Consider the following 48,944-nt stretch of genomic DNA (forward strand, 5'->3'; position numbering starts at 1 on the left):
GGGCGGGAGGTCTCAGGCCTCCCGCCCCACCCCCGTGCCGGTGCCGTGCCCGGTGTCCTCCGTCAGCTCGGGGACGGGCGCGAGGACCGAGGTCAGGCCGGTGATCTTCAGCAGGCGCAGCACCTTCGGGTCCGCGCAGACCATCGTGAACTCGCCCCCGCCCGCGAGCACCCGGGACCGCACGTCGACCAGCATGGCCAGGCCGCTGCAGTCGATGAAGGTGACCGCGCGCAGATCGGCGACGAGCACCGGGACGGCGGCGACGGTCAGTGCGTAGAGCTGCGGGGTCGTCGCGAGCACGACGGCGAGGTCGATCTCCCCGTGCAGCTCGACAACGGTCCGCTCCCGGGTCGTCCGGGCCAGGACCGTGCCTCCCGGGCTGTCATCCGGCCAGGACAGGGAGCATCCCCTCTCGTCCATGTCTCGTGCCATCGGTGCCATGACTATGACCTTGGTGACCTAGGTGTCCTGTGGCGGCTGTGGCGATCTTCGGGGTCCGGGAAGTCGGCCCGTAAGCATAGGCAGCCGCCGTCAAGTCCCTCGGGTACCCACCAAGGCCTCTCACTCGATCGAGTGAGAATGAGGGATATAGCTTGCGGATACAGCCGGTTCGTGATCGCGACACCCCGGGGGTCATGACCGCTTCACTCCCGCCAACGCGCCCGCGCGCCCTCCCGAAGGCGCCGGTACGGGGGCTCCGGAGCCGCCCGCTCCACGGGCCGCACGCCCCGGAGCGGCCAGTTCCGTCGTCGCGCCCGTCGGCCGCACCGGGCCCGGGGAGGACGGCAACGCCCCGGCACCGCACGCGCGTTGATCACTACATGCGCCGTGCGGGACGGCGGGATCCGGACAGGTCGAGGCCGTGCGGCGGGATCGTCACGGCCCCCGGGGACGCGCTTCCGGAGGCGTGCCCCGGTCCCCGCCGGTGCGCGCAAAAAACCCCACCCGATCGCGTTCCCGCAGGTCAGGTGGGGTGTGAAGGGTGGAGCCAAGGGGAGTCGAACCCCTGACATCTGCCATGCAAAGACAGCGCTCTACCAACTGAGCTATGGCCCCGTCGGGCACCAGGGTACCTGTTGCGGCAGACGAATTCCGACCGGGTATCGCCCCGCCCCCGTCACCCTCCGTAGGATGCACGGCAAGTTCGCGCCAGCGAAGCCGATGGAGAGGGCCCAGAGGGACCAGGGGAGACGTGATGGACGCAGCTCAGCAAGAAGCCACCGCGAAAGCGCGGGAGCTTCAGAGCCAATGGTACGGAGAGCCGTTGGGGACCCTCTTCCGGCGGCTGATCGAGGACCTGGGACTCAACCAGGCCCGGCTCGCGACCGTGCTGGGGCTGTCCGCGCCGATGCTGTCGCAGCTCATGAGCGGCCAGCGGGCGAAGATCGGCAACCCCGCGGTCGTCCAGCGGGTGCAGGCGCTCCAGGAGCTGGCGGCCGAGGTCGCGCGCGGCGACGTGAGCGCGGGGGACGCCACGAACCGGATGGACGAGATCCGCCGCACGGCGGGCGGCAGCGTGCTCAACAACACCTCGCAGACCGCCTCCTCCGGCGCCTCCCAGACCCCCGTCAAGCGCGTCGTCCGCGAGATCCAGGCCCTGCTGCGCTCGGTCTCCGACGCGGCGGACATCATCGAGGCCTCGTCCGCACTCGCCCCCACGCACCCGGAACTGGCAGAGTTCCTGAGGGTCTACGGCGCGGGACGCACGGCGGACGCCGTCAAGCACTACGAAGCGCACCAGAGCTGATCAGAGCCGATCAGGACCGGTCCGCCGGTCCACGGCGGCGAGCAGGGACAAGCAGGGGGCAGGCACAGCGCCATGGGAGAGATCTTCGCCGGGCGGTACGAACTGGTCGATCCGATCGGCCGAGGCGGCGTCGGCGCGGTCTGGCGGTCGTGGGACCACAAGCGCGGCCGGTACGTCGCGGCCAAGGTCCTCCAGCAGAGCGACGCGCACACGCTGCTGCGCTTCGTCCGCGAACAGGCCCTGCGCATCGATCATCCGCACGTGCTCGCCCCCGCGAGCTGGGCTGCCGACGACGACAAGGTCCTGTTCACCATGGACCTCGTCAGCGGCGGCTCGCTGGCCCATCTCATCGGCGACTACGGCCCGCTGCCGCCCACCTTCGTGTGCACGCTGCTCGACCAGCTCCTGGCCGGCCTGACCGCCGTGCACGCCGAGGACGTCGTCCACCGCGACATCAAGCCCGCCAACATCCTGCTGGAGCCCACCGGAACGGGCAGGCCGCATCTGCGGCTGTCGGACTTCGGCATCTCCATGCGCAAGGGCGAGCCACGGCTGACGGAGACCAACTACGTCGTGGGCACGCCCGGTTACTTCGCGCCCGAGCAGATGATGGGCGCCGAGCCCGACTTCACCGCCGACCTCTACGCGGTCGGCCTGGTGGGGCTCTACCTCCTGACCGGCCAGAAGCCGGATTCCCAGGCGCTGTTCGCGGAGTACGAGCACGGGATGCCGGACGCCCCCGAGGGGGTGTCGGAGCCGATGTGGCAGGTCCTCGGCCAGCTCCTCCAGCCCGACCCGCAGGCCCGTTTCCGTACGGCCACGGGCGCGCGCAAGGCGCTCGCGAGCACGGCGGAGCTGCTCAGCACGGACGCGACGCTGGAGCAGGAGGTCGTCGAGGTCTTCGACCATCTGGGGCCGCTGCCCGAGGGGTTCGGCCCCGACGGCCCGCTCCGTACGGCCGCGCGGGGCCACGGGGACGGCACGGGCGCCGGACCGGCACCGTCCGTCCCGCCGCCCTCGGACACGGGGAGCTTCCACCTCCCGCCCCCGCAGGCCGCACCGGCGCCCGAGGCGCCCGCCGGGCCGCAGCCCGAGCAGCCCGGTACGCCGCCGACACCGACGCCGACATCGACACCGACCCCCTCGCCGTCGGGCGGCACCATGCCGTACACCGGCGTCCAGGCGGGCCCTCCCCCAGAGCCGAACGGGCCGCAGCCGAACGCGCCGATGCCGTACGGGGCTCCCCCGCAGAACTACGCGCCCGCGCCGGTTCCGGCGCCCGCGCCCGCGTCCGCGCCCGTACGCAGACCGGGACCGCCCCCGAAGGTCGCGGTCCCGGTGCTGGTCGTCGCGCTCGTCTGCCTCGGCATCGGCGTCTGGGCGCTGCTGGGCATGTGACGTAGGTACTACTGCCAGCCGCCCTGCTGGTACTGCTGCGGCTGGGTCTGCTGCGGCTGCTGGTGCGGCTGGTGCTGCTGGTGCTGCTGGTGCTGCTGCGGATACCCGTAGCCCGGCGGCGGGGGCGGCGGCGCCAGGGGCGTGGCCGCCGCGCGGCGGCGGGCGACGAGCGTCCAGACGCCGAGCCCGAGCAGCAGGGCGGCGCCCGCGCCGATGCCCGCGAAGGCGAGCAGCTTCTTCGAGTCGTCGCCCTCCGCCGCCTCGGCGGCGGTCTGTCCCTTGGCGGCCTGGTCGCGGTCCTCGTCGGTGACGCCGAAGCCCGCCTCCCGCGCGTCCCCGTCGTACGCCGGGGCCTTCTTGGCCGTGCCCTTGACGTCGACGCGCAGCGTCAGCGGCACCTTCTTGCCTCCGGGGAAGTACTTCTGGGCCAGCTCGGGGGAGACCGTCACCGCGAGGTAGTGCCAGCCCGCCGCGGAGGCGGCGGGGGCGTCGTCGCCGTAGCGGTTGCCGTAGTCGACCCTCGGGGTGAGCAGCGGGAGGGCGGCCGTCTCCTTGGTGTAGTCGCCGAAGGCCGGGTCGTCGAGCGGGGCGCGCGCCGGGTTGTAGACGACCGCGCCGACCGCGTTGTAGACCGACTGCGGGAACTTGCCGCCCCGCCCCGAGCTGCCCAGCTCCACGCTGGCGTGCACCTGCTGGCCCCAGTCGACGGGCACCCGGTAGAAGCGGGTCTCGCCGGGGACGGCGCGGTCCTTCCACAGGCCGGAGTCGACCGCCCCGGCGTCGTTGAAGCCCGTGCCGCCCTTCGCCTGCTTCTTGCCACCGCTGACGGACGGCACCGGGACCTCGTCGTCCTCCGGCAGTCCGATGTCGGCGGGCGCGGCGGGCCTGGTGCCCTTGACCGGCGGCTCCTCCTTGTACGACAGCTCCACCGGCCACTCGGCGGGGTCGGAGGTGCCCGAGCCCTTGCGGGAGACCGAGAGCAGGTAGGGGCCCTTCGCGTCGCAGGCGTCGTCCTCGCCGGTGATGTGGCGCTCGACGCCGGTGGCGACCGGGTAGGCGTGGCCGCCCCCGCCGAACTCCCCCGACGCCGGGCCGTTGCCGCACTCGTCGCCGTCCACCGTCTTGAGCGAGATCTCCAGGCCCTCGCCGTACCGCGCGACCTTGGCGCCGGGCTTCGGCGCGGCGACGGCGGAGAACCACGCGGAGGTCTTCGCGTCGAGATTCACCGCGTAGTACTTCTTCTGACCGCGCTTGATCGTGTCCCTGTACGTCCCCGGCTTCAGCGTCGGCCCGTCGCCGCTGCTCGCGGTGCCCTTGACGGGCTCGGCGTCGTCGGCGAACGCGTACGCGGGGAGCCCGTCCCCGGGCGCCGCCCATCCGGTGCCGGGGAGGGCGGCGAGGACGGCGAGCGCGGCCGTCACCGTGAGCGCCGTGCGCGCTCTCCGTACGTTCGTCGGCCGCTTCACCATTCCCCGCCCCTCGTCTGTTCCCATCCGCTCGGGCCGCCGGCCCGGCCTCCGCCTCCGCCTCCGCCGCCGCGCCGGGCGAGGACGTACCAGAGCCCGAGCCCGGCCAGCAGCACTACGCCCGTGCCTCCCGCGACGGCTGCGACCTGTGCGCCGCTCCATCCTGCACCGCCGTCGCCGTCCTTGTCCGCGCGAGGTGCCGTACTGTCCGCGCCGCCGCTCCCGCCGCCGTCCGCGCCCGCCTTCGCCGCGGGCGCGTTGTGCTGCGGGCCGCTCTTCGCCTCGCCCTTGACGTCGAGGCGCAGGGTCACGCCGACGTCCGGGTTCTCCGCGATCCGCGCGGCGTCGGCGCCGAGGGTGACCGCGATGTAGTAGTCGCCCGCCGCGTGCACGGGCTTGGCCCGGGTGGCGCTCTCCCAGCGGTTGGTCCAGGAGACGGGCGGCGTACCGGCCGAGATCTTGTCGGGCTTGCCGGTGTACGTGCCGGTGCCGGACAGCTCGTCGGAGAGCGGCTGCCTGCTCGGCCCGTAGGCCCGCGTGGCGATACGGGTGAAGCCGGAGCTGTACTCGTCCGCCGTGGGCTCGTTGCTGAACTCCACGTCGTAGCGCACCTGCTGGCCCCAGCCGACCGGGACCTTGTACCAGAGCGTCTGCGAGGGCAGCAGCTTGTCCCGCCACACGCCGGTGCTCACGGGCCTCGCGTCGTTGAAGCCCGTGCCGCCCGTGACCTTGCGCGGGGTGCCCTGCGGCAGGCTCGCGTCCTCACCGGCGGCGCCGAGTTCGGGCGTGGACTGCGCGGGCGTGACGCCCTTCTTGAGCGGCTTCTCGACCGTGTACGAGAGTTCGAGCGGCCAGCGTGCCGAGTCCGAGCTCTTCTTGCTGGTGCGCTCGACGGCCAGCAGGTACCGGCCCGGGCCCCGGTCGCAGGTGCCGCCGGTCGTCCCCTCGTCGCCCGGGATGCGGCTGGAGGAGGAGACGAGGGGCACGCCGCCCTCGCTCTGCGAGAAGTGGGTGGTGTCCGATTCGCAGGGCGTGGTGTCGCCGGGCGCGAGGATCTCGGTGCGCAGGCCGTCGAGCGAGTCCACGGCGGAGCCGGGCTGCGGCACGCCCGTCGCGGAGAAGTTGGTGGTCGAACCCTTGTCCATCTCGACCCGGTAGTAGCGCTTCTCGCCGGGGCCGATGGTGTCGACGTACTGCCCGGAGGGGGTCGGCCCGGAGCCGGTCCGCCCGGAGTCGGCCGGCCCGGAGTCGTCGCCCAGCGGCGCCGCCGAGCCCTGCTTGAGGCCGCCCGTGACGCGCTCGCCCTTGAAGCGGTAGCCGTCGGCGGAGAGCCGGCCCGCGCGCTGGAGCTGACGGGCGAGGGCCTTGGCGTCGGGCGCGTCGTAGTAGTGGCCCTTGCCCGCGCCCGCCACGCATTCGAGCTGCTTGCGCGCCTTGCCGCGCACCTGGAAGCCGATGGCGTCGATGCGCAGGTCGATGCCCTTCTCCGCGAGGGACCTGGCGACCTCGCAGGGCGGGGGAGCGCCGCAGTTGTCCTCGCCGTCGGAGATCAGCAGGATCGTGCGCTGCCCGATCGCGCCGCGCGGCGTCTGAGGCAGGTCCCGGGCCGCCTTCCGCAGCGAGTAGCCGATAGGGGTGTCGCCCTTGGGCTTCACACCCGCGACGGCCTTCTTCAACGCCGTGCGGTCCAGCGGCCGCACGGGCTCGGCGAGCCGGGTGTCGGTGCAGCCGCGCGCCTTGTCCGCGCCGTAGACGCGCAGTCCGGTCGGGTACCCGTCGGGCAGGCTGTCGGCGACGGTCCCGACGGCCTTGCGCGCGGAGGCGATACGGGTCGATCCCGAGCCGTCGTCGTCGGCCATGGACCCCGAGGAGTCCAGCACCATCACCAGCGATCCGGCCGCTTTACCCGAATTGCTCCGGGCAACGTTCACCGCCTCCCCCGGAGCGCGGACTTCCGCCGCCAGCGCCGGGGGCGCCGCGGCCGGCAGCAACGCCAGCCCGGCGAGCAACGCCCCTGCTGCGTGCCTGTGTAGTCGTGCCATGTCGCGTCGTCCCCCCTCGGCCGACTCCGGGTCGGCACTCTGTCGGCGGCATCGACTCCGACCGTAGAGGATTTGCACAAGCACACTCAAGCGCTTAGCTGTCACGGAACGGCAACGACGGAACGGGCCGCCCCGGCACTCAAACCGGCGCGCAAACCGGCACGCAATCCGGCACACAATGAGGCCCCAGCCGCTCTGACGGCTGGGGCCTCATCGGCACGCTTTCGCTGAGCTGAGCTTCACACACCCGAACCTGCGGGCACGGAGTCGGTCGCCTCCGTCCACAGATCCTGCTCGGCGCGGTCCGCCTGGATCTGGCGGTACACGAGGAGGCCGCCGATGGCGGCCAGTGCGACCAGGAAAAGCTTCTTCACCGCGCTACCTCGTCCTTCTTTGACGTTGGGACCTCTCTGGCGCCCGATGATACCCAACCACCCTCTGACACAAAGCGGTGCGTATACCCGGTTCGACACCCGGCGTACGTGGGGCCCGTCACCCGTCCCCCCACTGTCCGCCGCCCGCCTCCGGCTCCCCCTCGGACCCCCAGTCCTCGGGCTCGTCCGTGCGCCCCGTCTCCCGCAGCAGTTCGGCCAGGGTGTTCACGGCCTTGGTGTCCCCGGCCAGCGCGGCCCGCCGCAGGAACAGCTCCGCCTCCTCCGTACGGCCCGACCTCCGCAGCAGCACACCGAGGTTGAGCATCGCCTTCGCGTGCCCGTTCCCCGCCGCCTCCCGGTACGCGGCCTCCGCCTCGTCCCTGCGGCCCGTGCTCCTGAGCAGATTGCCCAGGTTGTAGTGGGACTTGGCGTGCCCCTCGCGGGCCGCCCGCCGGAACCAGACCTCCGCCTCGTCCAGGCGCCCGGACAGCCTCAGCAGCGTCCCCAGGTTGTTCATGGCCTTCGAGTGCCCGGCCTCGGCGGCCCGCCGGTACGCGGCCTCCGCCTCGTCCACGCGCCCCGCCTCCCGGTGCAGCACACCGAGGTTGAAGACCGCGCGGACCTCCCCCTGCCCGCCCTCCTCGGCGGCACGGCGGAACAGGGCCTCGGCCTCCTCCGCGCGCCCCGCCGTCGCGAGCATCACGCCCAGGCCGTTCATGGCGCCGGTCGAACCGCCCTCGACGGCCTGCCGGTAGGCGTCCTCGGCCACCGGGGACCCGGCCCTGCGGGCGTGGACGGCGACGGTGGAGCACTCCTCGGCATCGGCGACGTTCCGCAGCGCGAGGCGCCAGGTCGGCTCGGGAACGTCCGTGCGGGTGTGGTCGACGAGATAGTCGAAGACGTCCCACGCGTCCGGGTCCTCGGTCGGCACGAGCATGCTGGTCACCCCGTGCCGGTAGCGGCAGGCCCACTCCACGGCGTCGTCCAGGGGTTCGGGCCGCAGCAGGGGGCCGCCGGCGGCGCGCAGATAGCCCTCGTGCGCCTCCGCGAGCAGCGCGCGCGGGAACGGCGGCCGCAGCCCCGTACGCGCCAGGTCCACGGCCGCGGCGACGAGCGCGGCGGCACGGGGGTGCCCGCCGGGCCGCGCGGCCCGCCGCCACTCGCGCAGCAGTACGGGCCCCGCCGCGAGGTACTCCGCGATCCCGTACGGGCCGTGGTGCGTCAGCGCGTCCGCGAGGCGCTCGTCGTCGCTCTCCTCGGCCCGCGCCAGCTCGCCCCGGCTCCACACCCGCCCGATCTCGACGGGCTCGATCTGCTTGAGGACGCGCGCGCCCGCGTCCATCGCCTCGGCCTGCGGCCCGTCGCCGCCCGCGCCCTCGGGGGCCGCGGCATACGTCTCGTACTGCTGGTGCCGCATCGTGGCCAGCACCGGCATCCGCAGCCGCTCCAGCTCCGCCAGCAGCGCGGGCTCCAGCCCCTCGGGGCCCAGATACCGCTCCACGTCGTCCAGCCACACCACGCACCGCACGCCGCCCCGCTCGGCCACCTCCAGGCCCAGCGGCAGATCGGCGCCCTTCGACGGGGCCAGCACCCGGTGCCCGGGCAACGCCGCGGCCAGCGCCTCGAACGCGGCCCGCGTCTTGCCCGCCGTCGACTCGCCGACGAGCAGCACGAATCCCCCGTCCCGCGCCGCCGCGGCCAGCCGCTCCCGCAGCTCCCCGTCCGCGTCCCGCTCCACGTACGGCGGCACGGCGTCCCCGTTCCGGTCCGGCCGCGCCCGGTGCGCGCCCGCCGCCAGCGCACCCCAGCTCCCGGCCACCGGCCAGCGCCCGGGGTCCCGCAGATACGCCGGGATCCGCCGCCCACCGGTCGTCACGGTCACGGGCCCCAGGAAGTCCCGGCCCATCAGCACGCCCTCGACCTGCCCGCCGGAAACGGCGTTCTCGGTGCTCCCGCCCTCCCGCTCCGCGCCCATCGCCCTCCCCCTGCCGAAGGAGGCCCAGCTTAGTGAGCGCAACGCGAAAGGCCCCCGGCTCTGAACGAACCGGGGGCCTTTCCCTGTGCTGTGCGGCTACCAGGACTTGAACCTGGGGCCTCTTCCTTATCAGGGAAGCGCTCTAACCGTCTGAGCTATAGCCGCGCGCTGCACGGAAAGATTAGCGCACTTCAGGCCGTGCCCCAAATCGCATTCCGAGCGGCGTGACAGGGGTCTTCGGGAGGGTTCCCGAGAGGGTTCCGGGGAGGGCCTACTCGTCCTCGGCGAGGGTCAGCTCGACGCCGCCCACGAAGCCCGCCGAGAGGTTGTAGATGAAGGCGCCCAGGGTGGCGAGCGCCGTCGCGAGGACCATGTTGATGACCGCGATGACCGAGGTGAAGAGCAGCACGCGCGGCAGCGACAGGAACGACTCCAGGTCGAATCCGCCGCTGCCCTCGGCGCTCGTCGCCTCGCTCACGGTGCCGCCGATGGTCGAGAAGACGCCCATCGCGTCCATGACCATCCACAGCACCGCGACGGCCACCACGGTGCACAGCCCCAGCGCGACCGACAGCAGGAAGCTGACCTTCATCACGGACCAGGGGTCGGCCTTGGCCACCCGCAGCCGCGCCTTCCGCGTGCGCGGGACCGTACGGGCCCCGTTCCCGGCGCCCGTGCGGGGCCGCCGGGCCGCGCCCGAGCCGTCGTCCCCGCCCTCCGGCGGAGCCGGGTACGCCTGCGGCGGTCGGTGCGGCTGGGGCTCGGGCTGCGGCTGCGCCTGTGACTTCGGCTGTGACTTCCGCTGAGACTTCGGCTGGGGCTGTGCCTGCGGCTGAGGCTGAGCACCACTCACGCCCTGCTCCTAGTCGTCCTGGGGGTCCTGGGGGTCCTCCGGCGCGGTGCCCTCCGGCGCGTCCGGCTCCTCGCCGGGTCCCGCCGCCGCCTCCACTTCCTCGGCCTCTCGACCGGCCTCGGCGTTCCGCGCGACGCCGACCACCGCGTCCTTCTTCCCCAGGTTGATCAGTTGGACGCCCATGGTGTCACGACCGGTCTCCCTGACCTCGCTGACCCGCGTACGGATCACACCGCCGCCGAGGGTGATGGCGAGGATCTCGTCCGACTCCTCCACCACCAGCGCGCCCACGAGCGACCCGCGATCCTCGACGATCTTCGCGGCCTTGATGCCGAGCCCGCCGCGGCCCTGGACGCGGTAGTCGTCCATGTCGGTCCGCTTGGCGTACCCGCCGTCGGTGGCCGTGAACAAGAACGTACCCGCCCGGACCACATTCATCGAGAGCAGTTCGTCGTCCTCGCGGAAGCTCATGCCCTTCACGCCGGAGGTCGCGCGCCCCATCGGGCGCAGCGAGTCGTCCGTCGCGGTGAACCGGATCGACTGGGCCTTCTTCGAGACCAGCAGCAGATCGTCCTCGGGCGAGACCAGCTCGGCGCCGATCAGCTCGTCGTCGCGGCCGTCGTCCATCTCGCGGAGGTTGATCGCGATGACGCCGCCCGAGCGCGGCGAGTCGTAGTCCTTCAGCGGGGTCTTCTTGACCAGCCCGGACTTGGTGGCGAGGACCAGGTACGGCGCCGCCTCGTAGTCCCGGATGGCGAGGATCTCGGCGATCTCCTCGTCCGGCTGGAAGGCCAGCAGGTTCGCCACGTGCTGCCCGCGCGCGTCCCGGCCGGCGTCCGGCAGCTCGTACGCCTTCGCGCGGTAGACCCGGCCCTTGTTCGTGAAGAACAGCAGCCAGTGGTGGGTCGTGGAGACGAAGAAGTGGTCGACGATGTCGTCTTCCTTCAGCTTCGTGCCGCGCACGCCCTTGCCGCCGCGCTTCTGGGCGCGGTAGTCGTCGGTCTTCGTCCGCTTCACATAGCCGCCACGGGTGATCGTGACGACGATGTCCTCCTCGGCGATCAGGTCCTCGATGGACATGTCGCCCTCGAAGGGGATCAGCTTGGTGCGGCGGTCGTCGCCGAACTTCTCGACGATCTGCGCCAGTTCCTCGCCGATGATCTGCCGCTGGCGGTCCGGGGAGGCGAGGATCGCGTTGTACTCGTCGATCTTCGCCTGCAGCTCGTCGTGCTCGGCGGTGATCTTCTGCCGCTCCAGGGCGGCCAGGCGGCGGAGCTGCATCTCCAGGATCGCGTTGGCCTGGATCTCGTCGATCGTGAGCAGGCCCATCAGGCCCTCACGCGCCTCCTCGACGGTCTGGCTGCGCCGGATCAGCGCGATGACCTCGTCGATCGCGTCGAGCGCCTTGAGCAGACCGCGCAGGATGTGGGCGCGCTCCTCGGCCTTCCGCAGCCGGTAGCGCGTACGGCGCACGATCACGTCGATCTGGTGCGAGACCCAGTGCCGGATGAACGCGTCCAGCGACAGGGTGCGCGGCACGCCCTCCACCAGCGCGAGCATGTTCGCGCCGAAGTTCGTCTGGAGGTCGGTGTGCTTGTAGAGGTTGTTGAGGACGACCTTGGCGACCGCGTCCCGCTTCAGGACGATCACCAGCCGCTGGCCCGTGCGCGACGAGGTCTCGTCCCGTACGTCCGCGATGCCGCCGACACGGCCGTCCTTCACCAGGTCGGCGATCTTCAGCGCGAGGTTGTCCGGGTTGACCTGGTACGGCAGCTCGGTGACGACCAGGCACTGGCGGCCCTGGATCTCCTCGACCTCGACGACCGCGCGCATGGTGATCGAGCCGCGCCCGGTGCGGTAGGCCTCCTCGATGCCCTTGCGGCCCACGACCAGGGCGCCGGTGGGGAAGTCCGGGCCCTTGATGCGCTCCATGAGCGCGTCCAGCAGCTCCTCGTTGGACGCGTCGGGGTGGTCGAGATACCACTGGGCGCCCGCCGCGACCTCGCGGAGGTTGTGCGGCGGGATGTTGGTGGCCATGCCGACCGCGATGCCCGCCGAGCCGTTGATCAGCAGGTTCGGGAAGCGCGCCGGGAGGACCGTCGGCTCCTGGTTGCGGCCGTCGTAGTTGTCCTGGAAGTCGACGGTCTCCTCGTCGATGTCCCGGAGCATCTCCATGGCCAGCGGCGCCATCTTGCACTCGGTGTACCGCATGGCCGCCGCCGGGTCGTTGCCCGGCGAGCCGAAGTTGCCGTTCGAGTCGACGAGCGGCATCCGCATCGACCAGGTCTGCGCGAGGCGGACCAGGGCGTCGTAGATCGAGCTGTCGCCGTGCGGGTGGTAGGTGCCCATGACGTCGCCGACGACGCGGGCGCACTTGTAGAAGCCCTTCTCCGGGCGGTACCCGCCGTCGTACATCGCGTACAGCACGCGCCGGTGCACCGGCTTGAGCCCGTCGCGGATGTCGGGAAGCGCACGGCTCACGATCACGCTCATCGCGTAGTCGAGATACGAGCGCTGCATCTCCGTCTCAAGGCTCACCGGCTCCACGCGGGCACCGGCCTCGGTGTCCACCTGGGCGTCGGCGAGCGGGGATTCCTGATCCGGGGAGCCCTCGGGGGTAGGGGTCTCGTCGGCCATGTGAGAAACAAGTCCTTCTGTGTGTACGGCGCGTGCGGGTGTGCGGGCCGACGATCAGATGTCGAGGAAGCGGACGTCCTTGGCGTTGCGCTGGATGAACGAGCGCCGGGCCTCCACGTCCTCGCCCATCAGGATCGAGAACAGGTCGTCGGCCGCCGCCGCGTCGTCCAGCGTCACCTGGCGCAGCACCCGCTGGTCGCGGTCCATGGTGGTGATGCGCAGCTCCTCCGCGTTCATCTCGCCCAGACCCTTGAACCGCTGGATCGAGTCGTCCCTCATCCGCTTGCCCTGCTCGCGGCCGAGCTGGACGAGCTGGTCGCGCTCGCGGTCGGAGTACGCGTACTGGTGCTCGTCCCGGCCCCACTTGATCTTGTAGAGCGGCGGCTGCGACAGGAACACGTGCCCCGCCTCGACCAGCGGCCGCATGAAGCGGAAGAGCAGCGTCAGCAGCAGGGTGTTGATGTGCTGGCCGTCGACATCGGCGTCGGCCATCAGAATGATCTTGTGATAGCGGAGCTTCTCGATGTCGAAGTCCTCGTGCACACCCGTGCCGAACGCCGAGATCAGCGCCTGCACCTCGGCGTTCTGGAGGACCTTGTCGATCCGCGCCTTCTCCACGTTCAGGATCTTGCCGCGGATCGGGAGGATCGCCTGGAACTCGGGGTTGCGGCCGGACTTGGCCGAGCCGCCCGCGGAGTCGCCCTCGACGATGAAGATCTCGCACTTCGCCGGGTCGTTGGACTGGCAGTCGCTGAGCTTGCCCGGCAGCGAGGCCGTCTCCAGCAGGCCCTTGCGGCGGGTCAGGTCGCGCGCCTTACGGGCCGCCACCCGGGCCGTCGCGGCCTGGATGCCCTTGCGGATGATGTCCGCGGCCTCGTTCGGATTGCGGTCGAGCCAGTCGGTCAGGTGCTCGTGGACGATCCGCTGGACGAAGGTCTTCGCCTCCGTGTTGCCCAGCTTCGTCTTCGTCTGGCCCTCGAACTGGGGCTCGCCGAGCTTGATCGAGATGATCGCGGTGAGACCCTCGCGGATGTCCTCGCCCGTGAGGTTGTCGTCCTTCTCGCGCAGCAGCTTCTTGTCGCGCGCGTACCTGTTGATCAGGCCCGTCAGCGCGGCGCGGAAGCCCTCCTCGTGGGTGCCGCCCTCGTGCGTGTGGATCGTGTTCGCGAAGGAGTAGACCCCCTCGCTGTACTGGTTGTTCCACTGCATCGCGATCTCGACCGAGAGCATGCGCTCCTTGTCCTCGGCCTCGAAGTCGATCACCGTGGGGTGGACCAGCTCGCCCTTGCGGGAGTTGAGGTAGCGGACGAAGTCCGAGATGCCGCCCTCGTAGTGGTACCGGACGGCGTTCTGCTTGCCCTCCTCGTCCACGTGCTCCGCGCGCTCGTCGGTGAGCGTGATGGTGAGGCCCTTGTTGAGGAAGGCCATCTCCTGGAAGCGCCGGGCGAGGGTCTCGAACGAGTAGTCCGTCGTCTCGAAAATGTCCGGATCAGCCCAGAACGTAACAGTCGTTCCGGTTTCGTCCGTCGCCTCGTTCTTCTCCAGCGGGGCCGTCGGCGTCCCCAGCTTGTAGTCCTGCGTCCAGCGGTATCCGTCGGTCTTGATGTCGACGGCGAGCTTGGTCGACAGGGCGTTCACGACGGAGACGCCGACGCCGTGCAGACCACCCGAGACCGCGTAACCGCCGCCGCCGAACTTGCCGCCCGCGTGCAGCACCGTGAGCACGACCTCGACGGCCGGCTTCTTCTCGACGGGGTGGATGCCCACCGGGATACCGCGGCCGTTGTCGACGACGCGCACGCCGCCGTCGGCCAGCAGCGTCACGTGGATCGTGTCCGCGTGGCCGGCCATGGCCTCGTCGACGGAGTTGTCGACGACTTCCTGGACGAGGTGGTGAAGACCACGCTCGCCCGTCGACCCGATGTACATCCCAGGCCGCTTGCGGACCGCGTCGAGGCCCTCCAGGACCGTGATCGCGCTCGCGTCGTACGACGGTGCCTCGTGCCCGCCCGTCGCCGCGGCCTCCACCCCAGCGGGCGCTGCGGTCTCGACGGCGTCGGGCACGGCTTCGTCGCCGTGTGCGGACTGGTTCTTGTCGTTCTCGTTGAGATCGCCGGAATCGGCCACGAAGCGCCCTTTCTGGCACAGAGCACAGGCCGTCTCCTGGGCTGGCGGAGCGGCTGCGTCGTTCGACATGTTCCGCAACGATGCGGCTACCGCCCAGTGTACCTGTGTCGGCATCGTGAATGGGGCTTTGGCGGTGCCTGAGTCCGCATGTGCCGCCCTGAACTGGCGTCCACCGACTCCCCATATCTGGACCGGGGGGCCAAGCGGCTCACACGGGCGCTCAGCGCTTCCGGCCGTCAACGCACCGCAACCGGGAAAAGCGCCACCGGGTCCCCACCCGTTTCACCAGCGCACAACGGCGACAGCGCCCGGCGCCGGCCCTTGCCGGTCCGCGCTCAGCCGTAGGTGTCGCCCGGGCCCTTGCTCCCCGGCGCGCGCAACGGGCCACCGAAGCGCGACGGCGGCGCCTCCGGGCCCCGCACCTTGATCAGCTTCACGGTGCCCTGGCCCAGGTCCTCGTTGAGCCGCGCCACCAGCCTCGGGGCCAGCAGCCGCAACTGCGTCGCCCACGCCGTCGAGTCGCACCGCACGACCAGGACCCGCTCCTCCTCGTCGTACCGCTGCGGCTCGCAGTGCTGCGCCACCTCCGGGCCCACGAGCTGCGGCCAGCGGCCCATCACCCCGCCGACGGCGGCCGGGGTCTCCCAACCCCGCTCCGTGATCAGCCTGTTCACCGCCGCGCCCAGTGACATCGGGTCCCGCCCGTCGCGCCGCGCGCCGGAGCGCAGGCCCCCGCCGCGACGGGCCTGCCGCTTCTGCTGCGCCGCCGCGCCCCGCGCCTTCGCCTGCTCCTTCGCCGCGCGCAGCGCCACCCGCGCGAGATCCACCCCGCTCGCCTGCGGCACGGGCCGCTCCCCGTCCCCGGACTGGGGAGCGCTCGCCGACGCCTCGTCGCTCACTGCGCCATCCCGTTCGCTTCTCCGCCCACACGGCACCCCGCGCGCATCGTCGCCACCTGCGGCCCGGCAGCCGCGCGGACGTCGCTCACAGGCGCGTCACCTCCCCGTCCGCCACCGCGAACCGCGCGCCCGCCAGCAGTTCCGGCACGTCCTCCTCCACCGCGGCCGTCACCAGGACCTGCTCGCCGTGCGCCACCAGCTCCGCCAGTCGCGCCCGGCGCTTCGTGTCCAGCTCCGCGAAGACGTCGTCCAGCACCAGCACCGGCTCGTGGCCCTCGCTCTTGAGCAGCTCGTACGAGGCGAGACGGAGCGCGAGCGCATACGACCACGACTCGCCATGGCTCGCGTACCCCTTGGCCGGGAGCTCCCCCAGCTTCAGCACGAGATCGTCACGGTGCGGCCCGACGAGCGTCACACCCCGCTCGATCTCCTGCTTCCGCGCCTCGCCCAGCGCCGCGAGAAGCTGCCCGTACAGCTCCTCGCGGGAGCCGCCGGTCCCCTCCCCGGCCGGGCCCCTGTACTCCAGCGCGACCGGACCGCCGCCCGGCGCCAGCCGCTCGTACGCCTTGTCCGCCAGCGGTGCCAGCACCCCGATCAGGTCCAGCCGCTGCGCCAGCAACTCCGCGCCCGCGCGCGCCAGATGCTGGTCCCAGACGTCCAGCGTGGAGAGGTCCACGCCCTTGCCGCCGTGCCGCCGGGCCATCGCCGCGGACTTCAGCAGGGTGTTGCGCTGCTTCAGCACGCGCTCGTAGTCCCCGCGCACCCCCGCCATGCGGGGCGCGCGCGCCGTCACCATCTCGTCCAGGAAGCGCCGCCGCTCGCCCGGATCGCCCTTCACGAGCGCCAGGTCCTCGGGCGCGAACAGCACGGTGCGCAGGATCCCCAACACGTCCCGGGGTCTGACCTGCGAGGACCTGTTGATCCGCGCCCGGTTCGCCTTGCCCGGGTTCAGCTCCAGCTCCACGAGCTGCTGGCGCTCGCCCTGCCGCACCTGTGCCCGTACGACCGCGCGTTGGGCGCCCATCCGCACCAGCGGGGCGTCCGAGGACACCCGGTGGCTGCCGAGGCTGGCCAGATAGCCCACGGCCTCGACCAGATTGGTCTTGCCCTGCCCGTTCGGGCCGATGAACGCGGTGACGCCCGGGTCGAGAGCGACCTCGGCCCGGGCGTACGACCGGAAGTCGGCCAGCGAGAGATGCGTCACATGCACGGCTGCCGCCGACCTCCCCCGTGATCGGTTACTTGGTAGCTTCGGTGGAGCCCTCGACCGCGTGCCCGCCGAACTGGTTGCGGAGCGCCGCCACCATCTTCATCTGCGGCGAGTCCTCCTGCTGAGAGGTGAACCGCGCGAAGAGGGACGCGGTGATCGCGGGCAGCGGCACCGCGTTGTCGATCGCGGCCTCCACGGTCCAGCGGCCCTCGCCGGAGTCGGCCGCGACGCCGCGCAGCTTCTCCAGATGCTCGTCGCTGTCCAGCGCCTTGACGGCCAGGTCGAGCAGCCAGGAGCGGATGACCGTGCCCTCCTGCCAGGAGCGGAAGACCTCGCGCACGTCCGTGACGGAGTCGACGGCCTCCAGCAGCTCCCAGCCCTCGGCGAAGGCCTGCATCATCGCGTACTCGATGCCGTTGTGGACCATCTTCGCGAAGTGGCCGGCGCCGACCTTGCCCGCGTGGACGGAGCCGAACTCGCCCTCCGGCTTCAGCGCGTCGAAGACCGGCTGCGCCTTGGCCACGTGCTCGGCGTCACCGCCGTACATCAGCGCGTAGCCGTTCTCCAGGCCCCAGACGCCGCCCGAGACGCCGCAGTCCACGAAGCCGATGCCCTTGGCCGCCAGCTCCCCGGCGTGCTTCTCGTCGTCCGTCCAGCGCGAGTTCCCGCCGTCCACGACGATGTCGCCGGGGGAGAGCAGCTCGGCCAGCGTGTCGATGGTCGTCTGGGTCGCCTCGCCCGCCGGCACCATGACCCACACCACACGCGGGCCCGTCAGGCTCTTGACCAGCTCTTCCAGGCTGTGCACATCCGCGACGTCGGGATTCCGGTCATAGCCGATGACCGTGTGGCCTCCACGGCGGATGCGCTCGCGCATGTTCCCGCCCATCTTGCCGAGACCAACAAGACCCAGCTCCATCAGTGGCGCCCCTTCATTGCAGTTCGTTGCGATTCGTACCCCCGCACGAGCCTACGCCTGGACGGAGCCGGGCCTTCTACGGCGTCGACCCGGGGTCGGCCGGAGAGCCGGACAAGGCTCAGCCGGAGAGCCGCACGGGCATGATCAGGTACTTGTACGCCTCGTCGGCCTCGGTGTCCTTCGCGGGCTTGCCGCTGAGCAGCGCGGGCTTCGTCGACGTCGTGAACGAGAGCTGCGCCCAGGGCGAGTCGATCGCGGAGAGGCCCTCCAGCAGGAAGCCCGGGTTGAAGGCGATCGAGATGTCGTCGCCCTCCAGCTCCGCGTCGACGCGCTCCACAGCCTGTGCGTCGTCGCTCGAACCGGCCTCCAGGGTCAGCACGCCCTGCTCGAAGCTGAGCCGCACCGGGGTGTTCCGCTCGGCGACCAGCGCCACGCGCTTCACGGCCTCGACGAACGGCGCGGTCTCGATGACCGCCACCGAGTTGAACTCCGTGGGGAACAGGGTCCGGTACTTCGGGAGGTCGCCCTCCAGCAGCCGCGTCGTCGTCCGGCGGCCCGCGCCCTCGAAGCCGATGAGGCCCTCGCCGGAGCCGGAGCCCGAGAGCGCCAGCGTGACGTTGTCACCGCCGCTGAGGGACTTCGCGGTGTCCAGCAGCGTCTTGGCGGGGACCAGGGCGACCGCGGACGCGTCGGGCGTCTCCGGCTTCCACAGGAACTCGCGCACCGCGAACCGGTAGCGGTCGGTGGACGCGAGCGTGACCGTGTCGCCCTCGATCTCGATCCGCACACCCGTCAGCACCGGCAGCGTGTCGTCACGGCCCGCCGCGATGGCCACCTGCTGGGCCGCGGCGGCGAAGACCTCGCCGGGCACGGTGCCGGTGGCGGTGGGCATCTCCGGCAGCGCCGGGTACTCCTCCACAGGAAGGGTGTGGAGTGTGAACCGCGAGGAGCCGCACACGACGGTCACGCGCACACCGTCCGTGGAGATCTCCACCGGCCTGTTGGGGAGCGCCCGGCAGATGTCGGCGAGAAGCCGGCCGGACACCAGGACCGTTCCGTCCTCCTCGACCTCCGCCTCTACGGAGACCCGTGCCGAGACCTCGTAGTCGAAGCCGGAGAGGCTCAGGGAGCCGTCCTCCGCCTTCAGCAGGAGGCCCGCGAGGACGGGCACCGGCGGACGGGCGGGGAGGCTCTTGGCCGCCCAGGCCACCGCCTCCGCGAGTACATCGCGCTCTACCCGGATCTTCACCTTCAGCCGCCTCCTGCTGCCGCCTCTTGCTGCGTTTGCCGGGCACCAGTCTGACGCACGGCACTGACAGGAGGTGCGGGTGCGGGTCAACTCGTCGAGATCGGGGTAGGACGCCGCGACGCCGAGTTGTGCACAGGCCCCGCTTCGAAGCGAATCCCGGGCTCTCTCTAGGTGGTCGTAGTAGTAGGGCTTGTGGAAACCGTGGATAACTCGATTTCCGCAGCTCAGACCCCAAATTTTGTCCACCGAGCCTGTGGGTGGAGCGGTGGAGGAAGAGGGGGTTTCTGTGGACGGGGAAAAGTTCTGCACAGTCCGCCCACAGATCGGCGGGGCTTGCCCACAGCCGCGCCCACAGTTTTACCCACCTTTCCCACAGGCCAATCCAGCGTCCTGGTGTGACCGCTTTCACTCGTACCGGTGAGAGGGCGCGTTGCCTTGCCGAACAGTGGACAGAGCTGTGGAGAAGCTGGGGAAAAGATCCCCTGGCCTGTGGGCGGCCGGTGGACAAGTCGGAGTCCCTGATACGTGCCCCGGACACCCTCCACACCCTGTGGACGCCGCTCGCCCACAAATGCACAGCCATCTGACCTCGGCAAATCATGCCTGGTCCGGCCCAGTTGTGGACACCGTTGGGACAACTCCTCGCGTCCCCAGGGTGTGGACGTCGAAAACGGCCCTGACCTGTGGACTCGGGCCCTCCACGCCCCCGGATTCGAACAGCGAAAGGCCCTCCGGGATCAACTCCCGGAGGGCCTGGGGGTGCTGAGAGGGGGCTGCGCGGTCGCTGCGAGGGGGCTGAGCGCGTGCTGAACGGGGCCGTGCGGTCGTCGCGTGCGGCCCTCAGGCGTTCTTGATGCGGTTCGTCAGCTCGGTGACCTGGTTGTAGATGGAGCGCCGCTCGGCCATGAGGGCGCGGATCTTCCGGTCCGCGTGCATCACCGTCGTATGGTCCCGGCCGCCGAACTGGCCGCCGATCTTCGGCAGCGAGAGGTCCGTCAGCTCGCGGCACAGGTACATCGCGATCTGCCGCGCCGTCACCAGCACGCGGCTGCGCGAGGAGCCGCACAGGTCGTCCACCGTCAGCCCGAAGTAGTCGGCGGTGGCCGCCATGATGGCCGGGGCCGTGATCTCCGGGGTGGCGTCCTCGCCCCCGGGGATCAGGTCCTTCAGCACGATCTCGGTGAGGCCCAGGTCGACCGGCTGCCGGTTGAGGCTCGCGAACGCCGTCACCCGGATCAGCGCGCCCTCCAGCTCGCGGATGTTGCGCGAGATGCGGGAGGCGATGAACTCCAGCACCTCCGGCGGGGCGTTGAGCTGCTCCTGCACCGCCTTCTTCCGGAGGATCGCGATCCGGGTCTCCAGCTCGGGCGGCTGGACGTCCGTGATCAGGCCCCACTCGAAGCGGTTGCGCAGCCGGTCCTCCAGCGTCTCCAGCGCCTTGGGCGGCCGGTCGCTGGACAGCACGATCTGCTTGTTGGCGTTGTGCAGGGTGTTGAAGGTGTGGAAGAACTCCTCCTGCGTCGACTCCTTGTCCGCCAGGAACTGGACGTCGTCGACGAGCAGGATGTCCATGTCGCGGTAGCGCTTGCGGAACGCGTCCGCCTTGCCGTCGCGGATCGAGTTGATGAACTCGTTCGTGAACTCCTCGGAGCTGACGTACCGCACGCGCGTGCCGGGATAGAGGCTGCGCGCGTAGTGCCCGATGGCGTGCAGCAGGTGCGTCTTGCCGAGCCCGGACTCGCCGTAGATGAACAGCGGGTTGTACGCCTTGGCCGGTGCCTCGGCGACGGCGACGGCCGCGGCGTGCGCGAAGCGGTTCGAGGCGCCGATGACGAAGGTGTCGAAGAGGTACTTCGGATTCAGCCGGGCCGTCGGCTCGCCCGGGCCCGTCGCGGGCGCGGGCTGCGCGGCGAGCGGGCCGGGGGCGCCGCTGGGCGCCGGGAGCTGCGAGGGGCTGGGGCCGTCGTACGGCGGCGCCGGCGGCCGGCCCTGCGGGGGGATCTGGGGCCGCTGGTGGTGCTGGGGCTGATGCGGCTGCTGGTCGTACTGCTGCTGGGGCTCGTACTGCTGCTGGGACTGCTGCCGCTGCTGCTCGTAGGCCTCGTACGACGGATGCTGTTGCTGCTGCGAGGCGTAGGGATCGCGGTGCTGCTGCTCGTACTGCTGCTGCCAGGGCGCACCGGCGCCGGGCCCCGGGCCCTGGCGGTAGTCCGGGTAGGCGGGGCGGGCGGCAGGGAGGTCGCGGCCCTCGTACTGCTCGTACTGCTGTTGCTGGGGCTGCGGCGGCTGCTGCTGCTCGTAGCCCTGGTCGTAACCCTGCTGCTCGTACGTCTGCTGCTCGTAGCCCTGCTGTTGCTGCTGCGGCTGTTGCTGTGGGGGCTGCTGCTGCTCGTACTGCTGCTGGGGCTGCTGGTCGTACGGCGGGGAGGGCGGGCGCTGCTGCTCGTAGCCGCCGTCGTAGCCGCCGCCCTCGTGCGGAGCGGCGGGGGCGGGCGGAGCCGTCGGCTCCGGGGCCGGGCCCGTGACCGTGATGGCGAGGCGGATCGGCTGCTGGCACTCGCGGCTGAGGGCCTCGCTGATCATCGGGGAGAGGCGGCCCTCCAGCACGCCCTTCGCGTATTCATTGGGAACGCCCAGGAGGGCCGTGCCCGAGACGAGCACGAGGGGCTGGCAGTCCCGGAGCCAGCGCTGGTCCTTCGCTTCCACTCCCTGGCCGTCGGAAAGGAGCTGTTCCAGCACGCGTGGCCACACTGCGGCAAGATCGGCAGGTAGGTCAGCCACGGGGCACGCTCTTTCACTCGCTGGGTGACGGGTGGTTCCGGGAGGTCGACCTTGTCCCACGAATGTGTGGTTCTGGGGACGGTCGGGAAGGAAGGGAAGTTCGGCCACGGTAGTCACGCGGACGTGCCCCGTTCAAGTCGTTGTCCACAGGCTGTGCACGAGTGCAGTAGCGGGTGGCCCAGGTGGCTCTGGTTTGACCGGATGGCGTAGCCGCGCGTACTGTGACGAGGTCGAGTTGTCGACGGCTGCTGCCGCCTGCCTCCGATTGGGCAAGATCAGCGGGATTCCCGAGATCATGAAGCGGTGCACACTCGGGCGTTGCGAGCTACTCGTGGGCGCACGGTGACAGCCGGTCGACTCCCCACACCGTTCCGCGATCAGCGCGGAGCACCGAGCATTCCTGGAGCCCCCGAGTGAGCAAGCGCACCTTCCAGCCGAACACCCGCCGCCGCGCGAAGACCCACGGCTTCCGGCTGCGCATGCGGACCCGTGCCGGCCGCGCGATCGTCGCGAACCGCCGCAGCAAGGGCCGCGCCCGCCTGTCGGCCTGAGCGGCCTGACCACAGGTCCATGTCGTGCTGCCTACCGAGAACCGGCTGAGGCGGCGCGAGGACTTCGCAGCCGCGGTACGACGAGGTCGCCGGGCAGGACGCCCGCTGCTCGTCGTCCACCTCCGCAGTCGACCGGACCCGCACGCGTCGGGGGGAGAGCCTCCCCCGGTGCGTGCGGGTTTCGTCGTGAGCAAGGCCGTCGGCAACGCCGTCGTCCGTAACCGTGTGAAGCGGCGCCTGCGTCATCTGATGCGGGACCGCCTGGCCCCGCTGCCCGCAGGTAGCCTGGTGGTCGTACGGGCGCTGCCCGGTGCGGGCGAGGCGGACCACGACGAGCTGGTCCGGGACCTGGACGCCGCACTGCGGAGGCTGCTTGGAGGGACTACTCCGTGAAGTACCCGTTGCTGTGGATGATCAAGCTGTACCAGTGGACCATCAGCCCCATGCTCGGGCCGGTGTGCCGGTACTACCCGTCGTGCTCGCACTACGGCTATACGGCGATCCACCGGCACGGCGCTGTGAAGGGGACGGCACTGACGGCCTGGCGCATTCTGCGCTGCAATCCGTGGTCGCCCGGTGGCGTCGACCATGTCCCCGCCCGGAAGCACCCGGTATGGCACCAGCGGATCCGCTCCCGCTGGCAGCAGCACCGGACCCAGTCCAACGCCCAAGGAGCCTGATTCGTGGACACGGTCCTGAAGCCCCTTTATTACGCAGTTTCCTGGATCATCGTCCAGTTCCACTCGCTGTTCAGCGTGGTCTTCGACGAGGACAGCGGCTGGGCGTGGGGGCTGTCGATCTTCTTCCTCGTGGTGCTGATCCGGATCTGCCTGATCCCGCTCTTCGTGAAGCAGATCAAGTCGACCCGGAACATGCAGGCGCTCCAGCCGAAGATGAAGGCGATCCAGGAGCGCTACAAGAGCGACAAGCAGCGCCAGAGCGAAGAGATGATGAAGCTCTACAAGGAGACGGGCACCAACCCGCTCTCTAGCTGCCTGCCGATCCTGGCGCAGTCGCCCTTCTTCATCGCCCTCTTCCAGGTGCTGAACCACATCGCGCGGAACAACCCGGTCGGTGTCCTCACGCACGACCAGGTGGACAGCGCCCGTAACGCGCAGATCTTCGGCGCGCCGATCGCCGCGAAGTTCATGGACAGCGCCGGCAAGGCGCACGAGCTGGCCGCCTCGCTGACCGACATCCGCGTCGTCACGGTCATCATGATCGTCCTGATGTCGGCCTCGCAGTTCTACACGCAGCGCCAGCTCATGACGAAGAACGTCGACCTGACGGTGAAGACGCCGTTCATGCAGCAGCAGAAGATGCTGATGTACGTCTTCCCGATCATGTTCGCCGTCTTCGGTATCAACTTCCCCGTCGGTGTCCTCGTTTACTGGCTGACCACCAACGTGTGGACCATGGGCCAGCAGATGTACGTGATCAAGCGGAACCCGACCCCCGGCTCCAAGGCCTACAACGAGCGCCAGGAGAAGCTGCGCAAGGCGGGCAAGCTGAAGGAGGACCCGAAGGAGGTCGAGGCCCGCGAGGCCGCCGAGCAGGCCCGGGCCCGTCGTCAGCAGCCCAAGCGCCAGTCGAAGTCGCGGCGCCAGGGCGGCGCCGCCGCGGCCGGCGGCACGGCGAAGACCGCTTCCACTTCGCTGGAGAAGACCGAGGACGCCGAGCCGCAGGACGCTCCGCCGAAGTCGTCCGGCGCGGGCCAGAAGTCCGGCTCCGGCTCCGGCTCCGGTTCTGGGTCCGGCTCCGGCCAGAAGGCCGGTGCCAAGTCCGGTCAGCAGAAGTCCGGCCAGCAGAAGTCGGGGCAGAAGAAGTCCGGGCAGCAGCGCAAGGGCCCGCAGCGCCCCAAGCACCCGTCCAAGAAGTGAGCACAAAGGAGTCCATGCCGTGACGGACACGACTGCCTCTGAGGGCACCGACACTCTGACCCGCCTGGAACAGGAGGGCGAGATCGCGGCGGATTACCTCGAGGGGCTTCTCGACATCGCCGACCTGGACGGCGACATCGACATGGACGTCGAGGCGGACCGTGCCGCGGTGTCGATCATCAGCGAGGGCTCGTCCCGCGACCTGCAGAAGCTGGTCGGCCGGGACGGCGAGGTGCTGGAGGCCCTGCAGGAGCTGACGCGCCTGGCCGTGCACCGGGAGACCGGTGACCGCAGCAGGCTGATGCTGGACATCGCCGGTTACCGCGCCCGTAAGCGCGAGGAGCTGGCGGAGCTGGGCGCCAAGGCGGCGCAGGAGGCCCAGAGCAGCGGCGAGCCCGTGAAGCTCCGGCCGATGACGCCGTTCGAGCGCAAGGTGGTGCACGACGCGGTGAAGGCCGCCGGCCTGCGCAGCGAGTCCGAGGGTGAGGAACCGCAGCGCTGCGTGGTCGTGCTGCCGTGACGGAGCGCGCTGAGGGGCAGGAGGAGGGGGCCGTACTGCCGCCCCCTCCCGAGGCGGCGCTGAAGGCCTTCGGCGACAGCCTGCCGGACGTCGTGCGCTACGCGGAGCTGCTGGCGGACGCGGGTGTGCGCCGCGGTCTGATCGGTCCGCGCGAGGTGCCGCGCCTGTGGGAGCGGCACCTGCTGAACTGCGTGGTGCTCTCGGAGGTCGTGCCGGAGGGCGTGACCGTCTGCGACGTGGGCTCGGGGGCCGGGCTGCCGGGGATTCCGCTGGCGCTGGTGCGTCCGGACCTCAAGATCACGCTGCTGGAGCCGCTGCTGCGGCGTACGACCTTCCTGCAGGAGGTCGTGGAGCTGCTGGGGCTGGACCATGTGACGGTGGTGCGCGGCCGCGCCGAGGAGGTGCTGGGCACGCTGCCGCCGGTGCACGTGGTCACGGCGCGTGCGGTGGCGCCCCTGGACCGGCTGGCGGGCTGGGGCGTTCCGCTGCTGCGGCCGTACGGCGAGATGCTGGCCCTCAAGGGCGACACGGCCGAGGAGGAGCTGCGGGGCGCACGGGACGCGCTGCACAAGCTGGGCGTGGTGGAGACCGCGGTCGAGCACGTGGGCGAGGGCGTCGTGGACCCGCTCTCGACGGTCGTACGGGCGCGGGTCGGGGAGAGCCCCGGCGGTGTGCGCTTCGCGGCGAAGCGGGCCAAGGCGGCGAAGGCCGCCCGTTCGGGGAGCCGGGCCCCTCGGGGCGGACGCCGTCGGCGCTGAGCGCACGGCCCCGCGGTCGTTCCCTGCGATCGTTCCCCGCGCTCGTCCCCCGAAGGTGGATGTCTGATTACTCCACTTACTCCCTAAAAGCCCTTAAAACTACGCATAACGGAGTGTCGCGGCAGATCGCGCGTTGCGCGGGTGCATCGTGTTTCACGTGAAACGCCGCTCACTCTTGCAGGGAATCATCAGCAGAGGCCGCGCTGCCGCCGGGACGCGTGGCCAGAAGGCTTACGAGCCCCGCTCTGGCGTGGATTCATCCACAACCGAGCGGGGCTCGCTGGTTCACGGCACCGAAAGCATGGGAGGCTTCGTTCATAGCGAGCCTGATGTTGAGGAGAGTGAACCGTTGCGGTCCGACGCCAACATCGCGGGACCGATGGCCGATCCGGTCCCCGGTCCCCGGTCAGAGCCAGGGGAAACGCCGCCCCCGTTGGACGACACCCCGATCGGCCGAGCAGCCCAGCAGGCCGTCGAGGCGATGAACCGGGCCGGAGAAGGGCTTCCCAGGCCCGAGCAGACCCGGATCATGGTCGTCGCCAACCAGAAGGGCGGCGTCGGCAAGACCACGACGACGGTGAACCTTGCCGCCTCGCTGGCCCTGCACGGGGCCCGCGTCCTGGTGGTCGACCTCGACCCGCAGGGCAACGCCTCCACGGCGCTGGGGGTCGATCACCACTCCGAGGTGCCGTCGATCTATGACGTCCTGGTCGAGAGCAAGCCGCTCTCCGAGGTCGTTCAGCCGGTGCCGGATGTCGAAGGGCTCTTCTGCGCCCCCGCCACGATCGATCTCGCCGGTGCGGAGATCGAGCTGGTGTCACTCGTCGCGCGGGAGAGCCGCCTCCAGCGCGCCATCGAGGCGTACGAGCAGCCGCTGGACTACATCCTCATCGACTGTCCTCCCTCGCTGGGGCTGCTCACGGTCAACGCACTGGTCGCGGGCGCCGAGGTCCTCATCCCCATCCAGTGCGAGTACTACGCGCTGGAGGGGCTGGGGCAGCTCCTGAGGAACGTCGAGCTGGTGCGGGGGCACCTCAACCCCCGGCTCCATATCTCGACGATCATCCTCACCATGTACGACGGCCGCACCCGGCTGGCGTCGCAGGTGGCGGAGGAGGTGCGCGGCCACTTCGGCAAGGAGGTGCTGCGCACGAACATTCCCCGCTCGGTCCGGATCTCCGAGGCTCCCAGCTACGGGCAGACGGTCCTCACCTACGATCCCGGCTCCAGCGGCTCGCTCTCCTATCTGGAGGCGGCCCGCGAGATCGCGCTGCGCGATCCGAACGCTCCGAGCGTGGAGTACACACCGCAGCACCAGCTTCAACAACAGCCACATCAGCAACAGCAGCACAGCACCATCGCGGAGGGGACTCAGTGAGCGAGCGACGTAGGGGCCTCGGTCGGGGCCTCGGAGCCCTGATCCCCGGGGCGCCGAGCGGGCCGGACGCCGAGTCCGCGCAGAAGGACGCCCAGCCGTCCTCGGCGTCCACCTCCCCCAGTGCCGTGCCCGTGCTCACGCCGGAGCGCGGGTCCCGGGGCGTGGCGGCCGCCAAGGTCGCCGCGCTCTCCCAGAACCCGGGCCCCGCCGCGCCGTCGAACGGCGTTTCACGTGAAACGGAGCCCGGGGCCGAGGCACCCGCCGACCCGCCGGGCGGCATGGACGAGGTGCTGGAGGAGGCCGGCGAGGTCGCCGGGGCGCACTTCGCGGAGGTGCCGCTCGACGCGGTCACGCCCAACCCCCGCCAGCCCCGTGAGGTCTTCGACGAGGACGCGCTCGCGGAGCTGGTGACCTCGATCAAGGAGGTGGGCCTGCTCCAGCCGGTCGTCGTACGGCAGATCGGGACGGGGCCGGACCGCTATGAGCTGATCATGGGCGAGCGCCGCTGGCGGGCGTGCCGTGAGGCGGGCCTGGAGCGGATTCCGGCGATCGTGCGCGCCACGGAGGACGAGAAGCTCCTCCTGGACGCGCTGCTGGAGAACCTGCACCGGGCGCAGCTCAACCCGCTGGAAGAGGCCGCGGCCTACGACCAGTTGCTGAAGGACTTCAACTGCACGCATGACCAGCTCGCCGACCGTATCGGCCGCTCGCGGCCCCAGGTCTCCAACACGCTGCGGCTGCTGAGGCTCTCCCCCTCGGTGCAGCGGCGGGTCGCGGCCGGGGTGCTCTCGGCCGGGCACGCGCGGGCGCTGCTCTCCGTGGAGGACGGCGAGGAGCAGGACAAGCTGGCGCACCGGATCGTCGCCGAGGGCCTGTCGGTGCGGGCGGTCGAGGAGATCGTCACGCTGATGAGCTCCAAGCCCAAGAGTGCGCCGAAGTCCAAGGGCCCCCGGGCCGGGGCCCGGGTCTCTCCCGCGCTCGATCACCTCGCCGGGCGCCTCTCGGACCGCTTCGAGACCCGGGTGAAGGTGGATCTGGGGCAGAAGAAGGGCAAGATCGTCGTGGAGTTCGCCTCCATGGACGACCTGGAGCGGATCCTGGGGCAGCTCGCTCCGGGCGAGGGCCGGGTGCTGGAGCAGCAGCTCTCCGAGGAGACGCCCGACGGAAGCGCCGAGGACACGCCCTCGGAGGCCCCGGAGGGGCAGTAACGAGCAAAACACCCCCGAAGAGCTGTCGCCCCATGGATACGATGGATCCATGGGGCGACAGCTCGTTCCGCTCACGCTGGACAACCTCACGGACCTGCCCAAGCGCTGCCGCGCGTGTGTCTTCTGGGAACTGGACCCCGTCAGCGGCGAGGCGGCGACTACATCGGGGCGGCCGGAGCTGGAGAAGGAGTCCTGGATCTCCGCCGTGCTGCTGGAGTGGGGCTCCTGCGGCCGGGTCGTCTACGTGGACGAGGCGCCGGTCGGTTTCGTGCTCTACGCGCCTCCGGCGTACGTTCCCCGGTCCTTCGCCTTCCCCACGAGCCCTGTCTCGCCGGACGCCGTCCAGCTCATGACGGCATGGCTCCAGCCGGGCTTCCAGGGGCAGGGGCTGGGGCGGGTGATCGTGCAGACCGTGGCGAAGGATCTGCTGCGGCGGGGGTTCAAGGCGATCGAGGCGTTCGGCGACGCGCGGTGGAAGGAGCCCGCCTGCGTGCTGCCCGCCGATCATCTGCTGGCGGTCGGCTTCAAAACGGTGCGGCCCCATCCCCGCTACCCCCGGCTGCGGCTGGAGCTGCGCTCGACGGTCTCCTGGCGCGAGGACGTCGAGCGGGCCCTGGACCAGTTGCTGGGCGCGGTCCAGAAGGAGCCGGTGCTGCGGCCGCTCTGACCCCGGACACACCGAGGGCCTCCGTTTCACGTGAAACGGAGGCCCTCAGTGTGGAGAGGAGGCTCTTCAGCCGATGAACTCGGAGAGGTCCTTCTCGATGGCGGCCTTCGGCTTGGCGCCGACGATGGTCTTGACGACCTCGCCGCCCTTGTAGACGTTCATGGTCGGGATGGACATGATCCCGTACTTCGCGGCCACGCCCGGGTTCTCGTCGATGTTCAGCTTCACGACGGTGATCTTCTCGCTGTGCTCGTCGGCGATGGCCTCCAGCGATGGGGCGATCTGACGGCACGGGCCGCACCAGGCCGCCCAGAAGTCGACGAGCACAGGCTTGTCGCTCTTGAGGACGACGTCCTCGAAGTCGGCGTCGGTCGCGGTCACAGTGGCACCGGCCATGGCGGTTCTCCTCATTCTCAGGGTGGGGTGGGGGAAGGGGTGGGTCGCGCCCGTCCTCGGACGGGCCGCCGCGTGGTCGTCAGACGGCCGCCGTGGTCTTCTCCGGCTCGGGGGTCGCCTCGCTGTCGCTGAGCGCCGCGAGGAACCGCTCGGCGTCCAGGGCGGCCGAGCAGCCGGTGCCGGCCGCGGTGATCGCCTGGCGGTAGGTGTGGTCGACGACGTCGCCCGCCGCGAAGACACCCGGGATGTTGGTACGCGTCGAAGGTGCGTCAACCTTCAGGTACCCGTCCTCGTCCAGGTCGAGCACGCCCTTGAAGAGCTCCACGCGCGGGTCGTGGCCGATGGCGACGAAGAGGCCGGTCACCGGCAGCTCACGGGTCTCACCGGTCTCGGTGTCCTTGAGCGTCAGCGCGGAGAGCTTGCCCTCCTTGCTGTGGATCTCGGCCACCTCGCTGTTCCAGGCGAACTTGATCTTCGGGTCGGCGAAGGCACGCTCCTGCATCGCCTTGGAGGCGCGCAGGGCGTCGCGGCGGTGGACGATCGTGACCGACTCGGCGAAGCGGGAAAGGAAGGTGGCCTCCTCCATCGCCGTGTCGCCGCCGCCGATCACGGCGATGTCCTGGCCGCGGAAGAAGAACCCGTCGCACGTCGCGCAGTAGGAGACGCCGCGGCCGGACAGCTCGTCCTCCAGCGGCAGCCCCAGCTTGCGGTGCTGCGAGCCGGTCGAGACGATCACGGTCTTCGCCCGGTGCACGGTCCCGGCCGAGTCGGTGACGGTCTTGATCTCACCGCTCAGGTCGACAGCCGTGACGTCGTCCGGGATCAGCTCCGCGCCGAAACGCTCCGCCTGGGCCCGCATGTTGTCCATCAGCTCCGGGCCCATGATGCCTTCCTGGAACCCGGGGAAGTTCTCGACCTCGGTGGTGTTCATCAGCGCACCACCCGCGGTGACCGAGCCCTCGAAGACGAGAGGCTTCAGCGACGCACGCGCCGTGTACAGCGCCGCGGTGTATCCGGCCGGACCGGAGCCGATGATGATCACGTTACGGACGTCGCTCACGGAATCTTCCTTGTCTGCCGACTGCTTACCGGGATCTGCTGGGATCTTCTGCCGAGGCTTTCACCCCACCCAACGGATCCTAAGGGGCAGACATTCCCGGGCCGTCGCTCTCCTCACCCGCGCGGGTACGTGCGCTTGAGCAGCACCTTGCCCGGCCCCGAGGGGTCCGCGCTCACGCAGGAGGGATCGACGACATAGGCGTCGACACGGTTCGGGTCGCCGCCCTTGTGCGGCAGGACGACGAGGAAGCCGGTCCGGTCCTCGTACGTCGCGCTGTCGTCCACGGCGAGCGGGCTCTCCGAACGGTGGATGCCCGCGCTGACGCACGAGGGGACCGTCGTGGTCGTCGCCTCGTCCTCGTGCAGCGTGTCCGCGCCGGTGCTCGGGCTCCGCTTCTCGTCGAACTCCGGCGACTTGCTGCCCCGCTTCGGGGACGGCGTGGACGGGGTGTCCGCGGCCGAGGGCGCCTCCTTCTCCAGCAGCGTCTGCACCCGCTGCCGGAGCGCCGCGTCACCGCTGCGCTGGGCCGCCTTGCCGCCGTTCTCGCTCCGGGGCGCGGCGTCCTTGGCCGCCGTCGCGTCGCCGCCGCCCGAGGAGGACAGGAGCTGGAGGGTGAGACCGCCCACACCGAGCACGGCGACGGCCGCGGCGGCGGCGAGCGTCAGGGACCGCCAGCGCCGTCCACGGGCAGCCGACGGAGTGCCCTCGGGCGCTGTTTCACGTGAAACAGGGGAAGCGGCGGGCTCGGGCTCGGTGTCGGGCAGCGGCACCGAGACGGGCACGGGGGCAGGGGAGACGGGGCCGGGAGAGAGGGGTTCGGGAGCGGATCCGGGCGTCGTGGCGTCGGCCGCACCGTCCTCCTCCGCCGCGTCGCCGCCGTGGCCTGCGTCGCCCTCTGCCGTGCTCTCCGTCCGCGTGGCGTCCAGTAGGGCCTCCGCCGCGAGCGCCGCGTCGATACGGCCCGCGACGTCCTCCGGCATCCGGGCCGGGCCGGGCAGCGTGCCCAGCGCGTCGCGGATCTCCTCCAGCGACAGCCGGACGTCCGTGCACAGCCCGCACGTGTCGAGATGGGCGCGCACATCGGACTGGCGCTCCACGGGGAGCAGGCCCTCGCTGAGTGCGGAGATCTCGGCGACCTCCGGGTGCTCGTCCGTTCCGGACGCGTCGGACGTGAAAGGAGTGGATGTCATCCCTGCCCTCCTCCCTTCACGGCCCCGGGCCCTCTGACGTCCTTCGGGATGTCTCTCGCTGCTGGGACGGATGTCCCCTGAGTCCGGTTCCTTCCCCCCTCGGGGGGTGGCGTATGCCCGCTGTCATCCTCGGCGCCGTTCGGCCTCAGATGGGTGAGGAGCGGCAGCAGCCTGGCCCGGCCGCGGGCGCAGCGGCTCTTGACCGTGCCGACGGCGACGTCGAGGACCTTCGCCGCCTCGGCCACGGGATACCCCTGCATGTCGACGAGGACGAGCGCGGCCCGCTGCTCGACGGGCAGCTCCGAGAGCGCGGCGATCAGCTCCCGGTGGAGGTCGCGGCGCTCGGCGGGCCCCGCGGCGGACTCGTGCGGCTCCAGGAGCTGCTCCAGGCGCTCCGTGTCGTCGGTGAGCGCGGCGCGGCGCGAGGCGGCCTTACGGGCGCGGTCCAGGCACGCGTTGACGGTGATGCGGTGCAGCCAGGTCGTGACGGCCGACTGCCCGCGGAAGGTGTGCGCGGCGCGGTAGGCCGAGATGAGCGCGTCCTGCACGGCGTCCGCGGCCTCCTCCCGGTCCCCCAGGGTGCGCAGCGCGACGGCCCAGAGGCGGTCGCGGTGGCGGCGTACGATCTCGCCGAAGGCGTCGGGATCGCCCTCGACATGACGGGCAAGCAGATCCCGGTCGTCGGGCGCCGGCTCCCCGGCGGCGGACGCGGGCGCGCGCGCGTGTCCAGAACGGCGCGTCGCGTCGTCGCTCGCCATCAGCCCCTCCCCTCGCCCCGCCGTCTCCACGGCCGGGGCGGTGTCCGCGGTCTCAACTGACGACCTGGACCTCCGTGACGCGACCACGGTAGTTGCCGTCGTCGGAGAGCGGGAGCTTGGTGAGCCACAGGAGCACGTAACGCGTCTTGATCGGCTTCTTTGCCTTGAGGCTGAGGTGCTCGCCGTTGCCGCTGGTGACCTTGGAGAACTGGCTCAGCGAGCTGGGCATCGACGTGACGTTCTTGGGAGCGGCGAGGAAGTCGGCCGAGGTCTTGCCGATGAAATCGACCTTGAGCTTGCTGACGCTCTGCGCCTTGCCGAGGTCGAGGACGATGCCCGCGCCGGACTTCAGGTTCCCGAAGGTCGCGTGCCCGATGTACTTGCTGGTGAGCCAGTACGTCTGGGGGTCGCCGTCGTAGGCGTCCGGGACCTTGTCCGGGTTCTCGGAGCCGTCGGGGCTCTCCGGGTCGAAGTCCTTGGCGTCGACGATCTTCAGGGGCTTGCCGACCGGTGCCGAGTCGTTCGCCTGCGCCGGTGCCTTGGGCTTCTCCTTCGGCGGCTCGCCCTTCAGCAGCGCGTCGGCGACCTGCCAACTGCCCAGCCCCAGCGCGGCGATGAGGAGCGCCGAGACGCCCCACTTGAGGACCTTGCCGGTGCGACCCGGCAGGGCGGGCGGGGCAGGCTGCTCGGCGACGGCGCGGTTCGCGGGACCGCCCGGGTGCGCCGTGCCGTTGGCCTGGCCGCCGGCCGCGCCGTACGTGCCCTGCTGGTAGGCCGTGCGCTGGTACGGCGCCGGGGCGGTGAACGCGGTCTCCGGCGGGCGGATGCGGGGGAGCGCCGAGACGGCCTTGGACAGCTCCTCCGGGGTGGCGCAGGGCTGCTCCTGGCGCGAGGCGGTGGCCCCGTCGTTGACGAGCGCCCGCATGGCGAGCGTGGAGAGGCCCCGGTGGACGCCCGCGCGCACCTGGTCGGGCGCGACCAGCGTGCCCTTGGCGAGGGTGCCGACGCCGGGCAGCCCGTGCGCGTCCTCCTCGTACGGCCAGCGCTGGGTGAGCGAGGCGTAGAGCAGGGCGCCGATCGCCTCGGTGTCGTCGCGCTGGGCGTGGTCGCTCTTGACGCCGCGCAGAGCGGCGTTCACCGCGAGGCCGCGGATGCGGTACTGGCCGACGCCCGTACGCAGCACGCATGCCGGCGTCAGCCGCAGATGGGCCAGGCCCTCGCGGTGCGCGGCCGTGAGGGCCTGGGAGAGCTGCAGAACGAGCTGGTACGCCTCATGGGGCTCCAGCGCTCCGGCGGCGAGGAGTTCGTCCAGCGGAGTGGCGTCGGGCAGCCACTCGTGGACGACGTAGACCAGGTCGTCCTCCTCGACCGCGTCGAGGACCTGGACGAAACGGGGGTCGCCGAGGAGCGCGGCGGAGCGTGCCGAGGCGAGGACCTGACGGGCGCGGGGGTGGGCGGCGGGCAGGACGTGGACGCCCACGGCGCGGCGCAGTTTCTCGTCGACGGCACGCCAACTGCTGAAGCCGTCCAGACGGGTGACGCACTCTTCGAGGCGGTAGCGGCGGGCGAGCTTGTGGCCGCTGTGCAGTTCGGGGACGACGGGCGGATCCCCGGCGTCGGCATCGGCGTCGGAACCGGCGCCCGAGGTGGCCTCGGAGCCGGTATCGGTGTCGGAGGCGGCGTCGCCGGTGCCGCTCTCGTCGCCCTGGGTGCTCTCGGCGGCGTCCGTGTTCTCCTGGGGCTCCGTGGATTCCGCCGGGGAGTCCGCTGCGGACTCCGCTTCGGATTCCGGCTCCGTGCCCGGCTCTGCTGCATCCGGGGGATCTGTGGCTTCTGTGGGGTCCGTGGCCTCCGCGGCCCGGGCTCTTCCGTTCTTGCCCGGGGATACCGGTCCTGGGGACACCGGTCCCGGGGAACCGGCCGCCTTCGCCGGGGTCTCACCGCTGCGGCCGTGCCCGTTCGTCGCACCGTCGCTCGTGGCCCCGTCCTCCCGGACGGTCAGCGGCTCGCCGTTCTCCCCGCTCGTCTCTGCCACGCCGACAGCGGCTGTGCTCCGTTCCGCCACCGTCGTTCCTGCCTCCCCATCCGTTGCAGCCGGGTTTTGAATCAGCCCAAAACAATTGTGCCTACAGTCCGCCGCTATGCACGACACACAGGGGCGAATGATGGTTGTATGCGCCGGTTCATCGTCCGAGCCTGGCGCGAACCATGCCGAGCATGGCCGTCAGCTCCTCGATTCGCATGCGTTTCGCAGCTAGGACGAAAACCGCGCCCAATGCGATCCCTCCTACGAGGAGAGAAATCAGAGAACCGAAGACTCCGCTGCCCACGACCTGGGTCAGCCCGTACGCCGCGGCACCGGCGACGATCGTCGCGGGGACGCTCGCGCCCGCCAGCCGGATGTACGTCCGCACCACGTGCCGCCCGTCCAGGTCGCCCCCCAGCCGCTTGCGCAGCCTGCGCCAGGCGACACCGACGCCGCTGATGTAGGCGAGGCCGTAGGAGGCCGCCATGCCGACGACGGCCCAGCGGGCGGGCAGGAGGAGGTAGCAGAGCCCGGAGGCCGCGGCATTGACGGCGGCGACGATGACCGTGTTGAAGAAGGGGGTGCGGGTGTCCTCGTAGGCGTAGAAGGCACGGAGCACGACGTACTGCACGGAGTACGGGATGAGGCCGACACCGAAGGCCATCACCATGTAGCCCACGGAGCGGGCCGAGTCGATCCCGGAACTGCCGTAGATCAGCGTGCACATGGGGATGCCGAGGGCGAGGAAGCCGAAGGCGATCGGGACGATGGCGACGGCCGAGGTGCGCAGGCCCTGCGAGATGTCGTCGCGCACGGCGCCCGTGTCGGAGTCGGCAGCGGCGCGGGAGAGGCGGGGGAGCAGTGCGGCCATCACCGAGACCGTGATGATGGACTGCGGCATCGACCAGATGAGCTGCGCGTTGGAGTACGCGAGGTAGCTTCCGGAGTCGCCGCCCTTGGCGCCCACGGCGGTGGAGAGCTGGGAGACGACCAGCACGCCCGCCTGGTTGGCCAGCACGAACAGGATCGTCCACTTGGCGAGTTTGGCGGACTTGCCGAGGCCATGGCCGCGCCAGTCGAAGCGGGGCCGGATGCGGAAGCCGACGGCCCGCAGGTACGGGATCATCGCGAGCGACTGGACGATGAGGCCGAGCAGTGTGGTCACGCCCAGCAGGCGTACGCCCTCGGGCGGGATGGTGTTGACGGTGAGGTGCGAGCTGCCGGAGGCGCCGTAGACGCCGAGGAACATGCCGATGCCGGAGATGATCACGACGTTGTTGAGGACCGGCGTCCACATCATCGCGCCGAACCGGCCGCGCGCGTTGAGGATCTGACCCATCACCACATGGATGCCCATGAAGAAGATGGACGGCATGCAGTAGCGGATGAAGGTGGTGCCCACCTCGCCGGCCTGCGGGTCGCGGGCGATGGGGAGCGCGACGAGGCGCAGCAGCAGCGGCGCGGCGAACACCGCGACGACCGCGAGACCGCCGAGAAGCACCGCGACGAGCGTCAGCAACCGGTTGGCGAACGCCTCGCCTCCGTCGCCGTCCTCCTTCATGGCGCGCACGAGCTGCGGCACGAAGACGGAGTTCAGGCCGCCGCCGACCGAGAGGATGTAGATCATCGTCGGGAGCATGATGGCGGCCTGGTAGGCGTCACCGAGCATGCCGACGCCGCCGAGCGCGGCGACGATCATCGCCGAGCGGATGAACCCGGTCAGCTTCGAGACCATGGTTCCGGCGGCCATTATGGCGCTGGACTTGAGGAAGCTGGCCTTGCCGCCGCCCCCGCCCGAGGGGGCGGCGGGCGCGGGCGGCTCGCCGCCCGGGACGACCGTGCCGAGGTTCATCGTGAGGTCGCTGGGCCCCTCGACGGCCCCGGGCGCCCCGGGCTGGAAGGGCGGCTGCTGCGGATACGCCTGCGGGGGATACGGCTGCGCAGGCGCGGGCTGCTGCTGGTGAGGCTGATGCTGGGGCTGTTGCGGCTGCTGGTACTGGTGGGGCGGCTGGGACTGCGGAGGCTGCTGGGGTCGGTGCTGAGCCTGCTGCTGCGGGGGGTACGGGGCGTGCTGCTGCGGCCGCTGCGCCTGGTGGGGCGGCTGGGGCTGCGGCTGCTGGGACTGCTGGGGGTGGTGCGGCTGCTGAGGGTGCTGGGGCTGGTGGCCCTGGTCGCGGAAGAGGTGCGCGAACGCGTCGTCCCTATCGGGCGTCGGCTGCGGGCCCTGACCGGGATGACCGGGCCGACCGGCTTGTTGACCGGGCTGTCCGCCTTGGCCGCCCAGTCCCCCCTGCCCGCCCGGGCCAGCGCCCTGGTTCCGGTGCGGGTCCGCCTCGGGAGTTCCGCTGATCAGCTCGTCGACGCCCGTGAACTGCACGGTCGAGGGGTCGTCCCCGTACGGCAGCCTCCGGGAAGGGCCCTCGGGCTCGGGCGGGGGCGGGGCCGCCCAGCGGCGCGGGTCCGGGGCGTGCGGGCCCTGTTGGGGCTGCTGGTAGAGCGCGTTCGGGTCGGGAACGGAGCCCGGCGGCGGGGGCGGGTGCGCCGAGCGGTCGTAGAGCGCGTCGTCGACCGGGTCCTGCGCGGCCGGGTCGCGGTCCCCGTACGGATCGTGTGCGTACGCATCCCGTACGTAGGGGTCCTCCGGCTGCCCCGAATCGTCGCCGGGGGTACGGCCCCGGTCGCCGTCGTACGGCGCGTTCATGGTGATCCCTGCCCCTGCTCGCCCGGTTGACTCAACGGTCCACTTTCTCACCCGTGCCCGGGGGGTTGTCGTTCTGTGGCTCGGTGTCGCCCTCGGGCTCCCCCGCGGCACCAGCCTCGTCGGCCTCGTCGGCCTCGCCGCTCTCACCGGCCTCGTCAGCCTCACCGGCCTCGTCCGACTCCGCGGGCTCTCCGGACTCGGACTCGGTCTCGCCGGACTCCCTGGGCTCGGACTCGCCGGGTTCCTCCGCCTCGCTCTGCTCCAGCAGTGCGTCCGGGTCAGGGGCCGGGCCCTTCCGCTTGCGCTGGGTGTACATGCGAATGCCCGCGAGGACCATCAGCAGGACGCCGCCCGCGATGACGAGGAGCACGGTCGCGGTGATCGAGGTGACGTTCACCTGGAACGTCATCGGCTTGCCGTACGGCTTGTGGTCCTTGGTGTAGAGCTGGGCCTTGACCACAGTCCGTCCGTTGGCCTTGGCCGTGGTGTCGAACTTGACCGACTGGCTGTGCCCGCCGTCCACCTTGATCGGCTTGGCCTCGCCCACGTCCAGGCCGATGCGGCGGCCCGACTCCAGCTCCAGATAGAGGCCGTCGACGCGCTGTCCCAGGTTGTTCTGCACGGTCACCGGGATGGTGGCCTCGCGGCCCGAGAGCGTGATGTCCGACTTCTTGATCAGCCGGACGCGGCCCTTCAGGTCGAGCAGATACTCCTGCACCGCGTCGCGGAAGGCGGCGGCCGGGCGGGGCTTGCCGCGCCAGGACGTCGAGATCTCACGGTCTATGGCGCTGCCGAACGGCGGGACGACGCGGTCGGAGCGGCTGAGGATCACCTTGAAGTCGCCGAGCGTCGTCTGCGTCTGCCGCACCTGCTCGAACGCCGACACCGGCAGCTCGTCCCTGCGCAGCGAGGCCGGGTACGAGGACGGGCCCGGCACCCGCCGGTCGGCGCCCGGGTCGGGCTTGGCCTCGGCGGCGGCCTCGAGCCGGGAGCTCTCGGTCCACTGGCCGCTCTCGTCGAGCGCGCGGATGCCCTCGGCCATCGCCTGGGCCTGCGAGGCGGTCGGGGTGCGCTGCGGCGCGACGAGGATGCTCCGCTGCCGCGTCGGCACCTGGCGGGAGATGGACAGCGACTGGGCAATGAACTCCTGCACCGCGAGCGACGAGGCGCGGGCGTTCGTCATGTCGCCCTGGAAGGCCGTGGAGAGCCGCGCGTCGGCCACCAGCGCCGTGTGGCCGCTGCCGATGGGGCGGGCCGACGTGGGCGTGTAGGAGAGGGAGGAGTCGCGGATGCTGTCGCTGCGCGAGATCACGTTGTGCGCGCCGGCGGAGGTCGCGACGTCGACGATGGAGGAGTCCACCGCGCCGTTGACCGGCCACGCGAAGTCCGTGCTGGGCTTGGTGTGCAGCACCGTGTCGACGGCCTGCTTGCCGCGCTCGGTGGAGGTGCTGAGGTTCTTGAGGGTGGCGGGGGCGCTGCGGCCCCGGTGCGCCAGCGAGGCGAGGTCGGGGTCGGCGAAGGGGAGCGCGACGACCTCCTCGCCGCGCACGGCGCGCTGGAGGTCGTCGAGCCACTTCTTGGCGTGTTCCTGGCCCCTGCCCGCGACGGTCCCGCCGCCCTCCTTCTCCACCCGGTACCGCTTGGTCATCATGTCGACGGTCGCCAGCAGGTCCGGGTCGATGACCCAGGTGATCGGCAGGTCCTCGCCGAGCGCCACCATCTGCTGGAGGCGCCCGCCGGGGGCCAGCTCCTTGACGAGCGTGTCGTCGTGGAAGACCGGCGTCTGCTGCTCGTCCGACTCGGTGCGGGCCGTCATATGGGTGCTGGAGATCAGCGGCCACAGATACGTCAGCTCGGTCTTCTTGCCGGACGCGCCTTCCTGCCAGGGCAGGAACGTACGGCCGATGCCGAGGATCTGCTCGTACGGGCGGGCCCTGGTCTGGCCGCTGAGGGAGACGCCGAGCTGGTAGACCCCGTCGGCGCTCAGGCGCAGGGCGCTGACCGGGACCTTCAGGGTGAAGGGGCGGCTGATCCCCGGGGGGAGGGTGCCGGCCTTCACCGCGTACTTCCTGTCGACCTCGGTGCCGTCGGCGCCGGAGAGGTAGCCCTGGCGCTTCCCGGCCTGGTCGATCGCGCTGCGGCTGTCGAGGGAGGGGCCGACCCGGACGCCGATCCTGCCGCGGCCGATGGTGGCCTTGCTGTTGTTGGTGACTGTGCCGGTGAGAGTGAGCGTGTCGCCGTTCTCGGGGACAGTGGGGGTGACCGAATTCACCGAGACCTCGGCGCTGCGGGAGCCGGTGCCGCTGCCCGCCGCGGGTGCCTTCGTGGCCGCCTGTGTACCGGAGGTCACCGGGGCCTGGGGAGCCTTCGGGGCCGCCTGGGGAGCCGCAGGGGCCGCGGGGGCGGCCTGCGGGGCCGCCGCCTGCGCGGCGGGCGCGGGGAGGCCCGGCGCGAGGGCCGCGAGGGAGAGGGCCAGGGCAGAGGCCGTACGTCGTGCCCAGCGTCGGGTGGGGGCGGAGATCCTTCCGTTCCGCCCGGGTCCCGGGGGAGCCTGACTCTCAGCCGCCTCGGCCACGCGCTGATCCGTCCCGTCGTGTCGTCGTGGAAGTCGCAGAAGTCGTGCTTGGTCTGGGTGGTCGGTCCGTCGTTCTGAATCCCTGATGGTAACGATGCCTGGAGGGTGGAAGTGCCGCGCCTTCCACCACATGATCGGGTGGCCTCGTGACGGGGGTGGCAACGTACCCTGTGCTGTTGTGCCGAACGCCAACAGTGACAGCCAGCGTCCCCTGTCAGCCGCGCCCGCCTCGCCGGCCCAGCCCGCGCCGGAGCAGCTCAGCGCGGTGCAGCGCCGCGCCGTGAGCGAGCTGCTGCGGGTCTCCCCCGTGGCGGACGATCTCGCCCGCCGCTTCGAGCAGGCCGGTTTCCGGCTCGCCCTGGTCGGCGGCTCGGTACGGGACGCGCTGCTGGGCCGGCTCGGCAACGATCTGGACTTCACCACCGACGCCCGTCCCGAGGACGTGCTGACGATCGTCCGGCCGTGGGCCGACGCGGTGTGGGAGGTCGGGATCGCCTTCGGCACGGTAGGGATCAAGAAATCCGACTTTGTCCTCGAAGTGACGACGTATCGGTCGGAGGTGTACGACCGGACCTCGCGGAAGCCCGAGGTGTCCTACGGCGACACCATCGAGGAGGACCTCGTCCGCCGCGACTTCACCGTGAACGCGATGGCGGTGTCGCTGCCCGGCAAGACCTTCGTCGATCCGCACGGCGGCCTGGAGGACCTCGCCGCCCGACGGCTGCGTACGCCCGGCACCCCGCAGTCCTCCTTCTCCGACGACCCGCTGCGGATGATGCGCGCCGCGCGCTTCGCCGCGCAGCTCGACTTCGAGGTCGATCCCGAGGTGGTCGCGGCGATGAAGGAGATGGCCGAGCGCATCGACATCGTCTCCGCCGAGCGCGTCCGGGACGAGCTGAACAAGCTGCTGGTCTCCGCGCACCCCCGTAAGGGCCTGCGGCTGCTGGTGGACACCGGGCTCGCGGACCGCGTGCTGCCCGAGATCCCCGCGCTGCGTCTGGAGCGGGACGAGCACCACCGGCACAAGGATGTCTACGAGCACTCGCTGACCGTTCTGGACCAGGCGATCGACCTGGAGGAGGACGGGCCCGACCTGACGCTGCGGCTGGCGGCGCTGCTGCACGACATCGGCAAGCCGAGGACGCGCCGCTTCGAGAAGGACGGCCGCGTCTCCTTCCACCATCACGAGGTGGTCGGCGCCAAGATGACCAAGAAGCGGATGACGGCGCTGAAGTACCCCAGCGAGATGATCAAGGATGTCTCGCGCCTCGTCGAGCTGCACCTGCGCTTCCACGGCTACGGCACCGGCGAGTGGACGGACTCCGCGGTCCGCCGCTACGTCCGCGACGCGGGCCCTCTCCTGGAGCGGCTGCACAAGCTGACGCGCTCCGACTGCACGACCCGCAACAAGCGCAAGGCCAACGCGCTCTCCCGCGCCTACGACGGGCTGGAGGAGCGCATCGCGCGGCTCCAGGAGCAGGAGGAGCTGGACGCGATCCGCCCGGACCTCGACGGCAACGAGATCATGCGGATCCTCGGCATCCCGCCGGGCCCGGAGGTCGGCCGCGCGTACAAGCACCTGCTGGAGCTGCGCCTGGAGCACGGCCCGATGGAGCACGACGCGGCGGCCGCTGCCCTCAAGGAGTGGTGGGCGACGCAGGAGGGCTGACGCTCTTCTCCGCCTGTTTCACGTGAAACAACGCGAGCGCGAGCGCCGCGTACAGCACCGCCACCCCCACCACGAGGACCGCCGAGCGGCCGTCCGGGGGCAGCATCACGGCCGCGGCACCGGCGGCGCCGACGAACGCGACGTTGTAGAGCATGTCGTAGAGGGAGAAGACCCGGCCCCGGTAGGCATCGTCCACCGTGGTCTGGACGACGGTGTCCGTGGCGATCTTCGCGGCCTGGGTGACCATGCCGAGGACGAACGCGGCGATCAGTATCGGCACCGGTTCGAAGGGCAGGCCCAGCACGGGCTCCAGTACGGCGGCGACGCCCGCGGACAGCGCCATCCAGCCGAAGACGCCCGCACGCCCGACGCCCCAGGGCGAGAGCACGGCCGCCGCGAAGAAGCCGAGCCCCGAGAGGCCGACCGCGACGCCGAGCAGCCCGAGCCCCTCGTCGGCGTCGCCGCCCTCGTTCCAGGCGTACCGGCAGAGCATCAGCACCGTGACCGTCAGCGCCCCGTAGCAGAACCGCATCAGCGCGGCGGCCGTCAGCGCGTACGCGGCCGGGCGGCGCTCCCCGAGGTGCCGGAACCCGGCGAGCAGTCCCCGGGCGGTGCTCGCGAGCGCGGCACGGATACGGGGCTGGACCTCGGAGGCGTCGGGGCCGAGCAGCTCCTTGCCCATGCGGAGCGAGGCGAACGCCGACAGCAGGTAGATCCCCGCTCCCGTGACGAGGACGAGGGTGTCGGCGTGCCGTCCGCCCTCGGGGACCACGAGCCGGACGAGGAAGGCCACGCCTCCGCCGAGGGTCGCGGCGAGCGTTCCGGCGGTCGGGGAGAGGGAGTTGGCCAGCACGAGCCGCTCGTCGTCGACGACGCGGGGCAGCGCGGCGGAGAGGCCGGCGAGGACGAAGCGGTTGACGGCCGTGACCGTCAGCGCGGAGAGGAAGACGAGCCACACCGGCACCGAGGCGAGCACCAGAGCGGCGGTGACGGAGGCGAGGGCGGCCCGCAGCAGGTTGCCGTAGAAGAGGACCTGGCGGCGCAGCCAGCGGTCGAGGAGGACCCCGGCGAAGGGGCCGAGCAGTGAGTAGGGGAGCAGCAGCACGGCCATGGCGGAGGCGATGGCGGCGGGCGAGGTCTCCTTCTCGGGGGAGAAAACGACGTAGGCGGCGAGCGCGACCTGGTAGACCCCGTCGGCGAGTTGGGAGAGCAGCCGCACCGTCAGCAGCCGGCGGAAACCGGGGAAGCGGAGCAGGGTGCGGAGGTCTTGGACGGCGCGCATGCGTACACCCTCACACAGGGACGTGGCTCGGTTTCACGTGAAACAACGCTCCAGCGGGATCGCGCACCCTCGCGCGGCCTCGCCCACCAGCGTCCACTAGCGAGGCCGCGCGCCCCACTTCACCGGGGCCCCGGCTCCCTCGGCTCCCCCGGCATCCGCTTGCCGTTCGTGGAGCGGGTGGCGGCTGAGGGCGAAGACGTCGGGGGCGCGGTCCAGGACGCCGCCGCCGGGGTCGTCGGAGCCGTCGCGGCGTACGGGGTCGTGCTCGGGGAGCAGCGCGTCGCGGACGATGACGGCGCAGAGGTAGAGCGTGCCGAGCAGATGGATCAGGATCACGACCTGGTAGCCCTCGGCCGGGAGCCCCTGGTGCTTGTCGCCGCTGCCCGTGTACGCGAGGTACATCCAGATACCGAGGAAGTAGAGCGCCTCGCAGCCCTGCCAGATCAGGAAATCACGCCACTTGGGCCGGGCGAGCACGGCGAGGGGGATCAGCCAGAGCACGTACTGCGGGGAGTAGACCTTGTTGGTCAGGATGAACAGCGCGATGACCAGGAAGGCGAGCTGGGCGAAGCGGGGACGCCGGGGGGCGTAGAAGGCGAGCGCGGCGATGGCCGCGCAGCCGACGGCCATCAGCAGCGTGGCGTACGTATTGGCGCCCTCGAACGAGTGTCCGGTGCGCTGCTGGATGATGAGCCAGACCGACCCGAAGTCCACCGGGCGTTCCTGGCTGAAGCGGTAGAACTTCGACCAGCCGTCCCACGCGAACAGCATCACCGGCACGTTCACGACCGCCCACGCGCCGGCCGCCCCGCCCAGCGCGCGGCCGAAGGCGCGCCAGGTGCCCGCGCGCCAGCACAGCACCAGCAGCGCCCCCAGCAGCAGCCCCGGGTAGAGCTTCGCCGCCGTCGCCAGGCCCAGCAGCACTCCGGAGGCCAGCGTCCGTTCGCGCGACCACAGCAGCATCCCCGCGGCCGTCAGCGCCACCGCCAGCAGGTCCCAGTTGATCGTCGCCGTCAGCGCCAGCGTGGGCGCGAGGGCGACCAGCAGCCCGTCCCAGGGCCGGTTCCGGTGCGTACGCGCCACGCAGACCACCAGCACGACGGCGCACACCATCAGCATCCCGGCGTTCACCAGCCAGTAGAGCTGCTCCTCGCGCTGGATCCCCCCGGCGCCGAACGTCAGCTTGCCCGCGAGCCACATGAACGCGCCCGTCAGGACCGGGTACTCCAGGTAGTCCATGCCGCCCGAGACGTCGTCGGGGATGCGCTGGAAGTAGGGGACGAGGCCGTCGGCGAAGCCGCGCCCGTTGTAGAGGTGCGGGATGTCGGAGTAGCAGGCGTGGACGTACTGCGCGGTCTGGCCCGAGAACCAACTGCCGTCGTAGCAGGGCAGCTTCTGCACCATGCCCAGCGCGTACATCCCGATGGCGGCGAGCGCGATCACCCGCAGCGGCGTCCACCAGGTGCCCGGCAGTCCGCTCAGCGCCCGCCGCCCCTGGGGGCCGCCGATCAGCTCGCTGCCGGCGGCGGCGACCTCGTCCTGCTCGGTGGGGCGTACGTACGCGCTGGCGTTCGTCATGGCCCACATCCTGCCGCACGGCGCACGTCGTACGAAGGCGCCCCCGGCTCGTCCTACGAGCCGGGGGCGCCCCGTTCCGTACCGCTGTGCCGGGTGGTGTCAGTCCCTGCGCGACTGTGCGCTGGGGCCGCCCCACCACTCGCCCGTTTCGCCACCGTTGGCGCCGCCGGGATCACCGCCGTTCGCGCCGCCCGGGTCGCCGCCGTTGGCACCGCCGTCGGCCTGGCCCTGGTCGGCCCCGCCGTTCGCGGCGCCGCCCTGGTCGTTGCCGCCGATCACCGGGGGCGGCTCCTGGCCGCCGTTGTCCTGGCCCCCGTCGGGCTCGCAGGGCTCCTCGTGCGGCTTGCAGGACTCCGAGGGGTCCGGCTTCTCCGGCTTCGAGGGCTTCTCCGAGGGCTTCTCGGACGGCTTCTCCGAGGGGGTCTCCTCCGAGGGCGTCTCCTCCGGGGTCGGCGTCGGGGACGGGCTGGCGCCGTCGCCGAAGACCTTCTCGCCGATCGGGCTCGGGACCGGGAAGGACTTGACCGGCTCTCCGGCCAGCGCGCCCTTCATGTACTTGGTCCAGATCTCGGCCGGGAAGGACGCGCCGTGGATCGACTTCTGGCCGCCCACGCCGTACATCTTCAGGAACTTCTGCGACTTGGCCTTGTCGTTGACCCGCCACATGCCGATCGAGGTCGAGAGCTGCGGGGTGTAGCCGGTGAACCACGCCGACTTGTTGTCGTCCGTCGTACCCGTCTTGCCCGCCGCCGGGCGGCCCAGCGCCTTGGCCGCCGTGCCGGTGCCCTTCTGGACGACCGTCTCCAGCATGTTGGTGATGTTGTCCGCCACCGCCGGGTTGAAGGTGTTCCGCTCCTGCTTCTCGGGGCGGAACTCGACCGCGCCCTTGCGGACGACCTTCTTCACCGAGTACGGCTCGGCGCGGACGCCGCTCTTGGCGAACGTCGCGTACGCGTTGGCCATCCGGATCGCGCTCGGCGCCGAGGTGCCCAGCGAGAACGTCGGCGTCGTACGGGCCAGGCTGTCCTTGGTGACGCCCGCGTCCAGGGCCGCCTCGCGCACCTTGTCGGTGCCGACGTCCATGCCGAGCTGGATGAAGGGGGTGTTCACCGAGTACTGCATCGCCGTCCGCAGGTCGATCATCCCGCGGTTCTCGTTGCCGTCGTTCTTCTGGTGCCACTCCCTTCCGTCCTTGTCGGTCCAGACCTCGCCGTTGTAGTCGCGCAGCTTGATCTTGTTGTTGCCGTTGTAGACGCTCTTCGGCGAGACCTGCTTGCGCTGCTCGGTGCTCTGCGTCGGGCCCAGGTCCGGGTTGCGGACGCCGTCGCGCATCGCCGCGGCCATCACGAAGGGCTTGAACGTCGAGCCGACCTGGACGCCCGTGTAGTCGGCGTTGTTGGTGAAGTGCTTGGTGGCGTCCTCACCGCCGTAGATCGCCTCGATCGCGCCGTCGCCCGGCTTCACTGACGCCCCGCCGAACTGGACGTGGTGGTCCACGTCGCGCTTGTCCGGATCGATGTTCTTCTTCTTGACGTCCTCGACGGCCTTCTTCAGCTCCATGGTCTTCTTCTGGCTGAAGGTGGTGTAGATCCGGTAGCCGCCCTGTTCGAGCTGGCGTTTGGAGATGCCGCTCTTGGGGTTGTTGGCGATGTAGTTGTTCGCCATCTCGACGAGATAGCCCTTCTGGCCCTTCAGCTCCGTCGACTTCGTCGGGGGCTTCGGGTGGGGGAATCCCTTCTTGATGATCTTGTCGCGCGTGGCGTCCGTCATCTTGCCGGTCTCGACCTCGCGCTTGAGCGTCCAGGCCCAGCGGTTCTCGGCCCGGGCGGTGTTCTTCTCCCGGGTCGCCGCCGAGCCGACGCCGCCCGCCGGGTCGTACAGGTTCGGGCCGTTCAGCGTCGCCGCCAGGAACGCGCCCTCACTCGCCGTCAGGTCCGAGGAGTCTTTGCGGAAGTACGCCTGCGCGGCCGCCTGGATGCCGTACGCGCCACGCCCGTAGTACGCGGTGTTCAGGTAGCCCGCGAGGATGTCCGGCTTCTCCTCGGTCGCGCCCACCTTTATCGAGATGAACAGCTCCTTGGCCTTGCGCGTGAGGGTCTGCGACTGGTCGAGGTAGGTGTTCTTCACGTACTGCTGCGTGATCGTCGAGCCCGACTGGGTCTCGCCGCCCAGCGCCATCTTGCCGACGGCGCGCGCGATGCCCATCGGGTCGACGCCGCTGTCCTCGTAGAACGACTCGTTCTCCGCCGCGATCACCGCGTGCTGCATCGACTCGGGGATCTGCGAGAGCGGGACGATCTGCCGGTTGTGGTCACCGCCGCCGGCGACGACCATCTGCTTGCCGTTGGCCCAGTAGTAGACGTTCTTCTGCTGCTTCGCCGCCGCGTTGGGGTCCGGCACGTCCACCATCGCCAGCGCGATGCCCGTCAGACCGATCATCAGCGCGAAGAAGCCGAAGCAGATCCCCAGGACCTGCTTCCACGACGGTACGAACCGCCGCAGGCCGTCCTTGTCCGACCGCGGGTAGTCGAACCAGCGCTTGCGCTGCGGTGCGGGGCGCCCGCGTCCGCGCGGGCCACGCGACCCGCCGTATCCGCCCCCGGCGCGCGCCCGGCGCGCCCCTCCAGCCCCTTCGGCGCCGCCCTGGGGCAGCCCTCTCCGGGACGCCGCGCGGCTCCCGGCCGAACTCGGGCTGGCGCCGCGCGGAGCCGCCGCGCGGCGACCTGACGACGGCGGTGGCTGGGCTGCGCGTCGGCCGCGCCCCTGCGGCGGCTTTCGACGGTGCTCGCTCATTGGAACAGCTACTCCTCGGGCAGGCGGCCCATGCGCCTGAAGGTGGCAGTTGACTTCTGGTCCCCCCGAGTACGCCAGAACCGCGGCCACGGAATCCCCCGAGCCGCTGGAGCCGAGCGCACTGCACCCGGGACGAGGACGCTCACTCGCGCCGCACGGTTCCCAGTGGTGGTCTGCACGCGGACAGACTACGCAGCTCCAAAACCCTCCTTACGGCGTATTCGCCTCAATCGACGCAAAGCTTCTGCGGTGAATCAGTGATGTGAGCCCCCTCACCGGACCCCCACTTGTCGCACCCGTCAGCGCGTTCTATCGTCGAGATGTATCGACTCGATACATCGGCTCGACATCGGCGCGGCAGTACGACGGAGGTGAGGCGGACGATGAGCAGGCGCTCCGGCATTCTCGAGTTCGCCGTCCTCGGTCTGCTCCGCGAATCCCCGATGCACGGTTACGAGTTGCGCAAGCGGCTCAACACCTCGCTCGGCGTCTTCCGCGCCTTCAGCTACGGCTCGCTCTACCCCTGCCTCAAAGCGCTCGTCACGCGCGGCTGGATCGTGGAGGAGTCCGGCACTCCGCCGGAGGAACCGTCCGCGGCGGCCCCGCTCGCCGGGCGCCGGGCGAAGATCGTTTATCGGCTGACGGCCGAAGGCAAGGAGCACTTCGAGGAGTTGCTCTCCCAGACGGGCCCCGATGCCTGGGAGGACGAGCACTTCGGGATCCGCTTCGCCTTCTTCGGCCAGACCTCACGCGACGTCCGTATGCGCGTGCTGGAAGGCCGTCGCAGCCGGCTGGAGGAGCGGCTCGCCAAGATGCGCGCTTCCCTCGCCCGTACGCGCGAGCGCCTCGACGACTACACCCTCGAACTCCAGCGGCACGGCATGGAATCCGTGGAGCGCGAGGTCCGCTGGCTCAACGAGCTCATCGAGAGCGAGCGGGCAGGGCGCGATCAGCGCTCCGACGACACCGACACATGAGGGCTCCGCGCGAGCGGGACCTCATCGAGAACACACACAGGGAGCAACCGGAATGGGTTCGGTTCGCGTAGCCATCGCTGGCGTCGGCAACTGCGCCGCCTCGCTGGTCCAGGGCGTCGAGTACTACAAGGACGCCGACTCCGGCACCAAGGTGCCCGGACTGATGCATGTGCAGTTCGGCGAATACCACGTGCGCGACATCGAGTTCGTCGCCGCGTTCGACGTCGACGGCAAGAAGGTGGGCCTCGACCTCGCCGACGCCATCGGCGCCAGCGAGAACAACACCATCAAGCTGTGCGACGTGCCGCCCACGGGCATCAGCGTCCAGCGCGGCCACACCTACGACGGCCTCGGCAAGTACTACCGCGAGACCATCGAGGAGTCCGACGCCCAGCCCGTCGACGTCGTCCAGGCCCTCAGGGACACCGAGGCCGACGTCCTGATCTGCTACCTCCCGGTGGGCTCCCAGGCGGCCGTCGAGTTCTACGCCCAGTGCGCCATCGACGCGGGCGTCGCCTTCGTCAACGCGCTCCCGGTCTTCATCGCCGGGACCAAGGAGTGGGCCGACAAGTTCACCGAGGCCGGCGTGCCGATCGTCGGTGACGACATCAAGTCCCAGGTCGGCGCCACCATCACGCACCGCGTCCTCGCCAAGCTCTTCGAGGACCGCGGCGTCATCCTCGACCGCACGATGCAGCTCAACGTCGGCGGCAACATGGACTTCAAGAACATGCTGGAGCGCGAGCGCCTGGAGTCCAAGAAGATCTCCAAGACCCAGGCCGTCACCTCCCAGATCCCCGACCGGGACCTCGGCGAGGGCAACGTCCACATCGGCCCCTCCGACTGGGTCGCGTGGCTCGACGACCGCAAGTGGGCCTACGTCCGCCTGGAGGGCCGCGCCTTCGGTGACGTCCCGCTGAACCTGGAGTACAAGCTGGAGGTCTGGGACTCCCCCAACTCCGCCGGCGTCATCATCGACGCGCTCCGCGCCGCGAAGATCGCCAAGGACCGCGGCATCGGCGGCCCGATCCTCTCCGCGTCCTCGTACTTCATGAAGTCCCCGCCGGTCCAGTACTTCGACGACCAGGCCCGGCAGAACGTGCAGGACTTCATCGACGGCAAGGCGTGACGCCGCGCTGAGCCCAGCCGCGACAGGGGCCGGGGACTACGGTCCCCTGGCCCCTGTCGGCATTCCTGAGCAGGGGATGCCCCTTGCTGTTCCCCCGCAGTCTGCGGCTGTGTCGTGGTTGCGCGCGCAGTTCCCCGCGCCCCTTTGGCCTCAAGGGGCGCGGGGAACTGC

37 protein-coding genes and 2 tRNA genes are annotated in these 48,944 nt (G+C 70.9%); 14 read left to right on the forward strand and 25 right to left on the reverse strand.

Annotation, left to right across the window (positions count from 1 at the left end):
• Positions 1-12: 12 nt before the first annotated feature.
• Together ABD343_RS23480 and ABD343_RS23485 are read right to left on the reverse strand one after the other, a co-directional pair.
• Positions 13-441, reverse strand: coding sequence for an STAS domain-containing protein (locus ABD343_RS23480; RefSeq protein WP_344531275.1), 429 nt, complete (start codon positions 439-441; stop codon positions 13-15).
• Between the two features lie 542 nt (positions 442-983).
• Positions 984-1,056 (reverse strand) — tRNA-Ala (locus ABD343_RS23485).
• Positions 1,057-1,195: 139 nt separating this feature from the next.
• Here ABD343_RS23485 and ABD343_RS23490 point away from each other — a divergent pair.
• Together ABD343_RS23490 and ABD343_RS23495 are read left to right on the forward strand one after the other, a co-directional pair.
• Positions 1,196-1,747: a helix-turn-helix domain-containing protein gene (locus tag ABD343_RS23490; RefSeq protein WP_344531276.1), complete on the forward strand. Its 552-nt coding sequence runs from the start codon at positions 1,196-1,198 to the stop codon at positions 1,745-1,747.
• A 72-nt stretch (positions 1,748-1,819) separates the two neighbouring features.
• Positions 1,820-3,145 (forward strand): serine/threonine protein kinase, encoded by a 1,326-nt coding sequence (locus ABD343_RS23495; RefSeq protein ID WP_344531277.1) that lies wholly within the window; start codon positions 1,820-1,822, stop codon positions 3,143-3,145.
• Positions 3,146-3,153: 8 nt separating this feature from the next.
• On the opposite strand, the gene ABD343_RS23500 is transcribed toward ABD343_RS23495, so the two are convergent.
• The 13 genes from ABD343_RS23500 to dnaA form a co-directional block, all read right to left on the reverse strand.
• Positions 3,154-4,614, reverse strand: coding sequence for a hypothetical protein (locus ABD343_RS23500; protein WP_344531278.1), 1,461 nt, complete (start codon positions 4,612-4,614; stop codon positions 3,154-3,156).
• Positions 4,608-6,653 (reverse strand): vWA domain-containing protein, encoded by a 2,046-nt coding sequence (locus ABD343_RS23505; protein ID WP_344531279.1) that lies wholly within the window; start codon positions 6,651-6,653, stop codon positions 4,608-4,610. The genes ABD343_RS23500 and ABD343_RS23505 overlap by 7 nt, the downstream gene beginning before the upstream one ends.
• Positions 6,654-6,892: 239 nt before the next feature.
• The gene (locus ABD343_RS23510; protein WP_019356762.1) at positions 6,893-7,027 is read right to left on the reverse strand and encodes a DLW-39 family protein; all 135 of its coding nucleotides are present in this window, start codon (positions 7,025-7,027) and stop codon (positions 6,893-6,895) included.
• Positions 7,028-7,145: 118 nt separating this feature from the next.
• Entirely contained in the window at positions 7,146-9,002 is a 1,857-nt protein-coding gene (locus ABD343_RS23515; protein ID WP_344531280.1) for a tetratricopeptide repeat protein, read from the reverse strand.
• Between the two features lie 91 nt (positions 9,003-9,093).
• Positions 9,094-9,167, reverse strand: a tRNA-Ile gene (locus ABD343_RS23520).
• A gap of 106 nt (positions 9,168-9,273) precedes the next feature.
• Positions 9,274-9,855 carry a DUF3566 domain-containing protein gene (locus ABD343_RS23525; protein WP_344531281.1) on the reverse strand — a complete coding sequence of 194 codons (582 nt, stop codon included), beginning with the start codon at positions 9,853-9,855 and terminating at the stop codon, positions 9,274-9,276.
• A gap of 9 nt (positions 9,856-9,864) precedes the next feature.
• Positions 9,865-12,492 (reverse strand): DNA gyrase subunit A, encoded by a 2,628-nt coding sequence (gyrA, locus tag ABD343_RS23530; protein ID WP_344531282.1) that lies wholly within the window; start codon positions 12,490-12,492, stop codon positions 9,865-9,867.
• A 54-nt stretch (positions 12,493-12,546) separates the two neighbouring features.
• Complete coding sequence (gyrB, locus tag ABD343_RS23535; protein WP_344531283.1) at positions 12,547-14,688, reverse strand: DNA topoisomerase (ATP-hydrolyzing) subunit B; 2,142 nt, start codon at positions 14,686-14,688, stop codon at positions 12,547-12,549.
• A gap of 266 nt (positions 14,689-14,954) precedes the next feature.
• Positions 14,955-15,518 (reverse strand): DciA family protein, encoded by a 564-nt coding sequence (locus tag ABD343_RS23540; protein WP_425578249.1) that lies wholly within the window; start codon positions 15,516-15,518, stop codon positions 14,955-14,957.
• An 85-nt stretch (positions 15,519-15,603) separates the two neighbouring features.
• Complete coding sequence (gene recF, locus ABD343_RS23545; protein ID WP_344531284.1) at positions 15,604-16,728, reverse strand: DNA replication/repair protein RecF; 1,125 nt, start codon at positions 16,726-16,728, stop codon at positions 15,604-15,606.
• Positions 16,729-16,756: 28 nt separating this feature from the next.
• On the reverse strand, positions 16,757-17,647 hold the full coding sequence (gene gnd, locus ABD343_RS23550; RefSeq protein ID WP_344531285.1) for a phosphogluconate dehydrogenase (NAD(+)-dependent, decarboxylating): 891 nt from the start codon (positions 17,645-17,647) through the stop codon (positions 16,757-16,759).
• A 118-nt stretch (positions 17,648-17,765) separates the two neighbouring features.
• Positions 17,766-18,896, reverse strand: a complete 1,131-nt coding sequence (gene dnaN, locus ABD343_RS23555; protein WP_344531286.1) for a DNA polymerase III subunit beta — start codon at positions 18,894-18,896, stop codon at positions 17,766-17,768.
• 840 nt (positions 18,897-19,736) lie between these two features.
• On the reverse strand, positions 19,737-21,677 hold the full coding sequence (dnaA, locus tag ABD343_RS23560; RefSeq protein ID WP_344531287.1) for a chromosomal replication initiator protein DnaA: 1,941 nt from the start codon (positions 21,675-21,677) through the stop codon (positions 19,737-19,739).
• 413 nt (positions 21,678-22,090) lie between these two features.
• On the opposite strand from dnaA, the gene rpmH reads away from it, so the two are divergent.
• The 9 genes from rpmH to ABD343_RS23605 all read left to right on the forward strand — a co-directional run bounded on the left by rpmH (position 22,091) and on the right by ABD343_RS23605 (position 28,639).
• Positions 22,091-22,228, forward strand: a complete 138-nt coding sequence (gene rpmH, locus ABD343_RS23565) for a 50S ribosomal protein L34 (RefSeq protein ID WP_344531288.1) — start codon at positions 22,091-22,093, stop codon at positions 22,226-22,228.
• 24 nt (positions 22,229-22,252) lie between these two features.
• Positions 22,253-22,621: a ribonuclease P protein component gene (gene rnpA, locus ABD343_RS23570; protein ID WP_344531289.1), complete on the forward strand. Its 369-nt coding sequence runs from the start codon at positions 22,253-22,255 to the stop codon at positions 22,619-22,621.
• Positions 22,618-22,908: a membrane protein insertion efficiency factor YidD gene (gene yidD / locus ABD343_RS23575; protein WP_344531290.1), complete on the forward strand. Its 291-nt coding sequence runs from the start codon at positions 22,618-22,620 to the stop codon at positions 22,906-22,908. Before rnpA ends, yidD begins: the two co-directional genes overlap by 4 nt.
• 3 nt (positions 22,909-22,911) lie before the next feature.
• A complete protein-coding gene (yidC, locus tag ABD343_RS23580) occupies positions 22,912-24,108 on the forward strand; it encodes a membrane protein insertase YidC (protein WP_344531291.1) in 1,197 nt (398 codons plus the stop codon).
• 19 nt (positions 24,109-24,127) lie between these two features.
• Entirely contained in the window at positions 24,128-24,628 is a 501-nt protein-coding gene (locus tag ABD343_RS23585; protein ID WP_344531292.1) for a Jag family protein, read from the forward strand.
• Positions 24,625-25,386, forward strand: coding sequence for a 16S rRNA (guanine(527)-N(7))-methyltransferase RsmG (gene rsmG / locus ABD343_RS23590; RefSeq protein WP_425578250.1), 762 nt, complete (start codon positions 24,625-24,627; stop codon positions 25,384-25,386). Before ABD343_RS23585 ends, rsmG begins: the two co-directional genes overlap by 4 nt.
• A gap of 301 nt (positions 25,387-25,687) precedes the next feature.
• Positions 25,688-26,764 carry a ParA family protein gene (locus ABD343_RS23595; RefSeq protein WP_344531293.1) on the forward strand — a complete coding sequence of 359 codons (1,077 nt, stop codon included), beginning with the start codon at positions 25,688-25,690 and terminating at the stop codon, positions 26,762-26,764.
• Complete coding sequence (locus tag ABD343_RS23600) at positions 26,761-27,972, forward strand: ParB/RepB/Spo0J family partition protein (RefSeq protein ID WP_344531294.1); 1,212 nt, start codon at positions 26,761-26,763, stop codon at positions 27,970-27,972. Before ABD343_RS23595 ends, ABD343_RS23600 begins: the two co-directional genes overlap by 4 nt.
• Before the next feature lie 49 nt (positions 27,973-28,021).
• The gene (locus ABD343_RS23605; protein WP_344531295.1) at positions 28,022-28,639 is read left to right on the forward strand and encodes a GNAT family N-acetyltransferase; all 618 of its coding nucleotides are present in this window, start codon (positions 28,022-28,024) and stop codon (positions 28,637-28,639) included.
• Positions 28,640-28,705: 66 nt separating this feature from the next.
• Here the strand turns inward: ABD343_RS23605 and trxA are convergent, their stop codons facing one another.
• The 7 genes from trxA to ABD343_RS23640 form a co-directional block, all read right to left on the reverse strand.
• Positions 28,706-29,035 carry a thioredoxin gene (trxA, locus tag ABD343_RS23610; RefSeq protein ID WP_344531296.1) on the reverse strand — a complete coding sequence of 110 codons (330 nt, stop codon included), beginning with the start codon at positions 29,033-29,035 and terminating at the stop codon, positions 28,706-28,708.
• A 79-nt stretch (positions 29,036-29,114) separates the two neighbouring features.
• Positions 29,115-30,095, reverse strand: a complete 981-nt coding sequence (gene trxB, locus ABD343_RS23615) for a thioredoxin-disulfide reductase (protein WP_344531297.1) — start codon at positions 30,093-30,095, stop codon at positions 29,115-29,117.
• A 113-nt stretch (positions 30,096-30,208) separates the two neighbouring features.
• Positions 30,209-31,285 (reverse strand): anti-sigma factor, encoded by a 1,077-nt coding sequence (locus ABD343_RS23620; protein ID WP_344531298.1) that lies wholly within the window; start codon positions 31,283-31,285, stop codon positions 30,209-30,211.
• On the reverse strand, positions 31,282-32,043 hold the full coding sequence (gene sigM / locus ABD343_RS23625) for an RNA polymerase sigma factor SigM (RefSeq protein WP_344531299.1): 762 nt from the start codon (positions 32,041-32,043) through the stop codon (positions 31,282-31,284). Before sigM ends, ABD343_RS23620 begins: the two co-directional genes overlap by 4 nt.
• 52 nt (positions 32,044-32,095) lie before the next feature.
• Entirely contained in the window at positions 32,096-34,108 is a 2,013-nt protein-coding gene (locus tag ABD343_RS23630; protein ID WP_344531300.1) for a hypothetical protein, read from the reverse strand.
• Positions 34,109-34,226: 118 nt separating this feature from the next.
• Positions 34,227-36,770 (reverse strand): murein biosynthesis integral membrane protein MurJ, encoded by a 2,544-nt coding sequence (gene murJ / locus ABD343_RS23635; protein WP_344531301.1) that lies wholly within the window; start codon positions 36,768-36,770, stop codon positions 34,227-34,229.
• Positions 36,771-36,801: 31 nt separating this feature from the next.
• A complete protein-coding gene (locus tag ABD343_RS23640) occupies positions 36,802-39,345 on the reverse strand; it encodes a DUF6049 family protein (protein WP_344531302.1) in 2,544 nt (847 codons plus the stop codon).
• Between the two features lie 178 nt (positions 39,346-39,523).
• On the opposite strand from ABD343_RS23640, the gene ABD343_RS23645 reads away from it, so the two are divergent.
• Entirely contained in the window at positions 39,524-41,014 is a 1,491-nt protein-coding gene (locus ABD343_RS23645; protein ID WP_344531303.1) for a CCA tRNA nucleotidyltransferase, read from the forward strand.
• Here the strand turns inward: ABD343_RS23645 and ABD343_RS23650 are convergent.
• The 3 genes from ABD343_RS23650 to ABD343_RS23660 form a co-directional block, all read right to left on the reverse strand.
• Positions 40,983-42,296, reverse strand: a complete 1,314-nt coding sequence (locus ABD343_RS23650; protein ID WP_344531304.1) for an MFS transporter — start codon at positions 42,294-42,296, stop codon at positions 40,983-40,985. The two genes, ABD343_RS23645 and ABD343_RS23650, sit on opposite strands and share 32 nt — an antisense overlap.
• Before the next feature lie 96 nt (positions 42,297-42,392).
• Complete coding sequence (locus ABD343_RS23655) at positions 42,393-43,874, reverse strand: glycosyltransferase family 87 protein (RefSeq protein ID WP_344531305.1); 1,482 nt, start codon at positions 43,872-43,874, stop codon at positions 42,393-42,395.
• 99 nt (positions 43,875-43,973) lie between these two features.
• Positions 43,974-46,667, reverse strand: coding sequence for a transglycosylase domain-containing protein (locus ABD343_RS23660; RefSeq protein WP_344531306.1), 2,694 nt, complete (start codon positions 46,665-46,667; stop codon positions 43,974-43,976).
• 383 nt (positions 46,668-47,050) lie between these two features.
• Here ABD343_RS23660 and ABD343_RS23665 point away from each other — a divergent pair, with 383 nt between their 5' ends.
• Positions 47,051-47,644 carry a PadR family transcriptional regulator gene (locus tag ABD343_RS23665; protein ID WP_344531307.1) on the forward strand — a complete coding sequence of 198 codons (594 nt, stop codon included), beginning with the start codon at positions 47,051-47,053 and terminating at the stop codon, positions 47,642-47,644.
• A gap of 52 nt (positions 47,645-47,696) precedes the next feature.
• On the forward strand, positions 47,697-48,773 hold the full coding sequence (locus ABD343_RS23670) for an inositol-3-phosphate synthase (protein ID WP_344531308.1): 1,077 nt from the start codon (positions 47,697-47,699) through the stop codon (positions 48,771-48,773).
• The last annotated feature ends 171 nt before the right edge of the window (positions 48,774-48,944 follow it).

Source organism: Streptomyces albiaxialis, assembly GCF_039530985.1.
GTDB lineage: Bacteria > Actinomycetota > Actinomycetes > Streptomycetales > Streptomycetaceae > Streptomyces > Streptomyces albiaxialis.

What these genes read in the sequence shown, in the direction of transcription:
- ABD343_RS23480 (WP_344531275.1), bottom strand. Translation starts at nt 441, where the DNA reads ATGGCACCGATGGCACGAGACATGGACGAGAGGGGATGCTCCCTGTCC.
- ABD343_RS23490 (WP_344531276.1), top strand. Translation starts at nt 1,196, where the DNA reads ATGGACGCAGCTCAGCAAGAAGCCACCGCGAAAGCGCGGGAGCTTCAG.
- ABD343_RS23495 (WP_344531277.1), top strand. Translation starts at nt 1,820, where the DNA reads ATGGGAGAGATCTTCGCCGGGCGGTACGAACTGGTCGATCCGATCGGC.
- ABD343_RS23500 (WP_344531278.1), bottom strand. Translation starts at nt 4,614, where the DNA reads ATGGTGAAGCGGCCGACGAACGTACGGAGAGCGCGCACGGCGCTCACG.
- ABD343_RS23505 (WP_344531279.1), bottom strand. Translation starts at nt 6,653, where the DNA reads ATGGCACGACTACACAGGCACGCAGCAGGGGCGTTGCTCGCCGGGCTG.
- ABD343_RS23515 (WP_344531280.1), bottom strand. Translation starts at nt 9,002, where the DNA reads ATGGGCGCGGAGCGGGAGGGCGGGAGCACCGAGAACGCCGTTTCCGGC.
- gyrA (WP_344531282.1), bottom strand. Translation starts at nt 12,492, where the DNA reads ATGGCCGACGAGACCCCTACCCCCGAGGGCTCCCCGGATCAGGAATCC.
- gyrB (WP_344531283.1), bottom strand. Translation starts at nt 14,688, where the DNA reads ATGTCGAACGACGCAGCCGCTCCGCCAGCCCAGGAGACGGCCTGTGCT.
- gnd (WP_344531285.1), bottom strand. Translation starts at nt 17,647, where the DNA reads ATGGAGCTGGGTCTTGTTGGTCTCGGCAAGATGGGCGGGAACATGCGC.
- ABD343_RS23595 (WP_344531293.1), top strand. Translation starts at nt 25,688, where the DNA reads ATGGGAGGCTTCGTTCATAGCGAGCCTGATGTTGAGGAGAGTGAACCG.
- ABD343_RS23605 (WP_344531295.1), top strand. Translation starts at nt 28,022, where the DNA reads ATGGGGCGACAGCTCGTTCCGCTCACGCTGGACAACCTCACGGACCTG.
- trxA (WP_344531296.1), bottom strand. Translation starts at nt 29,035, where the DNA reads ATGGCCGGTGCCACTGTGACCGCGACCGACGCCGACTTCGAGGACGTC.
- ABD343_RS23620 (WP_344531298.1), bottom strand. Translation starts at nt 31,285, where the DNA reads ATGACATCCACTCCTTTCACGTCCGACGCGTCCGGAACGGACGAGCAC.
- sigM (WP_344531299.1), bottom strand. Translation starts at nt 32,043, where the DNA reads ATGGCGAGCGACGACGCGACGCGCCGTTCTGGACACGCGCGCGCGCCC.
- murJ (WP_344531301.1), bottom strand. Translation starts at nt 36,770, where the DNA reads ATGAACGCGCCGTACGACGGCGACCGGGGCCGTACCCCCGGCGACGAT.
- ABD343_RS23650 (WP_344531304.1), bottom strand. Translation starts at nt 42,296, where the DNA reads ATGCGCGCCGTCCAAGACCTCCGCACCCTGCTCCGCTTCCCCGGTTTC.
- ABD343_RS23655 (WP_344531305.1), bottom strand. Translation starts at nt 43,874, where the DNA reads ATGACGAACGCCAGCGCGTACGTACGCCCCACCGAGCAGGACGAGGTC.
- ABD343_RS23660 (WP_344531306.1), bottom strand. Translation starts at nt 46,667, where the DNA reads ATGAGCGAGCACCGTCGAAAGCCGCCGCAGGGGCGCGGCCGACGCGCA.
- ABD343_RS23665 (WP_344531307.1), top strand. Translation starts at nt 47,051, where the DNA reads ATGAGCAGGCGCTCCGGCATTCTCGAGTTCGCCGTCCTCGGTCTGCTC.
- ABD343_RS23670 (WP_344531308.1), top strand. Translation starts at nt 47,697, where the DNA reads ATGGGTTCGGTTCGCGTAGCCATCGCTGGCGTCGGCAACTGCGCCGCC.